Here is a 57,671-nt window from a genome sequence, read left to right as displayed (position 1 = left end):
GAAGATTTAATAGATTTTGATTTTTAAATGGAGGAATTGAATTGTTTCATCATATCAGCGTAATGCTAAAAGAAACCATTGATTATTTGAATATTAAAGAAGATGGTGTGTATGTCGACTGTACGCTTGGTGGAGCAGGTCATGCCCAATATTTACTGAATCAATTAAGTGATAATGGACATTTGATTGCAATAGATCAAGATACTACAGCCATTGAAAATGCGAAAAATGTATTGAAAGAACATTTACACAAAGTGACATTTGTTCATAGTAACTTCCGTGAATTATCTGAAATTTTAAATGAATTAAATATTGAAAAAGTTGATGGCATTTATTATGACTTGGGTGTATCTAGTCCACAATTAGATGTACCTGAAAGAGGTTTTAGTTATCATCATGATGCAAAACTTGATATGCGTATGGATCAGACACAGGAGTTATCAGCGTACGAAGTTGTTAATGAATGGAAGTTTGAAGAGTTAGTAAGAATTTTTCATCGTTATGGCGAAGAAAAATTTGCAAAACAAATCGCCCGACGCATAGAACAAAACAGAGAACTTAAACCTATTGAGACAACGTTAGAATTAGTCGAAAGTATCAAGGAAGGTATTCCAGCAAAAGCACGACGCAAAGGTGGACATCCAGCAAAACGAATTTTTCAAGCTATTAGGATCGCAGTTAATGATGAATTAGCAGCATTTGAAGATTCTTTAGAACAAGCTATTAATTATGTAGAAGTAAACGGTAGAATTTCAGTTATTACCTTCCATTCATTAGAAGATCGTTTGTGTAAACAAATGTTCCAAGAATATGAAAAAGGACCTGAAGTTCCAAGGGGATTACCAGTTATACCTGAAGCATACACGCCTAAATTAAAACGTGTTAACCGTAAGCCCATTACTGCTACTGATGAAGATACAGATAGTAATAATAGAGCGCGTAGTGCCAAGTTACGTGTTGCAGAAATTTTAAAATAAGGAGTGAACCTTGAGTGGCTGTAGAAAAAATTTACGAACCATATAATGAAGCAGAACAACATTCTCCTGAGAGACAACCCTCGACAAAACCACAAACCAAAACGGTAAAGAAGAAAGTTGTAGTACAATTAACGAAGTTTGAAAAAATGTTATACATAGGATTAATAACAATTATTGCTTTGATAAGTATATATATGCTATCTTTAAAAATGGATGCGTATGATACTCGAGGTAAAATTGCAGATTTAGATACAAAAATTGAAAAACAAGCAAGTGAGAACAGCGCAATTGAATCTGAAATTAAAAAGAACTCTTCTTATGAACGCATTTACGACAAGGCTAAAGATGAAGGAATGAGCCTGAAGAACGACAATGTAAAGGTAGTGCGTAATAATGGCGAAGCGAAAAATTAAATTAAAAAAACCCAGAATACCTAAGATACCAATAAAACAAAATAAAATAGGGGCAGTCCTACTCATCCTTGGATTCGGGCTGCTCTTTTTTATGTTAATCTTAAGGTATTCTTATATCATGCTAACCGGACACTCATCTGGTGAGGACTTAATTTTAAAAGCCAACGAAAAATATTTAGTAAACACGCAACAGCAACCCGAAAGAGGTAAAATATATGATCGTAATGGTAAAATTTTAGCTGAAGACGTGGAACGTTACAAATTAGTAGCGGTAGTTGATAAAAAGGCAAGTGAAGGTAGTGACAAGCCTAAACACGTTGTAGATAAAAAGAAAACAGCTAAAAAATTATCAGAAGTGATAGATATATCTGCAAAAGATATCGAAAAAAGACTACAGCAAAAAGGTAGTTTCCAAGTTGAATTTGGACAAAAAGGAACAGATTTAACATATCAAGAAAAAGAAAAAATTGAAAAGATGAATTTGCCAGGTATTACATTGTATCCGGAAACTGAACGCTTTTATCCTAATGGTAACTTCGCATCACATCTTCTTGGCATTGCTCAAAAAGATCCAGATTCAGGAGAGCTAAAAGGTGCGATGGGTGTAGAAAAAATCTTTGATAGTTATTTATCAGGACAAAAAGGTTCATTGTCATATATTCATGATATTTGGGGTTACTTAGCTCCTAATACTAAGAAAGAAAAAATGCCGAAGCGTGGCGATGATGTGCATTTAACCATTGATTCTAATATTCAAGTCTTTGTAGAAGAAGCACTTGATAAAATGGTTGACCATTATGAACCAAAAGATTTATTTGCGGTAGTTATGGATGCTGATACAGGTGAAATCTTAGCATTTAGTCAACGACCAACATTTAATCCTGAAACAGGTAAAAACTTTGGTGAGAAATGGGCAAATGATTTGTATCAAAACACTTATGAACCTGGTTCTACCTTTAAATCATTTGGTTTAGCAGCGGCTATCCAGGAAGGTAAATTCGATCCTAATAAAAAATATGAATCTGGACATAGAGATATAATGGGCTCAAGAATCTCTGACTGGAATAAAGTTGGTTGGGGCGAGATACCAATGTCTCTAGGATTTACTTATTCATCTAATACATTAATGATGCATTTACAAGATTTAGTTGGTGCAGATAAAATGAAATCGTGGTATGAAAAATTTGGATTTGGTGAAAGTACAAACGGTATGTTTGATGGTGAATCGACAGGTGGAATTGCGTGGGAAAATGAAGCGCAACAAAAAACGTCAGCCTTTGGACAATCTACAACTGTAACACCAGTACAAATGTTACAAGCGCAATCTGCTTTTACAAATAAAGGAGAAATGCTGAAACCATGGTTCGTTGATTCGGTAACAAATCCAGTTACAAAAGATACTTACTATAAAGGTAAAAAGCAAACAGCTGGTAAACCAATTACTGAAAAAACAGCAAAACAAGTTCGTAAAGAACTAGATAAAGTTGTTAATAGTGAAAAAAGTAATGCCAAAAATTATCGAATTGATGACTATGAGGTAGCAGGTAAGACAGGTACTGCTCAAGTAGCCGATTCAGATAATGGCGGTTATGTCGAAGGTGAAAATCCTTATTTTGTAAGCTTTATCGGAGATGCGCCGAAAGATGATCCTGAGGTAATTGTTTACGCAGGTATGAGCTTAGCGCAAAAAAATGATCAAGAAGCATATGAAATGGGAGTTAGCAAAGCATTTAACCCAATTATGGAAAACACATTGAAATATTTAAATGTTGATGACAAGAAGACAAAAGACATGTCAGACGTTAAATATAGTAAAGTACCTAATGTCTCAGGAAAAACAGTTCAAAAAGCAGAAGATAGTCTTAATGCTAAGTCATTGAAACCTATCGTTATCGGAGATGGAGAAAAGGTTGAAAAACAATCTGTATCTGCTGATAAAGAAGTCTTGCCTAATAGTAAAGTATTACTATTAACAAACGGCAACATTACGATGCCAGATATGAAAGGTTGGACTAAAGAAGATGTCATTGCTTTTGAACGTTTAGCAAATGTAAAAATAGAAACTAAAGGCAGTGGCTTTGTTAACGAACAATCTGTATCAGAAGGTCAGCAACTTAAGAAAAATGATAAAATTGAAGTGAAATTCGAAGCAGAAAACGTAGATAGTGAAGCAAAATAAATAAAGCGAATTAACACACAGCTTTAAATAAATGAGGTGTAAATAAGAGGTCAAGACAAAGTTTGGTAAGTTTAATATTAGGTGCTTTTTATCCTAATATGTACCTTTGTCTAGCCTCTTTCCTCATGTTATATTGTTTTAGGTGTTAATGAGATATATTACAATTCCATAATATATAAAAAGGAGAATAAGATGGTTTATTTACTCGCAATAATTGCATTTTTAATTACATTTATATTAGTACCAGTTTTAATACCTACCTTAAAAAGGATGAAGTTTGGTCAAAGTATTAGAGAAGAAGGCCCTCAAAGTCACATGAAAAAAACTGGAACACCAACAATGGGTGGCTTAACATTCCTAATTAGTATTATCGTAACTTCTATATTGGCGATTATATTCATGGATAATTCTAATCCGGTCATTTTATTATTATTTGTCACAATTGGTTTTGGATTGATTGGATTTATCGATGATTATATCATTGTTGTTAAAAAGAATAATCAAGGCTTATCGAGTAAACAGAAATTTTTAGCACAGATTGCTATTGCGATTATCTTTTTCATATTAAGCCAAGTATTCCAATTAACTAGTTTTTCTACAGGCATCCATATTCCATTTACAGGCATTGAAGTTCCATTATCACTTGCTTACGTAGTTTTTATTGTCTTTTGGCAAGTTGGTTTTTCAAATGCGGTTAACTTAACAGATGGATTAGATGGATTAGCAACAGGTTTATCAATTATTGGATTTGTAATGTTTGCAATTATGGCGTATTTCCAAGGTGCAAACTCAATTGGGCTATTTTGTATAATTATGATTTTTGCACTACTTGGTTTCTTGCCATTTAACATGAACCCTGCGAAAGTCTTTATGGGCGATACTGGTAGTTTAGCCCTTGGTGGTATTTTCGCTACGATTTCAATTGTATTAAATCAAGAATTATCATTACTATTGATTGGATTTGTATTTGTTGCTGAAACATTGTCAGTAATGATTCAAGTAACATCTTTCAAATTGACAGGCAAACGAATTTTCAAAATGTCACCATTACATCACCATTTTGAATTGGTGGGTTGGAATGAAAAGAAAGTTGTAACAGTATTTTGGACAGTTGGTTTAATCACAGGTTTAATCGGATTATGGATGGGAGTGCACTAAAATGCTAAAATATACAGGTTTAGAAGATAAAGATGTCTTAGTCATTGGTTTAGCAAAAAGTGGTTACGAAGCAGCAAAGTTGCTTAATAAATTGGGTGCACGTGTAGTAGTTAATGACGGCAAAGATTTGACACAAGACTCTCACGCCAAAGATTTAGAAAATATAGGGATTAAGGTAGTTGGTGGAGAACATCCATTAACATTGTTAGATAATGACCCTATCATCGTTAAAAACCCTGGCATACCTTATACTGCACCTATTTTAGAAGCAGCAGTTGCTAAAGGATTAACGATCTTAACAGAAGTTGAATTAAGTTACTTGGTTTCTGAGGCTCCTATTATTGGTGTTACAGGCACAAATGGTAAGACTACTGTGACATCGTTAATAGGTGATATGTTTCAAAAAAGTAGGTTAGTTGGTAGAATTTCTGGGAATATAGGATATGTTGCCTCAAAAGTGGCACAAGAGGTAACTGCACAGGATTATTTAGTTACAGAGCTTTCATCTTTCCAATTGCTAGGAACAGAGCAATATAAGCCTCATATCGCTATAATTACTAATATTTATTCGGCACATCTAGATTATCACGAAACATTAGAAAATTATCAAAATGCCAAAAAACAAATATATAAAAATCAAGATGAAAATGATTACTTAATTTGTAATTATCAACAACGCCATTTGATAGAATCAGAAAATGTTAAAGCACGTACATTCTACTTTTCAACGCAACAAGAAGTTGAAGGTATTTACATCAAAGATGGTTATATCGTGTTCAAAGGATTTAGAATTATCCATACGGATGACTTAGTGTTACCAGGAGAGCACAATTTAGAAAATATTTTAGCAGCTGTACTTGCTGCATTATTGGCTGGTGTACCTGTAAATGCGATTATTGATAGTTTAACAACATTCTCTGGCATTGAGCATAGATTACAATATATTGGCTCAAATAAAACCAACAAGTATTATAATGACTCAAAAGCAACAAATACATTAGCAACTCAATTTGCGCTCAATTCTTTTAAACAACCAATTATTTGGCTATGTGGAGGACTTGACAGAGGCAATGGTTTTGACGAACTTATCCCATATATGAATAATGTTCGCGTAATGGCTACATTTGGTGAAACGCAAGATAAATTTGTGAAACTCGGAGAAAGCCAAGGTAAATATGTAGTGAAAGCTATAGATGTTGAAGACGCAGTCAACAAAATTCAAGATATTATTGAACCTAATGATGTAGTCTTGTTATCACCAGCTTGTGCAAGTTGGGATCAGTATAATACGTTCGAAGAGCGTGGCAACAAATTCATCAATAGTTTCAAAGCACAATTACCGTCTTTTTAAAGGATGTGACGAATATTGGCTGATAAAGTAAAGAAGTTTGACTCAGAATACTTAAAAGAAAAGCGCGAACGACGTCGAAAACAACAAAAACAAATACAATATGTTATATTTGGGATACTGTTGTTTATAATAATAATCATTTTACTTTATATGTTTACACCACTGAGCAAGATTAATAATGTCAAAGTGGTGGGGAATGATAACGTATCGAAAAGTAAGATTGATAAAATGGTCAATGTCACTTCAAAGTCAAGGATGTACACTTTTAGTACGAAAGATGCAGAAAATAAATTAAAACAACATAAGTTAATTAAAGATGCTAAAGTAACAAAACATTTTCCTAACTCAATGACGATTAAGGTGACTGAATATCAAGTAGTGGGGTTGGTTAAAAAGAAAGATAAATATGTACCTATTTTAGAAGATGGTAAAGAACTAAAAAATTACAGTGGCACAAGTACGGATGACGGACCTATATTAGAAGGTTTTGAGAAAGATAAAAAAGAGAAAATTATCAAGGCTTTAGCAGAAATGCCATCTAAAGTTAGAGCGATGATTTCAGAAATCAAATATGATCCTAAATCTAATTTGAAGAATCAAATAAAGTTATTTACTACGGATGATATTCAAATTATAGGAAATATTAATACAATAGATAATAAAATGAAATATTACCCTCAGATGTCACAATCACTTGAACGTGATGACTCTGGTAATTTGAAAAAGTCTGGATATATTGATTTGTCTGTAGGTGCTTCATTTATACCATATTCACAATCTGATGATTCTGAGTCAGAAAGTGATAAGGATTTAGAAGAAGGTACCGCAAAAGAAGATAAAGCAAAAGACGAATTACAAAGTGCGTTAAATGACATAAATAAGAATTCAGACTAAACTAATTAAAAATTTTGACAAATACATGTGTTTATAGTTCACAAGCTACGCAACGTATTGTAAACTAAACATAGTGTAAAATAGAAAGTAACTGTCAGGAGGTGCCTATCTATGGAGGAACATTATTATGTAAGTATAGATATAGGTTCATCAAGCGTAAAAACAATTGTAGGCGAAAAATTTCACAATGGTATTAATGTGATAGGTACAGGACAAACCTACACAAGCGGTATTAAGAATGGCTTAATTGATGATTTTGACATCGCTAAGCAAGCGATTAAAGATACAATAAAAAAAGCCTCAATTGCTTCTGGTGTAGATATTAAAGAAGTATTTCTAAAATTACCGATTGTCGGTACTGAAGTTTATGATGAAGCTAATGAAATTGAATTTTATGAAGATACTGAATTAACAGGAGAGCACATTGAGTCTGTATTAGAAGGCATTAGAGAAAAAAATGATGTCCCTGAGACAGAAGTGATTACCGCTTTTCCAATTAAATTTGTTGTAGATGGTGATAATGAAGTTTCTGACCCTAAGGAATTAATTGCAAGACATTCACTTAAAGTCGAAGCTGGCGTAATCGCAATCCAACAATCAATTTTAATTAATATGATTAAATGCGTAGAGTCATGTGGAGTCGATGTATTAGATGTTTATTCTGATGCTTATAATTACGGCTCTGTATTATCAGCAACTGAAAAAGAGCTTGGCGCGTGTATAATTGATGTCGGTGAGGATATTACACAGATTGCCTTTTATGAGCGCGGCGAACTTGTTGATGCTGACTCTGTTCAAATGGCAGGAAGAGACATCACAGAAGATATTGCGGAAGCATTTAATACAACTCATGAAACAGCTGAAAAAATCAAACATCAATACGGACATGCTTTTTTTGACTCAGCTTCAGATCAAGATGTATTTAGTGTTGACCAAATCGATAGTGAAGAAGACGTCCAATATACACAAAAAGATTTAGCTGATGTTATCGAAGCACGTATGGAAGATATCTTCTTTAGTGTATTTGATGTTTTACAAGAATTAGGATTAACAAATGTAAATGGTGGTTTCATTGTCACTGGTGGTTCTGCAAACTTACTCGGCGTCAAAGAATTACTACAAGACATGGTAAGTGAAAAAGTTAGAATTCATACACCATCACAAATGGGAATCAGAAAACCTGAATTTTCTTCAGCAATTTCAACTATTTCTAGTAGCATTACTTTCGACGAATTATTAGATTATGTTACAATTAGTAATCATGATAGTGAAGATTTCGAAGAAGAAGTAATCGAGTCTGATAATAGAGAAAGTGCTTCCAAATCAAATGGTTTTGATTGGTTTAAGAAAAAATCAAACAAGCAAGATGATGAACCATCATATGTATCTGATGAACCAGGTACAACGACAACATCAGAATCGTCACATAGTACAACTGAAAATGACGATACATACGAATACGAAAACAAAAATCATGAGCCTGAACAAAAAGAAGAAGGTAAATTTAAAAAATTGATGAAATCTCTATTCGATTAATTGGCCATTAAAACTAGGAGGAAATATAAATGTTAGAATTTGAACAAGGATTTAATCATTTAGCGACAATAAAAGTCATCGGTGTAGGGGGCGGCGGTAATAACGCTGTAAACCGTATGATTGACCATGGAATGAATAACGTTGAATTTATTTCAATTAACACAGACGGACAAGCATTAAACTTATCAAAAGCAGAATCTAAGATTCAAATTGGTGAAAAGTTAACTCGTGGTTTAGGCGCTGGTGCTAACCCTGAAATTGGTAAAAAAGCTGCTGAAGAATCACGCGAACAAATTGAAGACGCGATTCAAGGTGCTGACATGGTATTCGTTACTGCTGGTATGGGTGGCGGTACAGGTACTGGTGCTGCTCCAGTTGTAGCTAAAATTGCTAAAGAAATGGGATCGTTAACAGTAGGTGTTGTAACTCGTCCATTCGGTTTCGAAGGACGTAAACGTCAAACACAAGCTGCAGCAGGCGTTGAATCTATGAAAGCTGCTGTCGATACATTAATCGTAATTCCAAACGACCGTTTATTAGACATCGTTGATAAATCAACACCAATGATGGAAGCCTTTAAAGAAGCAGATAACGTACTACGACAAGGTGTTCAAGGTATTTCTGATCTAATCGCTGTATCAGGTGAAGTAAACCTTGACTTTGCAGACGTTAAAACAATCATGTCTAACCAAGGTTCAGCATTAATGGGTATTGGTGTTTCTTCTGGCGAAAATCGCGCAGTTGAAGCAGCTAAAAAAGCTATTTCTTCACCATTACTTGAAACTTCAATTGTAGGCGCTCAAGGTGTGTTAATGAATATTACTGGTGGCGAATCACTATCATTATTCGAAGCACAAGAAGCAGCTGATATTGTACAAGATGCAGCGGATGAAGATGTGAATATGATTTTCGGTACAGTTATTAATCCTGAATTACAAGATGAAATTGTAGTTACTGTTATTGCTACTGGTTTCGAAGACAAACCATCAGTTCAAGCACGTAAAGCTTCTAATACTGGATTTGGTTCAAGTGCTACTAGCTCAGCAAAAGATGATTCATTTGCTTCTAACTCAGCTCAATCATCACAATCAACACAATCTTCTGAGTCATCAAGTGAAGGTAGAAGTCATACAACAAAAGAAGATGACATCCCAAGCTTCATCAGAAATAGAGAAGAAAGACGTTCTAGAAGAACAAGAAGATAATTAAAGTTATTACTGTGATTATCTGTTAATAATGGTAGGGAATTAGAATCAACTTAACCATTTTATAATGTCATCAGATCCAGAGATCTGGTGACATTTTTCATATAGTTAGACAACTGAATACTATGTATTTAATAAAACATAATGATTAATCATTTGGAGGACTGAAACATGACGGAAAAATTTGAAAAGTATAATCATGTTTTATTGTATAAATCGCAAAATATCGACAATATCACTCTTGGTATTACCACTAGAGAACAAGGAATCAGTCCATACCCTCAAAATGCCTTTAATATGGCCAGATATATTGATGATGATCAAAATAATGTGACGCAACATCAACGACAATTAGCAGAAATTATCAACTATCCACGTGAACAATGGGTCTTTCCAATTCAAACACATGAAAATCGTGTCGCACATATTACACAGTCACAGCGCGGTACTAATATTGATGAATTAACAGATGCATTACATGGTATTGATGCTATGTATTCATATGATTCGGATGTCTTACTGACGATGTGTTATGCTGATTGTGTACCTATTTACTTTTATAGTGCAAAAAACAACTTTATTGCGTTAGCGCATGCTGGTTGGAGAGGTACAGTGAGCGAAATCGTTATTGAAGTAATTAAAAAGATTGATTTTGATTTACAAGAATTATCGATAGTCATTGGGCCTGCTACCTCAAATTCATATGAAATTAATGAAGATATTAAATCAAAATTTGATACTTTAGCTATCCCAAGTGAAGATTATATCGAGTTTAGAGCTGAAGATCGATATGGTATCGATTTGAAACAAGCGAACAAATTATTATTAATGCATGCTGGCGTCCCAGAAGCTAATATTTATATTACTAATTATGCAACTTCTGAAGACTTATCATTGTTTTTCTCGTATAGAGTTGAACAAGGAAAAACTGGTCGGATGTTAGCATTTATTGGACAGTAAATTAAGAGGTGTAATACAGTGAATGTACAACAAAATTATGACAAAATAAAAACTGAATTAGATACATCAATAAAGAAAGCAGGAATTTCCACACAACCTAACGTGATTGCTGTTACAAAATATGTTACAATAGACCGTGCTAATGAAGCTTACGATGCAGGCTTAAGACACTTTGGAGAAAACCGTGTTGAAGGTTTTCTAGCGAAACAAAATGCTTTACCTGACGACGCAGTATTTCATTTTATTGGTACACTTCAAACACGAAAAGTAAAAGAAGTTATTAATCAAGTGGATTATTTTCATGCGTTAGATCGTTTGAAATTAGCTAAAGAAATTCAAAAACGAGCAGAGCATAAAGTAAAATGTTTTGTTCAAGTTAATGTCTCCGAGGAAGAATCTAAACAAGGCATAACTATCAATGAAATTAATGATTTTATCGAGGCTATTAAAGAATATGACAATATAGAAGTTGTTGGTTTAATGACAATGGCACCTCTAACAGGTGATGTTGACTACATTAGACAGTTATTTAACACATTAAAAGAGAAACAATCAGAAATTCAAGCGCTCAATTTATCATATGCGCCCTGTACAGAATTATCAATGGGAATGAGTAATGACTATCAACTTGCAGCAGAAGCAGGTGCGTCATTTGTGCGAATTGGGACTAAACTTGTAGGAAAAGAGGAGTGAGCCCGATGGCTTTAAAGGACTTATTTAACGGATTTTTCGTAGTTGAAGAAGAGGATGAAGAATTAGAGGCGCCACCAGTAGAAGAAAACGAGAATCAACGACAACAAAAGCAAGCACAGGCTCAGACTAACTTTAATGAACAAGCACAACAACCTAAATATGACAATACAGAAAGCGCACGTGCAATTCAATCAGTGCCTAAAAAACAATCTTCAAGACAGCAAAATGGGTCAAATGAACGTAAATATCAAGTGAACCACAATTCACCGAAAAACAATACAAGGAATGTTGTTAATATGAATCAAGACCAAGGTAATCACAATTATTTACAAGAAAGTTCAAAAATGTGTTTATTTGAGCCACGTGTTTTTTCAGACACTCAAGATATAGCTGATGAACTTAAAAATCGCCGAGCTACTCTTGTGAATTTACAACGTATTGATAAGGTGTCTGCAAAACGTATCATCGATTTCTTAAGTGGTACGGTATATGCAATTGGTGGAGACATTCAACGTGTCGGCTCAGACATCTTTTTATGTACACCAGATAATGTAGAAGTAGCTGGTAGTATTACGGACCATATTGAAAATATGGAACAAGGTGAATAGAGGTTAGAAAATTATGGATATTGGACTTTTAGCTACTATTTTTAATTTTATATTAATCGTAGTACAAATATATTATTACGGAATGATTGTCTATTTCTTTATGTCATGGATTCCTAATGCTAGAGAAAATAAATTTGGCCAATTTTTATCAAAAATATACGAACCATTTTTAGAGCCTTTTAGGAAAATCATCCCACCAATCGGTTTTATTGATATTTCATCAATTGTAGCTATTATAGCACTTGTACTATTTCAAAGAGGTTTAGCCAATATATTTAACTTAATCATTAGTAATTTGGCTTAACGTTCAAACGAAGTACATATTAGATATTTAGTAATGTTAAAGCACCTGTCGTTTAAGACGTTAGGTGCTTTATATCGTTGTTAGGGGTGAACTAAAATAGATATTTATCAACATTTTCGACAAGAGGAACGGGCAATTATCGATATGTTACTCGATAAATGCCAACAAGCAAACGAACAATATGCGCCTGTATTAACACATTTCTTAGATCCGAGAGGGCAGTATATTTTAAAAGTCATCGTGGGAAGCTTTGAAGATTTAGATGTTCATTTTTATGGTGGCAATCAAGCAGAAAGACAACGTGCCATTATTGCACCTACTTATTTTGAACCTAATGCAGACGATTTTGATATTGTGCTAATCGAGATTGACTACCCGCAAAAGTTTGTAACGTTACAACATCAACACATCTTAGGCACTATAATGTCATTGGGAATAGAACGTGAACAATTAGGTGATATCATTGTCAATGAGCGTATACAGTTTGTTTTGACAAAACAACTAGAATCTTATATTATATTAGAACTTACGCGTATCAAAGGTGCTACAGTAAAACTTAATACTATTCCACTGACAAATATGATACAATCTAATGAGCAATGGAAATATTTTGAAACAACGGTGAGTGGTTTACGATTGGATGTCGTACTTAAAGAAATGATTCGTAAATCTAGAACTATAGCCAAACAACTTATTGATAAGAAGAGAGTCAAAGTGAATCATACTATAATTGATGCTAGTGATTTTCAATTAGCACAAGAAGATTTACTATCAATTCAAGGATATGGCAGAGCGGTCGTTGTCGAAATCGGCGGCAAAACAAAAAAAGATAAAGTACGCATCAGTTACAAAACTCTTTTTAAATAATGTATAATAAAAGTGTCTTAAAAACACAATAAAATATTGAAAGAAATGGTAGACACATATTTTTGAATTAACTAAAATAGTGTAGTATAGAAGGAGGATATCCCATGCCTTTTACACCAAATGAAATTAAAAATAAAACATTTACACGTGTGAAAAATGGTTTAGAACCTACTGAAGTTGAAAGTTATTTAGAACAATTAAGTAATGAAATAGAACGATTAAAAGAAGATAAACAACAATTAGAAAAAGTCATCGATGATAAAGAAACTAATATTAATTCTTATAAAGAAGTACATCAATCTGTAAGTGACGCTTTAGTGCAAGCACAACATGCTGGTGAAGAAACAAAAGCAGCAGCTACGAAAGAAGCAGAAGCAACAATATCAAAAGCACAAGGACAAGCAAATCAAATTGTTAATGATGCTATTGAAAAGGCACGTCGTTTGTCATTCCAAACAGAAGATATGAAGAGACAATCTAAAATATTTAGATCTCGTTTCCGTATGCTAGTTGAAGCGCAATTGGATTTATTAAAAAATGAAGATTGGGACTATTTATTAAACTACGATTTGGATTCAGAACAAGTTACAGAAGAAAATATTAACCATTTGCATGATAATGATTTAACAGAAGCTGAAAAAGCTCAAAAAGCGGCACAAGATAATAATAATCAATCATCAGATAGTGAATCTAAATAATTACAAATACTATATAGACGCGTAAATAACCATACGTATATCACAGCGAATTAGGGATAGTGTGAGCCTAATATATACCGGTTGTTTATATCACTATATGGCACAGTTTCATAATTATAACGAGAGAACTCTAAGTTGAGTTAATCAGGGTGGTAACGCGGTTAAATCGTCCCTGTTAATTGAACTTAGAGTTCTTTTTTAGTTCTAAAATTTAAAGTGAATATGAGGAGTGAAGAAAATGGATTATAAAGAAACATTATTGATGCCTAAAACGGCTTTTCCAATGCGTGGCGGTTTGCCGAATAAAGAGCCGAAAATTCAAGAGCAATGGGATCAACAAAATATATACCAAAAAGCATTACAACAAAATGAAGGAAATCCTTCATATATTCTACATGATGGACCACCGTACGCTAATGGTAGCTTGCATATGGGCCATGCATTAAATAAAATTTTAAAGGATATCATTACTAGATATAAAACAATGCAAGGTTTCTATACACCATATGTGCCAGGATGGGATACTCATGGTTTACCTATTGAACAAGCACTTGCGAAAAAAGGTGTTAAACGTAAAGAAATGTCTATTTCTGACTTCAGAAAAAAATGTGAAGCATTCGCATTAGAACAAATTGAATTACAGAAAAAAGACTTTAAACGTCTTGGTGTTAAAGGTGACTTTAATAATCCATATATTACTTTAAAACCAGAATATGAAGCTGCTCAGTTACGTTTATTCGGTGAAATGGCAGATAAAGGACTAATTTATAAAGGTAAAAAACCTGTTTATTGGTCACCTTCAAGTGAGTCATCATTAGCAGAAGCCGAAATTGAATATCATGATAAACGTTCAGCTTCTATATATGTAGCGTTTGATGTGAAAGGTGGTAAAGGCATTGTAGATAATGATGCAAAATTTATTATTTGGACAACTACACCATGGACATTGCCTTCAAATGTTGCAATTACAGTGCATCCTGATTTAACTTATGCTCAATATAAAGTTAATGGTGAGAAGTACATTGTTGGGAAAGATTTAATCTCAGACGTTGTGAACCAACTTGAGTGGGATGAAAATGAGATTGAGTTAGAAAAAGAGTTTAGAGGTTCTGAATTAGAATATGTTGAAGCACAACATCCATTTATGGATCGCACTTCTGTAGTAATTAATGGTACGCATGTTACAACAGATGCTGGTACAGGATGTGTTCATACAGCACCTGGTCACGGTGAAGATGACTATATTGTCGGACAAAAATATAATCTACCTGTTATTAGCCCAGTTAATGATAAAGGTGTTTTCACTGAAGAAGCTGGACAATTTGAAGGCTTATTTTATGATAAAGCTAACAAAGAAATTACAGATCTATTGAAAGAGAAGCATGCATTATTAAAATTAGAATTTATCACTCATAGTTATCCACATGACTGGCGTACGAAGAAACCAGTTATTTTCCGTGCTACGCCTCAGTGGTTTGCATCTATTGATAAAGTGCGCTCAGACATTTTGGCAGCTGTTGAAGATACACACTTCAAAGTTGATTGGGGTAAAACAAGAATTTACAATATGATTCGTGATCGTGGTGAATGGGTAATCTCACGTCAACGTGTTTGGGGTGTACCATTACCTGTATTTTATGCAGAAAATGGCGAACCTGTAATCACAACACAGACAGTTAATCATGTGGCTGATTTAGTAGAACAATATGGTTCAAATGTATGGTTTGAGCGTGAAGCTAAAGATTTACTTCCAGAAGGTTTTACACATGAAGGTAGCCCTAATGGCACATTTACTAAAGAAACGGATATTATGGATGTGTGGTTTGATTCTGGTTCTTCACATCGTGGCGTATTAGAAGCTAGACCAGAACTATCATTCCCGGCAGATTTATATCTTGAAGGTAGTGACCAATATCGTGGTTGGTTTAATTCATCAATCACTACAGCAGTTGCTACAAGAGCACAATCACCATACAAAATGTTGCTATCCCATGGATTCGTTATGGATGGTGAAGGTAAAAAAATGAGTAAATCATTAGGAAATACGATAGTGCCAGATCAAATTGTAAAACAAAAAGGCGCGGATATTGCTCGTTTATGGGTAAGTAGTGTTGATTACTTGGCAGACGTTCGTATTTCTGATGAAATTTTAAAACAAACTTCTGACGTTTATCGTAAAATTAGAAATACGCTAAGATTTATGTTAGGTAATGTGAATGATTTTAATCCTGAAACGGATGCATTACCAGAAACAGAATTATTAGAAATTGATCAGTATTTACTCAACCGTTTACGTGAATTTACAGCTAGTACAATTGAGCATTATGACAACTTTGATTATCTAGATATCTATCAAGAAGTACAAAACTTTATCAACGTTGAACTAAGTAACTTCTATTTAGATTATGGTAAAGATATTTTATATATTGAAGCTCAAGATGCACATAAACGTCGTAGTATGCAAACAGTGCTATATCAAATTATTGTCGACATGACGAAATTGTTAGCACCAATTTTAGCGCATACAGCTGAAGAAGTATGGTCACATATTCCTCACGTTAAAGAAGAAAGCGTACATTTAACGCGTATGCCTGAAGTAGTAGAAGTAAACCAGGAAATATTAGAAAAATGGAATACTTTTATGAAATTACGCGATGATGTGAACCGTGCGTTAGAAGTGGCACGAAATGACAAAGTTATTGGTAAATCGTTAGAGGCTAAAGTTATTATTGGTAATAATGCCCAATTTGATGTGACTTCATTCCTAAATCAATTTACGGATCTTGAACAATTGTTTATTACTTCTCAAGCAGAAGTAGTAGACCAAGTTGACAACGGTACATCATACCCTTACGGTGATATTCGCATCGAACATGCTGAAGGTGAAAAATGTGAACGTTGTTGGAATTATAGTACAGAATTAGGTAACGTAGGAGAATTAGAAAATCTCTGTCCACGTTGTCAAGAAGTTGTGAAAACTTTAATTTAAAACTGTACAAACTAAAAATGAATGACTGATAAATAGCTTATGTAACATATATAACGACGAAAGTGATTGTTTAGGTGCACAATAGGTTGATATTTTGCACTGTGAACAATGCAATCAATGTTAATGGGGACGCGTATATGAAATCAAATGATTGTTATTTGGTTTCTATAGCGTCCCCAGTTTTTTTATTTTGTCATTATAAATGAATAAAGTATAATTAATGAAATAGATTTGTAGAAAGGTGTTTCATATGTCTGAAAACGTAAAAGACCATTTTATTAATGGCATTACTTTAAATGTTCGAGATAAGGCTTTGATGAAATGGTTTTATGGAGAAGTTCTGGGCTTAAATATAGTAAATGAATCATATACTGAAGTACGTTATGAGATAGGCCAACACAATCATTTTATTATATTTAAACAACTTGCAGCAGGTAGAGAACCTTTGCAATCAGAAGCAGGTTTATTTCATTTAGCCATTGAACTGTCCTCATATAGTGAACTTGCGGATTTACTAGTACAGCTAAATCAATATCATATTCCAATGAATGGTGGAGAGCATAGATTTGCAACTTCCTTATATATAGAAGACCCTGAACATAACGGGTTAGAGTTTTATGTTGCAAATCAAAATATTAAGCCAATTAGTACCAATGAAAAAGAACATAACCATGGCATCCAGCCAATTGATGTTTCACAACTTATGACACATGTTTCACAGGAACAGTGGCAACATATACCAGATTTAGCTAAAATTGGCTATGTTAATATCAAAACTATAGGTATAAATGCTGTTAAGCAATATTATCAAGATTATTTTGGTATGAGCGCAATGATTAGAGAAACAGAAGACGCTTTATATTTTGAAAATAGTAATCAGCAACAACATTTAGTATTAAATAATTGGAATTCTCATATTAAACGTATGAACAATGAGCAAACATATGGTTTAGCGTGTATTGATATGCATAATCCTCAAACAACTCATAAGCAATTACAAGGTCCTGATGGGATATTGTACAGGTTTAATCAGCTAAAGGTAAAATGACAACATGAAAATGAGCTGTTGATACTGTGTTTCACTTTAGTGTTATTTAAGAATATCAGAATGAAAATATGGTCATGTAGTATAGATAGCAACTGTTAATTAGTTGGTTCACACTAGCTATGTAAAATGTGTTTTAGCAATACTTATCATTTTACAACATCTACATAAGTAGATTTTTGAAAAATAATTAATTGTGTTGTGACAACTCGAACTTTTTTTATACTAACGAGTAAGCTATAATGAAAGATGTTGTACAGCAAGGTGAAATAGGAGGAACGATCATGAAACGTCAGTATTATGTTGGATTATCGTTAACAGTTACTTTTTTAATAATTATTATTGATCAGTTAACGAAGTATATTATTGCCACTTCAATGAAGATAGGTGATTCAGTAGAAGTATTGCCAGGATTTTTAAATATTACTTCACATCGTAATGACGGAGCAGCTTGGGGCATTTTAAGTGGGAAAATGGGCTTTTTCTATGTTGTTACAGTTATTATTTTAGTTGTGTTGATAGTGTTCTATATACGAGAAGCCAAACATAATTTGTTTATGCAACTTGCACTAAGTTTATTATTTGCTGGCGCTTTAGGGAATTTTATTGATCGTGTGCTACATGGAGAAGTGGTAGATTTTATAGATACTTATATTTTAGGGTATGATTTTCCAATTTTTAACGTGGCCGATTCTAGTTTAACAATAGGAGTTATTTTGATTATTATAGCTCTATTAACAGATATAAATAAGGAATGATAGGAGTATTATTAATATGGATAGACATGAATTTGTTATAGATAGTCCAGCATCAGCCGGGCAACGTATAGATAAAGTATTACCTGAATTTAATGCTGATTGGTCACGCACACAAATGCAAGATTGGATTAAGGATGGGCTTATTAGTGTTAATGGTAAAGAGGTTAAATCAAATTATAAAGTGAAGATGAATGATACGATTGAAGTAACTGAAAAAGAAGTCGTAGAGGCAGACATACAACCAGAAAATTTAGACTTAGATATTTATTATGAAGATGATGATGTTGCGATAGTCTATAAACCTAAAGGTATGGTAGTGCATCCTTCAGCTGGTCATTATACAGGAACTCTAGTAAATGGGTTGATGTATCAGATGAAAAATTTATCAGGTATCAATGGCGAGGTTCGTCCTGGAATTGTTCACCGAATAGATAAAGATACATCGGGTTTATTAATGGTCGCTAAAAATGATATTGCTCATCGAGGCTTAGTAGACCAACTCGTAGATAAATCAGTCACACGTAAATATACAGCTTTAGTACATGGCAATATTCCACATGATTACGGTACTGTAGATGCACCAATTGGTCGTAATAAAAATGATCGTCAAGCAATGGATGTTGTAGACGACGGAAAAGAAGCGGTCACACATTTCAATGTCAAAAAGCATTTTAAAAATTATACTTTAGTAGAATGTCAATTGGAAACAGGACGTACACATCAAATACGTGTGCATATGAAATATATTGGTTTCCCACTTGTTGGCGACACTAAATACGGTCCTAGAAAAACGATGGATATTGGTGGACAAGCATTACACGCTGGAGTTATTGGTTTTGAGCATCCGATAACAAAAGAATACATTGAGCAAGAAGCACCATTGCCACAATATTTTAATGAAATTTTAACTGAATTAGAAGAAGTAGAATCTTAATTAACAGTAGTATCTACAGCGTGAAAATTAACTTGAATAAATAGAATTCTAATATAGTCGCTTGACTTAAAATAACTAGTGGGTTAAACTAATGACAGTTTAAAAAGAAAACATTCATCTTTAATTGAAAGTCCAGAGAGGCTTCGAAGATATGAAAATATAGTTGGAATAGAGCATAATATTCTATATATTACAGGAGTTATCATACTTTTGTAGTGGACTACGTGAAGAAAGAGCTACCGGCGGGTAAGCCGTCCAGCGTTCGCGTGTCAGACTGTATATCTAAACCTCATGTCTTCAATGAAGATGTGAGGTTTTTTTGTATCATTGAAGCGCTAGTTATTTTTGAAAACACGAGGAGGCGAGTATATAACATGGCAGAACGAGTTATTATGGATGAGGCTGCGATACAAAGAACAGTAACACGAATTGCACATGAAATATTAGAATACAATAAAGGCACAGATAATCTAATATTACTTGGAATTAAAACACGTGGTGCTTTTTTAGCAAACCGCATACAACAAAAAATTAACTCAATTGAAAATATACAAGTTCCCACTGGTACAATTGATATTACGCAATTTCGAGATGACTTAGAACAAGTTTCAACGACTATGACTGAAAAGTCATATGAAATTGACGTGGATATTACGAATAAAGTAGTAATTATCATTGATGATGTATTATACACAGGCCGAACTGTGAGAGCATCATTAGACGCAGTACTTAAACATGCTCGACCTAAAAAAATTGGTCTAGCAACCTTAGTTGATCGAGGACATCGTGAACTGCCAATAAGAGCAGATTTTGTTGGCAAGAATATACCTACTGCACGTCATGAAGATGTAGAAGTATTTGTAGATGAAATCGATGAGCAAAATGCAGTAATAATTAAATAGACCTTTTAATTCAGTACGAGAGACTGGAAAAGGAAGTGAGTCGCGATTAAGTAGCGGCTCACTTGATACAAACAAAATTTAGTATAGGTATAACTGTTGGCAGTTAAACGCTATTTAAATTACTTTGTATATCTTTGACGTCTCTTTACATGAATTCATGTAAAGAGTTTTTTTGAAGGGAAGCGAATTAAAAATGGAAAATGACATGATGTTTGAACGTACAGCTAAACCAGTGTTAGATGTACGAGATAGGCCAAAATTAGGAAAGTGGGCGTTTTTAAGTACACAGCACCTCTTTGCAATGTTTGGAGCAACAGTACTTGTCCCGTTCTTAACCGGATTGCCAATATCAGCAGCGTTAATTGCTTCAGGAGTTGGCACATTATTATATATCTTAATAACACAAGCAAAGATACCGGCTTATTTAGGATCTAGTTTTGCTTTTATTACTCCAATCATTTCGGGTTTAAAAGCACACAATTTAGGAGACATGTTAGTTGCTTTGTTCATGAGTGGGGTAATGTACGTCATTATAGGCCTATTTATCAAAATCAGTGGTACCAACTGGTTAATGAATTTGCTCCCACCTGTAGTAGTTGGTCCTGTAATTATGGTCATTGGATTAAGTTTAGCTCCTACAGCAGTAAATATGGCGATGTTTGAAAATTCGAATGCTATGGAGGGGTATAACTTAAATTATTTAATAGTAGCAATGATTACGCTTGTAGTTACCGTTGTGGTTCAAGGTTATTTCAAAGGCTTTTTATCACTCATTCCTGTCTTAATAGGAATTGTGACTGGTTATGTAGTAGCGGCATTTATGGGAATTGTTAATTTTGCGCCCATTGCGCAAGCAAAGTGGTTTGCGATTCCTGATATTTATTTACCATTCAAAGATTATACACCTACATTTCACTTAGGCTTAATCCTTATTATGATACCGATTGTCTTTGTCACTGTGAGTGAACATATTGGCCATCAAATGGTAATTAATAAAATTGTAGGTAAAAACTTCTTTAAAGATCCTGGCTTAGATAAATCAATTATCGGCGACGGTGTATCGACAATGTTTGCTAGTATTATTGGCGGGCCACCAAGTACAACATATGGTGAGAACATTGGAGTACTGGCAATAACAAAAATTTATAGCATTTATGTTATTGGTGGTGCAGCAGTTATTGCAATAGTACTAGGTTTTGTAGGTAAATTTACAGCAATTATTTCATCAATACCGACACCAGTTATGGGTGGTGTTTCCATACTCTTGTTTGGAATCATCGCATCAAGTGGCTTGAGAATGTTAGTAGAAAGTGAAATCGACTTTGCACAAAATCGTAATTTAGTTATCGCATCTGTGATACTAGTAATTGGCATTGGTAATTTAATGCTGGATTTAAAAAGTACAGGTATTAACTTGCAAATAGAAGGCATGGCATTAGCGGCATTAGCAGGCATTATACTCAACGTAATTTTACCTAAATCAACGAAGGCAGTTAAAGACTAGGAGGCTAATCATGAATCATCTATTATCTATGGAACATTTAACTACAGCTGAAATAAATACATTAATACAAAAGGCAATTGAATATAAAGAACAAGGAATTCAAACCACACAATTTGATAATAAATATGTTGCTAATTTATTTTTTGAAAACTCAACTAGAACAAAAAGTAGTTTTCTTGTGGCTGAGCAACAACTCGGTTTAAAATTAATAGATTTTGAAACATCAACTTCTTCGATTCAAAAGGGCGAGTCGTTATATGACACATGTAAAACACTTGAAAGCATTGGTGTGAACTTATTAATTATTCGACATTTCCAAAATGAATATTATGAAGAATTGAAAAATATTAACGTGCCAATTATCAATGCAGGCGATGGTAGTGGTCAGCATCCAACACAAAGTTTGCTAGATTTGATGACAATTTATGAAGAATATAGTTCTTTTGAAGGTATGAATGTTTTAATTTGTGGCGATATCAAAAATTCACGTGTCGCCAAAAGTAATTATTTTAGTTTGAAAGCTTTAGGAGCCAACGTAATGTTCTCCAGTCCTGAAGCATGGCGTGATGAAACATTAGATGCACCATATGTAGATATAGATGAAGTTATAGACCAAATCGACATTGTTATGCTGTTAAGAGTTCAGCATGAACGTCATGATAATGGTGATGTTAATACTTTTGAAACAAACAGTTATCATGAAGAATATGGTTTAACACAAGCAAGATATGATCAATTGCAAGCACATGCTATAGTAATGCACCCAGCACCGGTCAATAGAGGTGTAGAAATTGATAGTAACCTAGTAGAAGCATCAAAATCCAGAATATTTAGACAAATGGAAAATGGTATGTATTTAAGAATGGCTGTCATAGATTATATTTTACAAACGAAAGGGGAACAAACAAATGCAATTAATTAAAAACGCACAAATATTACGGGATGGTGAATTATCAGTAGCATCAATTTTGATAGAGGGAAAATATATTAAAGAAATTGGCACGGATATTAGTGTAGATTCAACAGTAGAAGTTATTGACGCACAAGGTCAGTTCATAGCACCGGGTTTAATTGATGTGCATGTTCATTTAAGAGAGCCAGGTGGTGAGCATAAGGAAACTATAGAAACAGGAACAAAAGCAGCTGCACGAGGTGGCTTTACAACAGTTTGCCCTATGCCGAATACACGACCAGTACCAGACTCTGTCGACAATATAGAGCGTTTAAATCAATTAATTGCAAATAACGCACAAGTGCGGGTGCTACCTTACGCAGCTATTACTGAACGTCAAGCTGGTAAAAAGCATGTTGATTTTGCTGCGTTAGCAGAGCACAATGCATTTGCTTTTACAGATGATGGTGTTGGAGTACAAGAAGCAAGTATGATGTATGAAGCTATGCAACAAGCTGCAAAAGTCAATAAACCAGTTGTAGCACATTGTGAGGATAACAGTCTAATTTATGGAGGGGCTATGCATGAAGGTAAACGTAGTGAAGCATTAGGAATACCAGGCATTCCCAATATTTGTGAAGCAGTTCAAATTGCTAGAGATGTATTACTAGCGGAAGCAGCTAATGCACATTATCATGTTTGTCACGTATCTACTAAAGAGAGTGTTCGTGCAATTAGAGATGCTAAACAAGCTGGTATTCATGTGACAGCAGAAGTAACACCGCATCATTTGTTGTTAACTGAAGACGACGTACCTGGTGACGACGCAATTTTCAAAATGAATCCTCCATTAAGAAGTCAAGAAGATCGAGCGGCATTACTCGAAGGCTTAGTAGATGGAACGATTGACTGTATTGCTACTGATCACGCACCACATGCTGCAGACGAAAAAGCACAACCTATGACTAAGGCACCATTCGGTATTGTAGGTAGTGAAACAGCATTCCCACTGTTATATACGCATTTTGTAAAAAATGGCAGTTGGACATTACAACAACTTGTAGATTATTTAACGATAAAACCGGCACAAACGTTTGATTTACCTTATGGTAAGTTGGAAGTAGGTAGCTTGGCAGATTTGACGATTATCAATTTAGATACTGAACGTGAAATTAAAGCTGAAGATTTCCATTCTAAGGCGTTTAATACACCATTCTTAGGTTACAAAGTATATGGTAATCCAGTACTAACAATGGTCGAAGGTGAAGTGAAATTTAAGGAGGAAATGTAATGTTAAAAACGCGTTATCTCGTATTAGAAGATGGATCATATTATGAAGGGTATCAATTAGGTTCAGATCAACTTACAATTGGAGAAATTGTATTTAATACAGCAATGACAGGCTATCAAGAAACTATTTCAGACCCGTCATATACTGGACAAATCATTACATTTACGTACCCGTTAATTGGTAATTATGGTATTAACAGAGATGATTTTGAATCATTAATTCCCACGCTTAATGGTGTAGTGGTGAAGGAAGCAAGTGCCAAACCAAGTAATTTTAGAATGAAAAAAACGTTGCATGAAGTGCTCGATGAATATGATATACCAGGTATTTCAGGTGTAGATACGCGCAGTATTACACGTAAAATTAGACAACATGGTGTTTTGAAAGCAGCTTTTACTGACAATAAAGAAGAAATTACTCAAATCGTAGATAAGTTAAAAACATATGTGTTACCACACAATGAAGTAGAAACTGTCTCTACAAAAACATCATATATTTCAACTGGATATAAATATAGTGTAGTATTAGTAGACTTTGGAAAAAAAGAAAATATCGTGCGTGAACTGAATGCCCGAGGTTGTAATGTGACGGTCGTACCACATAATACTACAGCTGATGAAATTATAAGAATGGAGCCAGATGGCGTAATGTTATCCAATGGTCCAGGTGACCCAGAAGCGGTCAAAGAAGCAGTAACAATGATTAAAGGTATCTTAGGACAAATTCCATTTTTCGGTATATGTTTAGGCCATCAACTATTTGCCCTTTCTCAAGGTGCACAATCATTTAAAATGAAATTTGGTCACCGTGGTGCAAACCACCCAGTTAAAGACTTGAAAACTAATAAAATAGCTTTAACTAGTCAAAACCATGGTTATGCGATAGATAAAGATTCGCTACAAAACACTGATTTAGAAGTAACGCATATAGCTATTAATGACGGAACAGTTGAAGGATTGAGACATAAATTTTTACCGGCTTTTTCTGTTCAATACCATCCAGAAGCATGCCCTGGTCCTTCTGATTCTAATTACTTATTTGATGAATTTATTGAGATGATGAACAACTTTAATACAAAGGAGTCAATTGCCAATGCCTAAACGTAATGATATAAAAACAATATTAGTAATCGGATCTGGACCTATAATAATTGGTCAAGCTGCAGAATTTGATTATGCTGGAACACAGGCTTGTTTAGCTTTAAAAGAAGAAGGCTACAAAGTCATTTTAGTAAACTCAAACCCTGCAACAATCATGACTGATAAAGAAATTGCTGACAAAGTCTATATTGAACCACTAACGCACGATTTTATTGCACGAATAATACGAAAAGAACAACCAGATGCATTATTACCAACACTTGGTGGTCAAACAGGCTTAAATATGGCAATACAATTACATAATAGTGGTGTACTCGCTACAAATAATGTGCAATTACTTGGTACAGAATTGGACTCTATTCAACAAGCAGAAGATAGAGAGTTATTCAGAACATTAATGAACGATTTGGATGTACCAGTACCAGAAAGTGACATTGTCAATACAGTTGAACAAGCATTCGAATTTAAAGAGCGTGTTGGATATCCATTAATAGTAAGACCTGCGTTCACTATGGGCGGTACTGGTGGCGGTATTTGTTACAACGATGAAGACTTACAAGAAATAGTCTCTAACGGCCTACATTACAGTCCAGCTACACAATGTTTGATTGAAAAATCTATCGCAGGATTTAAAGAAATCGAGTATGAAGTTATGCGTGACAAAAATGATAATGCAATTGTTGTGTGTAATATGGAAAACATTGACCCTGTAGGTATTCATACTGGAGATTCAGTTGTGGTAGCGCCGAGTCAAACATTATCAGATATCGAGTATCAAATGTTACGCGATGTATCCTTAAAAGTAATACGTGCATTAGGAATTGAAGGTGGATGTAATGTGCAGTTAGCTTTAGATCCACATTCTATGTCCTATTACATTATCGAGGTTAATCCTCGAGTGTCACGTTCGTCTGCACTTGCGTCTAAGGCAACTGGTTATCCAATAGCAAAATTAGCAGCTAAAATTGCTATTGGTTTAACACTTGATGAAATGTTAAACCCTATAACTGGAACTTCATATGCTGCATTCGAACCAGCGTTGGATTATGTTATTTCAAAAATCCCACGTTTCCCGTTCGATAAATTTGAAAAAGGTGAGCGTATATTAGGTACACAAATGAAGGCCACTGGTGAAGTTATGGCAATAGGTCGGACGTATGAAGAGTCATTACTAAAAGCTATACGTTCATTAGAATATGGTGTCCATCATTTAGGATTACCTAATGGCGAAACTTACGATTTAGAATATATTAAAAATCGTATTCAAGACCAAGATGATGAACGATTATTCTTTATTGGTGAAGCTATACGTCGAGGAACAACATTAGAAGAAATTCATGACATGACACAAATCGATTATTTCTTTTTAAATAAATTTCAACATATTATCGATATCGAGCACGATTTAAAAGCACATAAAGGTGATATCAATTATTTAAAATTTGCAAAAAATTACGGTTTCAGCGACCGTGTTATAGCACATCGTTTTGAAATGACTGAGCAAGAAGTATATGAATTGAGAAAAGCACATGGTATAACACCGGTGTACAAGATGGTTGATACTTGTGCAGCTGAGTTTGAGTCAGCAACGCCTTATTATTACGGAACTTATGAACAAGAAAATGAATCAGCAGTAACAGAAAAAGACAAAATCCTAGTACTTGGTTCAGGACCAATTCGTATCGGTCAAGGCGTTGAATTCGATTACGCAACGGTGCATGCAGTGTGGGCAATACAAGATGCAGGTTATGAAGCAATCATAGTTAATAATAACCCTGAGACAGTTTCTACAGACTTTTCAATTTCTGATAAGTTGTATTTCGAACCACTAACTGAAGAAGATGTTATGAGCATTATTGATTTAGAGCAACCTAAAGGCGTTGTTGTTCAATTTGGCGGACAAACAGCAATTAATCTTGCAGACAAATTAAGTAAACATGGTGTGCAAATATTAGGAACAACGTTAGGTGATTTAAATCGTGCTGAAGATAGAAAAGAGTTTGAGGCATTATTGCATACAATTGATGTACCGCAACCACAAGGGAAAACAGCAACATCACCAAAAGAGGCACTTGCAAATGCTCAAACAATTGGTTATCCCGTAGTAGTACGACCATCATATGTACTTGGTGGTAGAGCTATGGAAATTGTTTACAGTGATGAAGAACTAGAAAATTATATGAATCAAGCAGTTAAAGCTAGTCCTGATCATCCCGTGTTAGTAGACCGTTATTTAACAGGTAAAGAAATTGAAGTGGACGCCATTAGCGATGGCGAAACGGTAATTATTCCTGGAATTATGGAACACATTGAACGAGCGGGAGTACATTCTGGTGATTCTATTGCAGTTTATCCACCACAAACATTAACGCAAGCAGAGATTTATACATTGGAAGATTATACTATTAGATTAGCAAAAGGATTAAATATTGTAGGTCTCATCAACATCCAATTTGTAATTGCACATGACGGTGTTTATGTACTTGAAGTAAACCCACGTTCTAGTCGTACTGTACCGTTTTTAAGCAAAATTACAAATATCCAAATGGCACAACTCGCAATGAAAGCAATAATGGGTGAAAAATTAAAATCATTAGGCTACCAAGAAGGCATTCAAGCATATACCGAAGGCGTCTTTGTTAAAGCACCCGTATTCAGTTTCAATAAATTAAAAAATGTCGATGTTACATTAGGGCCTGAAATGAAATCTACTGGCGAAGTAATGGGTAAAGATCAAACTTTAGAAAAAGCATTATTTAAAGGTTTAACAGCAAGTGGAGTGGAAGTTAAAGATCATGGTACTGTACTAATGACTGTCAGTGATAAGGATAAAGAAGAAATTGTGTTGTTAGCACAACGTTTAAATGAAGTGGGTTATAAGATATTAGCTACAGAAGGTACAGCACAGAAATTAATGGAACATCATATTCCCGTTGAAATTGTAGGTAAAATTGGTGCTGAAGGTGATTTGTTAACGCGCATCCAAAATGGAGAAGTTCAAATTGTCATTAATACCATGACTAAAGGGAAAGAAGTGGAAAGAGATGGTTTCCAAATTAGAAGAACTACAGTTGAAAATGGTGTACCATGTCTCACATCTTTAGATACAGCAAGTGCACTTACAAATGTAATAGAAAGTATGACATTTACTATGAGCAACATGTAATTATCATGAATAAGAGGTGTAAAGACGTTGATGAAGAATCTACCAATTATAGCATTAGATTTCGATTCTGCTAGTGCAGTGCATGACTTTTTAGATCAATTTGATGAACCTTTATTTGTTAAAATAGGGATGGAACTATTTTATCAAACTGGGCCTCAATTAATAGACGAAATTAAAGCTAAAGGTCATAACATATTTTTAGATTTAAAACTACATGATATTCCTAATACTGTAGGTAAAGCCATGGAAGGATTAAGTAAGTTAAATGTTGATTTAGTAAATGTGCATGCTGCAGGTGGCATCATGATGATGAAGCAAGCAGTCCAAGGACTGCGTAAATACAACCAAGACATTAAAATTATAGCTGTAACCCAGTTAACATCAACTTCAGAAGCAATGCTACATGACGAACAAAAAATAAACACCACTATGGATGAAGCGGTACTAAATTATGCATCATTAGCACATACTGCGGGTTTAGATGGTGTAGTGTGTTCACCGCTTGAAACGACAATGTTAACCGAACAGTTTGGTCCAACATTTTTGAAAGTTACACCTGGTATAAGATTAAACAGTGCAACAACTGATGATCAACAGCGTATTACAACACCACAACAAGCAAAAGAATTGGGATCTACGCATATTGTAGTCGGTAGACCAATTACTCAAAGTGATTCGCCAGTTGAACAATACAATATTATTAAAGAAAGTTGGTTACAATAAATGACAAAAGCGATTGCACAATCATTATTAGATATAAAAGCGGTGAGTTTATCTCCTAATAATTTATTTACGTGGAGTTCTGGAATTAAATCACCTATTTACTGTGATAATCGAGTTACATTAGGATATCCGACTGTGAGAAAAGCAATTAGAGACGGTTTGACTGATTTAATAAAGCTTCATTTTCCAGAAGTACAAGTAGTATCAGGTACTGCTACTGCTGGTATTCCTCATGCTGCTTATATTTCAGAGCAATTAGACTTACCTATGAATTACGTTCGTTCTAAAAGTAAAAGTCACGGAAAACAAAATCAAATTGAAGGTGCAAATTGCCAACAGCAAAAAGTAGTTGTAGTTGAAGATCTTATTTCTACTGGAGGCTCCTCTATTACTGCAGTTAATGCATTGAAAGAAGCAGGTGCAGAAGTGTTAGGTGTTGTAGCTATATTTACTTACGGTTTAAAAAAAGCTGATGATCAATTCGCTGCAGAAAAGTTGCCATTTTATACACTGAGTGACTATAACGAATTGATTGAAGTTGCACAAGAAAATGGAGAAATTTCTGCTAATGATATACAGACTTTAGTTGATTGGAGAGACAACTTGTCATAAAATGATAGGTGGAGGGGATACTCTATGTCCAATAACCCAGATGAGATTTATCGAAAATTTTCGCATGTAAATAAATTTTTACAAAAAGATGAAGATTTTAGACACAATGTAAAACAAGAGAATAGTCATGAATGGCTGTCGAATTCAACAGACAAAGATATTTTTAAAAAAGCAAAGTCCGATATCAAGCAAAAAGGACATATTTAAAACCACATAAATAAGAGGTCGAGACAAAATAGTGTGCACATATCATTGTGAGTGGATACATTATTTTGAATCTCGACCCCTTTTTATATTTATCTAATATAAAGTTTAATTAATAAGTAACCGATTAATAAGACAAGAACAGCAATAGCTACAGGAATAATATAAAACATCATAAATTAAAACCTCCATAGGTATTTGTTATTAATTTTAACGGTTTCTATATAAATGTAAAGTTTTGGCTTTCTATAAACCCGACTATTAAATATATCATGAGTAAAATTCCAAAGCAATTTTGCAAGCTATTTATTGTAATGAAGCTTTAAAGCTAACGTGATGAGAGTTATGTCTTTTTGAGTGAAATATGCTACACTAATTTTATTTCTATGCAATTAAATAAAAGTGTTGAGGTAGTAACATCAATATAAGAAACTACTGGGGGTTAAAAGATCATATGAAAAAATTTATACAAGAACATTATAAAAACGTCTTATTTTGTTTAATTGGCTCATTTATCAATGCACTTGGTGTTAATTTGTTTATTATTGGTGCCAATATGGGGGACGGTGGTACGATAGGTATCGCGTTGGCATTAAAATATACATTAGGATTTTCTCCTGCAATAAGTTCATTAATTATTAATACCCTCGTTATTATAATTGGTTGGAAATTTTTAAGTAAATGGACTGCAGTATATACGTTTATTACAAACACTTCACTCTCGTTATTTTTAGATTTAACGAGTAGTTGGCACCTTGGACTGCATGATTTTATTATTAGTGCAGTATTTGGCGGTGTCTTTATTGGTATTGGTTCAGGTTTTATCATAGCTGCCAACAGTACTTCTGGTGGTACCTCAGTTGTAGCAAAAATGCTTAATAAATATTTTGACGTGAAAACATCACAGGGCATTTTTATTTTAGATGGTATTGTGGTATTATCATTTTTACTCGTATTACCAGTCAAAAATGTCTTGTTCACTGTAATAATGCTCTTTATTACAGAAAGAGCTACAGCATTTATTGTCGAAGGCTTTAATCCGAAAAAAGCAGTTACTGTTATTTCGTCAGAGAATGAGGAAATTAGTGATGCCATTAATTCCTTTACTGGAAGAGGGTCCACACTGCTTAATGGTAAAGGTGGTTACGGAAAAACTGAAACGAGTATGCTGTATGTCGTAGTACCTCAATCACAAGTTACTCGTGTAAAAAGGATGATAAGTGAGATTGATGATAATGCATTTTTAGTTATTCATGATGTTCGTGATGTCTTAGGTAATGGATTTATGAATGTGAAGTGATGGATCGTACAGCGCTTTATTCGATTTCTCAAAGTATATGTTTTATCATTAAGTTACTGAAGTAATGAAAGGGGAATTAGAATGAGCATACCCAAAGTCACAACATTTTTAATGTTTAACGGTAATGCTGAAGAAGCAATAAATCTCTACATGGATGCTTTTGAAGATGCTGAAATATTATCGATGGTCAAATATGACGAAGAGAGTGGGGAAATGGCTGGTGCAGTACAGCACGCTATTTTTAGAATTAAAGACCAAGTGTTAATGGCCATTGATAATATAAATGGAGTCGATATAGAAATAACACCAGCAATGTCTCTATATGTAACAGTTGATAATGCAATGGAGATGGAACGTTTATTTAGTAAATTAAAAAGTGGTGGTGCTATTTTAATGCCGAAAACGGAAATGCCACCAACTTTCAAAGAATTTACATGGATTGTTGACCGTTTTGGAGTCAATTTCCAACTTGCCTTACCAGAAGAAAATTAATAATAAAAATCCGAAGTTCTATGCAATGACAGAACTTCGGATTTTTGTTTATTCGTTTTTCATAGATTGAATGTGATTATAATCTGGTGTTACAAATAAAGTTTTTTGATTATCATAAGTGACAAAACCTGGTTTGGCACCTGAAGGCTTATGCACATGTCGAATTTCAGTGTAATCTACAGGTATTTGACTAGATAATCCAGCTTTAGAAAAATAACCTGCTAACATAGCCGCTTCTTTAATGGTATTTTCCGTAGGATTGTCAGCCAATATAACTACATGTGACCCAGGAATATCTTTAGTATGGAACCATAAGTGATGTTTTGCTGCTTTTTTATTCGTTAAATGGTCATTTTGCTTATTGTTTTTACCGACTAATATGGGCATACCATCTGTTGATGTGTAACTTTGTAAATGTATAGTGTGTTTCTTTTTTTGTTTTTTTTGTTTTCGTTGCTTCATAAATCCTTGTTCAGCAAGCTCATCTCTTATATCATCAATTTCATCAACTGAAATGTGCGTTAACTGTTGCTCTATACTTTCAAAGTAAGCAATGTTTTCTTGTGTTAATTCCATTTGATGTTGTAATTCATGTTCACGTGTTTTCAATTTATTGTATTGTTTATAATAATGTTGAGCATTAACTGATGGTGATTTTGTTGGATTTAATGGAATTGTCAATTCTTCGTTCGTATAATAATTCAATACTGTAACACTATCATCACCTTGTGCAATACGATAAATATTAGCAGTAATCAATTCACCAAACAGCTGTTGTTGTTCTTTGTCCTTAGTTCCTTCCAGTTCAGCTGCCAATTTGGATAATTTATTTTGATTTTTTTGCAATTGTTGATGAACAAATTTTACTAAATCATTCGCACGTTGTTTAACACGTTCGCGTTCGCCACGTGCATCATAGTAGCGATCTAATAGTTCATTTAATGAAGCATAAGTTGTTATATCATCATCGAATTGGTGCAGGCGCATAAAATAAAAATCCTCTTTGCCTGTTTCGTGATTTTTGTGGAATATAGGTACAGGTGTTTCATTTACTTCAGCCATAACTTCATCAAATGCCACTGGTAAAGTTTGTGTTGTCATAAATTGTTGCCTATTAACAATTTCATTTGCAATTAACGGACTAAAGCCTTCAAACGTATTGAGTAACTGCTTAGCAATTTTACCGCTATTAAAATCAATGTATTGTAAAGCATCCGTACCAGTCACGTTGAATGGATTAATTTTATTTTGTGTTGGCGGTGCATCATAAGTAAAACCAGGCATTACAGTACGATATTGATTTGTGTTAGGAGTAAGATGTTTAAAGCCATCGATGATTTTACGCTTATCATCAACTAAGATTAAGTTACTATGTTTACCCATAATTTCTAAAATAATTGTGCGGTATATAGTGTCACCAATTTCATCCTTGCTTTCGACATCAATTTCAATACGACGATCATTGTCGATTTGACGAATTGCTTGAATAAACCCACCCTCTAAATGCTTACGAAAGACACGTGCAAACATAGGTGGGTTAAATGGATTGTCATATTTTTTATCCGTAATTTGTAGACGAGAAAAATTTGGATGTATAGATAGTAATAGTTGGTGATTTTTGCGATTTTGACGAACTACCATAATAATTGTATCGTTTTCGGGTTGATTAATTTTATGAATTCTACCACGTGTTAAAAATTGTAGAGATTCAATCATTTTTCTAGTGAACAGGCCATCATATGCCATTTTTTTCAGCCACCTTACATTAAGTCATTCATTTAATTGTAACATGTAGAGAATCATGAGTCATAGTTAAAGTTTATATGAGTATGCTATACAACTGAAGTGTGGTTATGGTATTATATGTTAATAATATAGTATAGCTTAGAGAGGTTATAAGTCATGGATAATGAGAAAGGTTTGTTAATCGTTCTTTCTGGGCCATCCGGTGTTGGAAAAGGTACGGTAAGAAAAAAAATATTTGATGATCCAACTACTTCCTACAAATATTCTATTTCGATGACGACACGTGAAATGCGTGAAGGAGAAGTAGATGGTGTAGATTATTTCTTCAAAACTAAGGCTGAATTTGAAGAATTGATTAAACAAGATCAATTTATCGAATATGCAGAATATGTTGGAAATTATTATGGTACGCCAGTTCAATATGTTAAAGATACAATGGACCAAGGTCATGATGTTTTTCTAGAGATTGAAGTCGAAGGTGCGAAGCAAGTACGTAAAAAATTTCCAGATGCGTTATTTATTTTTCTGGCACCGCCGAGTTTAGACCATTTACGTGAACGTTTGGTTGGTCGAGGTACAGAATCGGATGAAAAAATCCAAAGCCGTGTGCTAGAAGCACGCAATGAAGTTGAAATGATGAATTTATACGATTATGTGGTAGTTAATGACGAAGTTGATTTAGCTAAACAACGTATACAATCTATTGTTGCTGCAGAGCATTTAAAAAGAGAACGTATTGAAGCAAAGTATAGAAAAATGATATTGGAGGCCAAAAAATAATGTTATATCCACCATTAAACCAATTAACTGACAAAATTACTTCTAAATATTTAGTAGCTACTACGGCTGCTAAACGTGCAAGAGAATTAGAAGATCACGAAGACACTGAATTATTAGAGAGATACCGTTCTAAAAAAGCTGTAGGCAGAGCTTTAGAAGAAATTGCTGGCGGTAAAGTATATCCTGATAAAGTTGAAAAATAACTTTTCTAAGCTATTGGAATATTGATAGATTGGCACACCCTGAAATTCAAGGTGTGTCTTTTTTATAACAATGTTTTTTTGTGTATAATGATTTTAATAGCACTTATAATAGTGACGATATTTCTGTTACTTAAGTAGCAATAGATAATTAAACAGAGACCGATGTTAAACATGGAGGTAAATGGAAAATGAAACGAATTTTATTAGCCGTTTCGGGTGGCATTGCAGCATATAAAGCCATTGATTTAACGAGTAAATTAACTCAAGCAGGATATGAAGTTAGGGTTATGCTCACTGAAAATGCACAAGAATTTGTAACACCATTAGCGTTTCAAGCAATTAGTAGAAATCCAGTCTATACCAATACTTTTAAAGAAGAAAATCCTGCTGAAATTCAACATGTCGCATTAGGTGATTGGGCAGATGCAATTGTCGTGGCACCAGCAACAGCAAATCTAATTGCTAAATTAAGTAATGGCATTGCAGATGATATGATAACGTCTACCTTATTAGCTACAGAAACACCTACATTTATTGCACCGGCTATGAATGTACACATGTATGAAAATAACAGAACGCAACATAATATGGCTGTTTTGAAATCAGATGGCTATCAATTTTTAGAACCTGGTGAAGGGTATTTAGCATGCGGTTATGTAGCAAAAGGGCGTATGGAAGAACCGCTTCAAATTTTAACGCGTTTAGAAACATTCTTTAACGAAGAGCCAGTAACAAATCACACACATAGTTCCTTTGCTGGCAAGCGTGCTTTAGTAACTGCAGGACCAACTATAGAAGAATTGGATCCAGTGCGTTATTTGTCAAACCATTCTTCAGGTAAAATTGGATATGCTTTATCAGAAGCATTGGCTGATAGAGGTGCCAAAGTAACATTAGTGTCGGGACCCACCCATTTAGCTCAGCCTGAACACGCAAATATTGAAGTGATACAAGTACAAAGCGCCGAAGAAATGTTCGAAGCGGTGAAGTCTAAATACAAACAGATAGACATTGTTTTTAAAGCAGCTGCAGTATCTGACTATACACCAGCAGAAGCGTTAACGCATAAATTAAAAAAGCAAGATGGCGAATTAGCTGTCACATTTAAACGTACACCGGATATTTTAAAATATTTAGGGGAACATAAAACACATCAATATTTAGTGGGCTTTGCTGCTGAAACTCAACATATTACAGAATATGCTCAACAGAAACTACAAAAGAAGAATGCCAATGTAATTATCGCTAACAACGTAGGTGATAAGTCAATTGGATTTAGCTCGGATGACAATGATTATACAATGCATTTTGCTAATCAAGAGGTTATAGCATTAGGTAAAGATACTAAAATTAGTTTAGCAGCGAAAATTTTAGACGCATTAGAAACTAGGTGGCAATAAAATGATAGCAAAAGTAATCGTCGACATACCATCGAAAAGTGTAGATTTCACCTTTGATTACATTATTCCTCAACGATTACAATTTATGATAGCAGTTGGAATGAGAGTTATAGTGCCATTTGGCCCACGTACGGTACAAGGTTATGTAATGCAAATATCTGAAGAACCAGATTCATCCATTGAGCTTTCAAAGTTAAAAGAAATCAAAGAAATACAAGATATTAAACCTGAACTGACTACTGAATTAATAGACTTAAGTGCATGGTTTAGTAAATATTTTGTGACCAAACGCATTTCTATTTTAGAAATCATGCTACCAAGTGCGCTCAAAGCTAAATATACGAAAGTTTTTACTATACAAGATACTGAGCAAGTTCCGAGTCACTTACTAGCAAAATTTGATTCACAGGGACAATATGCATACAAAGAAGCACAAAAAAATAACGACTTAGAGTCGCTATCTCAATTGTTATCAATAGGTGTCGTTGCGGAACAAACGATATTATCGCAAAATACTAAAAAGAAAAAACAACGTGCAGTCAAAGTTGTGCCAGAAGTGGACCATGAAGCGGTATTAAATGATCTAGCAAGTACTAAAAAATTACAAAAACAACATGACTTATATGCCTACTTACTCGAAGAACAACATCATACAGTATTATTAACAGAGCTAGAATCAATGGCATTTTCTAAATCAAGTATTGATGGTCTTGTGAATAAAGGTTGGATAGAAAAGTATGATACTGTAATTTCTCGTGATCCATTTGAAGCTAGAGTCTTTGAAAAAGAAGACAATCAACAACTAACTGCAGATCAGCAACAAGCATATAATAGTATATTAGAAACGATAAAAGCCGAAAAACAACAAACATATTTATTACATGGGGTTACAGGTTCAGGTAAAACGGAAATTTATTTACAAACTATCGAAGAAGTATTAAATAAAGGGCAACAAGCCATGATGTTAGTACCAGAAATTGCATTAACTCCACAAATGGTATTGCGATTTAAACGGCGTTTTGGTGATGATGTTGCGGTACTTCACTCAGGCTTATCTAAAGGCGAACGCTATGACGAATGGCAAAAAATTCGTGATGGTCAAGCGAGTGTTAGCGTAGGTGCACGTTCCAGTGTATTCGCCCCTTTTAAAAATTTAGGGATGATTATTATTGATGAGGAACATGAATCTTCATATAAACAAGAAGACTATCCTCGTTATCATGCTAAAGACATTGCAGAATGGCGTAGCCAATACCATCAGTGTCCATTAGTTTTAGGAAGTGCTACACCAAGTTTAGAATCATATGCACGTGCTGAAAAGGGTGTTTATCAATTATTATCTTTACCGAATAGGGTAAATAATCAAGCGTTACCAGAAATAGATATTGTTGATATGCGTAAAGAATTAAGTGAGGGCAATCGTTCGATGTTTTCAGAGAATTTACGTAGCGCTATTCAACAACGGTTAGATAATAAAGAACAAATCGTCCTTTTTCTAAATCGTCGTGGTTATGCTTCATTTATGTTATGTCGTGACTGTGGTCATGTACCACAATGCCCAAATTGTGATATTTCGTTGACGTACCATAAATCATCAGACTTACTAAAGTGTCACTATTGTGGCCATCAAGAACAACCGACAAATCAATGTCCAAATTGCGAAAGCGAGCATATACGTCAAGTTGGTACCGGAACACAGCGTGTAGAAGAATTGCTACAACAAGTATTTTCAGAAGCACAAATTATAAGGATGGATGTAGATACTACGTCGAGAAAAGGTGCTCATGAAAAATTGTTAAATGATTTTGGTGCAGGCAAAGGTGATATTTTACTAGGCACACAGATGATAGCTAAAGGGTTAGATTTTCCTAATATTACTTTAGTAGGTGTCTTAAATGCGGATACGATGCTCAACTTACCAGACTTTAGATCAAGTGAACGCACTTATCAATTGTTAACTCAAGTCTCAGGTAGAGCTGGAAGACATGAAAAAGAAGGCCAAGTAATTATACAAACATATAATCCTGAACATTATGCTATAAAAGATGTGCAAGCGAATGATTTCACTGCATTTTATTATAAAGAGATGAATTATCGAAAATTAGGTAAATATCCACCATATTTCTTTTTGATTAATTTTACGATAGCACATCAAAATATGAAAAAAGTTATGGAAGCATCTAAACATATTCATCAAATATTATTACAACACATTTCTGATAAAGCTTTTGTTTTAGGTCCGTCACCAGCTGCTTTGTCACGTATAAACAACGAATATCGCTTTCAAATACTGGTAAAATATAAAAATGAACCAGCATTACATGAAGCTTTACAATATTTAGATGATTATTATCATGAACAATATATAAAAGACAAATTATCGTTAAAAATAGATATCAATCCACAAATGATGATGTAAAATAGGTTGATAAATGGCTTTATTCCAATATTTTCAAGAGTTTGATTACCTTATTAAATAATAAAAAGGGCAGATAGTTTAACTTGAACTATTCACTAAGCTAGAGAAAAGATACCTGAAAGATTTAAACAGTTCATATACAGAACAGAGATAAACCCTTCGCATTAATTTGCGAAGGGTTTATTTATTTCAATTTATATGTTGTAGTGATTTATGCCTATTTTTGCGAGAAAAGCACGAGCCGAAGACTACGCAGGCTGAGGCAGTGCCCACGGAAAGCATGCACAAAAACTGCCAACAAAGTCTAAGTCCAATTTCACATTGACTTAATGTAATAAATAATTATTAGGAAATAATTCAGAGATAAACATCATTTTAGTTGATCTCAATTGTCATTTGATGTATTCAACATAATAGACAACTTTACTACTTAATATAAATACCAATATTTTCCTATCATAAATGGCAGCTTTTTGAGCTGACTCCTGCGGGAAAAGCACGAGCCGAAGACTAAATAGGCTGAGGCAGTGCCCGCGGAAAGCATGCACAAAAACTGCCAACAAAGACGGTAACTTTGTCGACAGTCTGGTATAGAATGATGTCTCTATAGATGGAAGAATATTTAATCATTGATGTTAAATTATTGTTTTTACTAACAATAATTAATATTTTACCTTTCAATTATACTGTCTATACAAACATATAAATGAATTATAGAATTTACTATGTGGAGTGACTTCCGCTTCACATTAATATTAACTTAAATCTATGATGACCGAGATATATTTACAACTACTAAGCAAAGAGGCTAGGACAATGTTGATTCGTCCTAGTCTCTTTTCATATTGACAATACTGGTTGCATTGAAAATGCGCTTCAAATCAAGTTTTTTTCAACGTTAAGTTAAAAAATAATTATACAATATAATGACCGACATATTTACTTTTTACAAGTTAGAATGCTATATTATTTATAATTCACAAACGTATACAGTAATAAATGGTAAGCGTTGGAAACAAAATAATAGGTAAGCCCACTTTTCAAACTCAGAACACTTTCATAAATAAAAATACCTTCATCTATAACATTAAGTAAGGAGAAATTAACATGCCATATAATAAATATAATCAACAAATTGGTTTCGCATTGCCAGACTTTGAAATGCCTAAAAAACCTACTGCACAAGTATTAGAAGGTAATTATAGCCGCTTAGAAAAAATTGATAATACACATATTGATGATTTATTTAAAAATTTAGGAAATGAAAAAGACAATAATAATTGGACATACTTACCAAGAGAGCCAATCACTGATTATAATCAGTTTAAACAATTTATTCAAAATCAAATTGACTCAACAGATCCTTACTTTTTCGCAATAGTTGATAAAGAAACAAATGAGGCATTAGGTGAATTAGCGTTATTAAGAATTAATGTACAGGATGGATCGATAGAAGTAGGTCATATACAATATTCAACAAAGTTACAGCGCACACGTATCGCCACGGAAGTTCATTTTTTATTAGCTCAATATATTTTTGAAACTTTAGGATTTCGACGTTACGAATGGAAATGTGATGCTTTAAATAAAGCTTCATTTCGTAGTGCCCAACGTTTAGGTTTTACCTTCGAAGGTATTTTTAGGCAACATAAGATTTATAAAAATAGAAATCGTGATACAGCTTGGTTTTCAATGTTAGATGCGGAATGGCCTGAAATCAAAAGTGAATTTCAGCGTTGGCTCATACCAAATAACTTTACTTCAACTGGTGAACAACGGACGAAACTTACAATGAAGGAATAAAAATAGATTGTGAAAGTTGTAGTAACTTGTGATAAATCGAGAGTTACTACTATTATGGCATGTATAAGTAGATAAAATTTAAATTATTTAAGAGACGTGAGGACGAACTATTACTTATGACGAAGTAAAGTGACCTTACGTCTTTTTGTTATTATATTAATTGCTCACTCTAGAAGTGTAATTAACTACAAAGCATTATGTCACTGAGCAGCTCAAATTATTATAATTAAGGTGGAAATATTTTGAAGACGTAGTTAGACCTGTAGTATATTTAATTCCAAACGTATCTGGATATTAAGGTCGCAATTTTACTTTAGATAAGTTATAATTGTATGATGAATTTTTGAGAGGTGGCAATGCCATGACGATTCGGCAACTGGTAGCAAAACAACATCCAATATTAACGAAGAAAATAAACAAAGTGGAACGTTTTGATAGCGAGTTAGCGCAGTTACTATTAGATTTAGAAGACACTATGTATGACGTCGAAGCATCTGCGTTATGTGCTCCACAAATTAATATAAATTCTCAAGTTGCAATAATAGATATGGAAATTGACGGTTTATTACAACTTATCAACCCAGTCGTTATTAAGCAATCAGAAGAATGTACAACCGATTTAGAAGGTTCCATAAGTTTACCTGATGTATACGGAGAAGTAACTAGAAGTAATATGATTGTAGTACAAAGTAATGATAAAGAAGGCAATGATGTAGAACTTACTGCATATGATGATGTAGCACGCATGATTTTACATATGGTAGATCATTTTAATGGTGTGTTGTTTACAGAGCGCGCTGAAAAAATTTTAACTGAGGATGAGATGGAGGCGTATTTTGACGATGAGTAAAATAATTTTTATGGGTACACCAGATTTTTCTACAAAAGTATTAGAAATGTTAATTGCAGAACATAATGTTATAGCAGTAGTGACTCAACCAGATAGACCTGTAGGGAGAAAGAAAACTTTAACAGCACCGCCTGTTAAAGAAGTAGCAGTAGCACAAGGTATTCCAGTGTATCAACCTGAAAAGTTAGCGACATCTGAGGAATTAGATACGTTAATTAATTTAGAGGCTGATTTGATAGTGACTGCTGCATTTGGTCAACTTTTACCTACAAGCTTACTTGAAGCACCAAGATTAGGGGCAATCAATGTTCATGCTTCTTTATTACCAAAATATAGAGGTGGTGCACCTATCCATCAAGCAATTATTGATGGCGAATCCCAAACAGGAATTTCTATAATGTATATGGTAGCTAAGCTTGATGCCGGTGATATTATTGCACAACAAGCTATCGATATTGAACAAACAGATGACGTCGGTACGATGCATGATAAATTAAGCTTTTTAGGTGCAACTTTATTAAAAGAAACATTACCATCAATCATTAATGAAACGAATGAGCGCACACCACAAGATGATGCACACGCTACATTTGCTTCTAACATTAGTAGAGAAGATGAACACATTAATTGGAACCAGTCAGCAGATGAAATATATAACCACATTCGTGGCTTATCACCTTGGCCAGTTGCTTATACTACATTAGACGATGCAAACATGAAGATCTATGCTGCTAAAATCGAACGTAATAAACAAGGTGAAGCAGGAAAGATTATCGAAACGACTAAAAAAGCTATTATAGTAGGAACAGGATCAGCTGATGCAATAGCGTTAACTGATATTAAAGTTGCGGGGAAAAAACGAATGCTTGCTGCAAATTATTTAAGCGGTGTCCAAACGTCACTTGTTGGAAAGGAACTTAAATGATGACAACTACGGCTAGAATGTTAGCTTTTGATTCGTTACAAGCGATTATTAACGACAAAGCGTATAGTAATCTTGAAATAAATAATATATTATCTGAATATCCATTATCACGTGCAGATAAAAATTTATATACAGAAATAGTCTATGGTACATTAAAACGTAAATATACGTTAGATTATATGTTGCAACCTTTTGTGCAAACTAAAATTAAAGGATGGGTCAGACTCTTATTATGGATGAGCATTTATCAACATGTGTATTTAAATCGTATACCACAACATGCCATTATTAATGAAGCGGTGGAAATAGCTAAGTATAAAGGCGGACCGCATAATGGTAATGTAGTAAATGGAATTTTACGTAATTTCATGCGCACAGAATTACCTGATTTCAGTAATATTAACAATGATCAAACACGTATTGCAATAGCATACAGTCTTCCTAAATGGCTTGTAAAACATTGGGTTACTCATTTTGGTATTGAGAAAACTGAAGCGATGGCGCAATCATTTTTGACAAAAGTAAATCAAACCGTCCGTGTTAATACGACTCAAACTACAATAGAAGCAGTCATTGCAAAATTACAAGATGAAGGATTTGAAGTGGAACAAGATCACGATATTGCTGAATGTTTACACATTAAAGGTAACACTATAATTGAGTCTAGAATTTTTAAAGATGGTTTAGTATCTATTCAAGATAAAAGTTCAATGTTTGTAGCGAATGTTTTAGCACCCGAGCCTGGCGACAGCGTTTTAGATGCGTGTAGTGCACCTGGAGGAAAAGCATGTCATATCGCTGAGCTGATGGCAAACCAAGGGCAAGTAGATGCAACAGATATACATGAACATAAAATAGAATTAATCAATTTTAATAAAAGAAAGTTACGATTATCTAACATTTTGAGTTATCAACACGATGCTACGCAAAAATATGATAAAGTTTATGATAAGATTTTAGTTGATGCGCCATGTAGTGGCTTAGGTGTCTTGCGCCATAAACCTGAAATTAAATATGAACAAAGTCAAACGTCTATTCAAGCATTGGTAGAATTGCAATTAGAGATTCTAAACAATATCAAACACAATGTGAAACCAGGTGGTACGATCGTGTATTCAACTTGTACAGTTGAACAATTAGAAAATGAAAATGTAATTTATACATTTTTAAAAGAAAATAAGGATTTTGAATTTGAGTTGATTGAACATCCAATTACTAAAGAACAAGTGAAAACGATGCAGATTTTACCACAAGATTTTAACTCTGACGGCTTCTTTATTACTAAAATTAAAAGGAAGGAACAATAATATTATGATTACAACGGAAAAAAAGAAGAAAAATAAATTTCTTCCAGATTTTGAAAAGCAATCGATTTATTCTTTGCGTTACGATGAAATGCAAAATTGGTTGGTAGAACATGGCCAACAAAAATTCAGAGCAAAACAAATCTTTGAATGGTTATATGAAAAACGTGTTGATAGTATAGATGAAATGACAAACTTGTCAAAAGAATTAAGAAATCTACTAAGCGAACATTTTGCAATTACTACATTAACAACGGTAGTTAAACAAGAAAGTAAAGACGGTACAATTAAGTTTTTATTTGAATTACAGGATGGCTATACAATAGAAACAGTATTAATGAGACATGAATATGGTAATTCGGTGTGTGTTACGACACAAGTAGGTTGTCGAATTGGTTGTACATTTTGCGCGTCCACACTCGGAGGTTTGAAACGTAACTTAGAAGCAGGAGAGATTGTTTCACAAGTACTTACTGTACAAAAGGCCTTAGACGAATCAGAAGAACGCGTTTCTCAAATTGTTATTATGGGAATTGGAGAACCGTTTGAAAACTATGATGAAATGATGGATTTCCTAAAAATAGTAAATAACGATAATGGTTTAAACATTGGTGCGAGACATATTACAGTTTCAACATCTGGTATTATACCGCGTATTTATGATTTTGCTGATGAAGATATTCAAATTAATTTTGCAGTGAGTTTACATGGAGCAAAAGACGAAATACGTTCAAGATTAATGCCTATAAATAGAGCTTATAATGTTGAAAAATTGATGGAAGCTATTCATTATTATCAAGAGAAAACAAACCGTCGTATCACATTTGAGTATGGTTTATTTGGTGGTGTCAATGACCAACTAGAACATGCACGTGAATTAGCACATCTTATTCAAAAATTGAATTGTCATGTGAACTTAATTCCAGTAAACCATGTACCTGAACGTAATTATGTAAAAACGCCAAAAGAAGATATTTTCAAATTTGAAAAAGAACTTAAACGATTAGGTATTAATGCAACAATTAGACGTGAACAAGGTTCTGACATTGATGCAGCTTGTGGTCAATTAAGAGCAAAGGAACGTCAAGTAGAAACGAGGTAGAGCCAAATGCTAAAGGCACAAATTTATTCTGACAAAGGTCAATACCGTGAAAATAATGAAGATACAGGTGGCATATTTTACAATAAAACACAGCAGCAATTGCTTGTTTTATGTGATGGCATGGGAGGTCATCTAGCAGGTGAAATTGCTAGCCAATACGTAACAAACGAACTGCAAAAATGTTTTGAAGAAGAAAATCTGATAGAACCTGATCAGGCAGAAAGTTGGTTACGTACAACATTAAAACGTATTAATAGAGAACTTTATCAGTTATCGACAGACCGCCCTGAATATAGTGGAATGGGAACCACTTGTGTCTGTGCATTAGTCTTTGATGAGTATGTAGTAGTAGCAAATATTGGTGATTCACGTGCTTATCTAGTGAATAGTCGAGAAGTTGAACAAATTACAAATGATCATTCTTTTGTTAATCATTTAGTAATGATTGGTCAAATCACAGAAGAAGAAGCATTTAATCATCCACAACGTAATATTATTACGAAGGTAATGGGGACAGATAAATTAGTATCACCGGATATATTTGTGAAAAAAACTAATTTCTATGATTTTTTGATGTTAAATACAGATGGATTAACCGATTATGTTAAAAACAAACCGATTCAAGATATTTTGAATGATGAAGATGCAACAATGGATAGTTTAGGACATTCGCTTATTGATATCGCATTGACGAATGATTCCAATGATAATATTAGTATAATACTAGCTAAGATTGAAGGTGATAAAGTATGATAGGTACAACGTTGAATGATCGTTACAAAGTGTTAGAAAAACTTGGTGGCGGTGGAATGAGCAACGTCTATCTTGCTGAAGATACGATATTAAATCGTAAAGTTGCTATTAAAGCAATTACGATTTCTCATGGTGAAAAAGAAGAAACGATTAAACGGTTTGAACGAGAAGTACATAATCTAACACAATTGTCCCACGAAAATATTGTTAAAGTATTCGATGTAACTGAGAATGAATCGAGCTTTTTTATAGTAATGGAATATATTGAAGGACCAACATTGTCTGAGTTTATTCAGGCACATAGTCCGTTAGAAATTGATACAGTTATGAATTTTACTAATCAAATTCTTGATGGTATTAAACATGCACATGATACGGGTATTGTACACAGAGATATTAAGCCTCAAAATATATTAATTGAAAAAGACAAAACACTTAAGATACTTGATTTTGGCATTGCTAAAGCTTTAAGCGAAACGACAATGACGCAAACAAATCACGTCTTAGGAACTGTGCAATATTTGTCACCAGAACAAGCAAGAGGTGAAGCAACTGATAGTGGTACAGATATTTATTCAATTGGCGTAGTATTATATGAAATGCTTGTAGGTAAACCACCTTTTAATGGTGAAAATGCAATTAGTATTGCTATTAAACATATTCAAGAAGCAATACCTAATGTTTCAGATCATCGTACAGAAATTCCTCAAGCATTAAGTAATGTAGTATTGAAAGCTACTGAAAAAGATAAGGCAGATCGCTATCAATCTATAGATGCAATGACAACAGATTTAAACAGTGCATTGTCATCTGAACGTGCCGCTGAGGATAAATATGTATCCGAAGATATGACAACTCAAACGATTGCTATTGATAAAGATGAAATAGCAAATAAAGCCAAACAAGAACAAAATAAAGACATCGACCAAACGATGCAAATACCAATTGTAGAACAACAAAAATTCCAGTCATCAGAAGAGCGAATCTATGCGGTGCCAACTAAAAAAAGATCCAAATATAAGAAGTTCTTTTATGCCTTCATATTCGTTTTATTATTATTTGGCTTGTTCGGTTTTATAGCTATGGGGATGTTTGGCAATAAATATTTAGAAACTCCTGATTTAAGTGGTAAAACAGAAAAAGAAGCTGAACAAACATTAAAAGATAATAATTTAAAATTAGGTGAAATATCTAGAGCATATAGTGACAAATATGATGAAAATAAAATCATTAAAACATCACCTAAAAAAGGTCAAAGATTAGAAGAAAAAAGCACAGTTGATATAGTATTATCAAAAGGACCTAATAAAAAAGAAATGCCGAATCTTTATGGTTTATCTAAAGAACAAGCATTAGATAAATTAGAAAATCTTGGTTTTGATAATGTAAAAGTCACTGAATCATATACGAAAAATAATACACCAAAAGGTTTAATTGAAGATCAAAATAAAACTGCAGGCGATAGAGTTAAATTGTCTAGCCAAATTAAACTAACGCAATCTTTAGGTGTTAAACAAGTACATGTCGACAATTACGAGAAAAAACCATTTAAAGAAGCGAAAGAAGCGCTAGAAGCCAAAGGTTTTGATGTTGCTGTAACCGAAGAGCGCAATCATGATAGCATTAAGAAAGACTCGGTTATTAGTCAATCTCCAAAAGATGAAGAAGTTGATGAAGGTTCAACAGTTAGTTTTGTAGTTTCTAAAGGTAAAGAAGAAAAAGATGACAAAGAAGACAAGGCTGACAAAGAAAAAGACAAAGAAGAAGACAAAGATGATGAGTCAGACGTAAAAACATATACTGAAACTTTCAATATAAATTATGGTGGCGAAGACGATGAGAGCCAAGAAGTTAAAGTTTATGTTCGTGACAAAGATCATTCTGGTTCTTCTGCAACTCAAACTTTCAAAATTAAAGATGACAAAACAATTAAAATACCTATGAAAATAGAAAAAGGTGAAACTGCAGGTTATACTGTCCGTTTAGATGGCAAAATAATCGCAGATAAAGACATACCATATGATTTTTAATAATTGATGGAAGGCTAGATAAAGTAGTGAATTGAGTGACTGAGAAGTGCTCGATTTGGCATAAAGTGAAGTTAAGTGCATGTATAAGCTTTACTTTATGTCATTACTACTTTTTATCTAACCTTTTTTAATTAATATTATTTATTATTTAATTTTATAAGCCTTTGCTATAATAATAGAAGTAAACATACTGAAGAGAGGTGCTAGATTGAAAACAGGCCGTATTATTAAATCTTTGAGTGGCGTTTATCGTGTAGATGTCGATGGTGAAATGTTTGATACTAAGCCTAGAGGATTATTTAGAAAAAATAAGTTTTCACCTATAGTGGGTGATGTAGTGGATTTTGAAGTTGAGAATATTACTGAAGGATATATACAAAATGTGCATACTAGAAAAAATGAACTTAAACGTCCACCTGTGAGTAATGTAGACCATTTAATTATAGTGATGAGTGCGATAGAACCATCATTTTCTACACAACTATTAGATCGATTTTTGGTTATTGCTCACTCATATCATATGCGGCCGCGCATTTTAGTTACGAAAAAAGATCTTTTGACGACGGAAGAAGTTCACAAAATTACAGAGCTTCTAACAATTTATGAAGCTATGGGTTACCAAACACAATTCGTTGGATTAGAAGATGATATTTCTGCAATTTTTGACGCTTGGGGAAATGGTTTAGCAGTATTAAGTGGTCAGTCAGGTGTTGGTAAGTCCACTTTATTAAATCACTTTTTCCCAGAGTTAAATATTGAAACGCAATATATCTCTAAATCATTAAATCGAGGTCGTCATACTACACGACATGTAGAATTGTATGAACGGCATAATGGTTTTATTGCAGATACTCCAGGTTTTAGTGCATTAGATTTTGATCATATTCAAAAAGAAGAACTAAAATCGTATTTTGTCGACATTGCTGAATATGGGGAGTTGTGTAAATTTAGAGATTGCAACCATATAAAAGAACCAAAATGTAATGTCAAAATTGAGTTAGAAAATAACAACATTGCCCAATTTCGTTATGATCATTATGTTCAATTATACAACGAAATTAGTAACAGAAAGGAACGATACTAATGGCAAAAATTTATCCTTCATTATTATCAGCAGATTTTTTAAAATTACAAGAAGAGTTAACACAAATAGAAGCATCAGGTGCAGATGGTGTCCATTTTGATGTGATGGATGGACAATTTGTTCCAAATATATCAATAGGATTACCTATTTTAGAAGCAGTACGTAAAGGAACAACATTACCCATTGATGTCCATTTAATGATTGAACAACCTGAACAATATGTTGAATTATTTGCGCAACACGGTGCAGATATGATTTCAGTACATGTAGAAGCAACACCTCATATACATAGGGTAGTGCAACAGATTAAAAATCAAAATGTGAAAGCTGGAGTGGTTTTGAATCCGGGTACACCTATAGATGCCATTAAACCAATTATAAACATGGTAGATTATGTTCTAATTATGACAGTGAATCCAGGTTTTGGTGGCCAGGCATTTATCGAAAATAGTCTAGCTAAGATAGAAAGTTTAGCTGAGTTGAAATCACAACTAAATTTAACTTTTGATATTGAAGTTGACGGTGGCATTAATGATATGACAGCTCAACAAGTCATTAACAAAGGCGCAACAATGTTAGTCGCTGGTTCCTATTTCTTTGGACATAATGATTATGCAACTGCGACAAAACAACTGAAAGGTTGATAATATGAAAGCTAAAATTCTATGTGGTAACCGTAATTTGCCGGCTCAATTACTCGAAACCGCAAATGATGACCACTGGATTGGTGTAGATAGAGGCGCGCTCATTTTAATACAACATGACATTACACCTAAGCTGGCTGTCGGAGATTTTGATTCAGTCACAGATAAAGAAAGAATGTTACTTGTTGAAACGCTGAACATAAACCCCGTTGAGGCTGAAAAAGATGATACAGATCTAGCACTAGCAATAGCAGAAGCAATTGATGCAGGATATGATGATATAGAAATATATGGTGCTACTGGGGCGCGATTGGATCATTTTATGGGTGCTTTGCAAATTTTAGAAAAGCCTGAATATCATCAAGGTAATGTCAATTTGCGTATCATTGATGCTCAAAATGAAATACAATATTTACCACAGGGTCAGCACATAGTTAGTAGAGATGAATCTTATCAGTATGTATCTTTTATACCAGTCATTTATCCAGTTACGATTACATTGCAACATTTTAAATACGAATTATTCAATCAGACATTAGCACTCGGTTCTACATTAACAGTGTCTAATGAGTTGAATGAGGAACGGGGCAAAGTGATAATCGATAATGGTAGTTTGTTAATGATTAAAAGTAAAGATGCTTAAACATAAAAAAAGACCAATCCTCCACATAAGGACTGGTCTTTTTAATGTGCATTATATTTATTAAACTCTAGTAACTTTACCAGATTTTAAAGCACGTGCAGAAACCCAAACTTTTTTAGGTTTTCCGTCTACAAGAATTCTAACTTTTTGAAGGTTAGCATTCCATCTACGTTTAGTAGAATTTAAAGCGTGTGAACGATTGTTACCAGTTGAAGCTTTACGACCTGTTACGTAACATTGTTTGCCCATGAAAGTACCTCCTTTAATAAATATAAATACACGTGTCTACTACATACTTGGATAATATATCATAAATTGAAAGTCATGGCAATAAAATTATAAATATTTAACATTGTACTTTTACAGTGAATAAATTATGCTATAATTATACGATGTGAAATATTGTAGATTTTTCTACGATGCGTTAATTGTAATTCTAAACAATCAAACATCTGTTGAGGGAAAATTTTGAGGGGGCCTATAAAATGACATTGGAAATTAAAAATGATTATGGTAATATCAATATTTCAAATGAAGTGATAGCTAACGTTGTTGGTAGTAAAGCAGTGGAATGTTATGGCATTGTAGGAATGGCTTCAAGACAACAAGTTAGAGATGGCATTGCAGAAATACTTGGGCATGAAAATTATGCTAAAGGTATTGTGGTTAAAGAAAATTTAGGTGAAATAGTTGTGGATATGTATATTATCACAAGTTATGGTGTCAAAATATCTGAGGTCGCAAGTAATGTTCAATCTACAGTTAAATATACATTGGAACAAACATTAAAAATAAAAGTAAAAGCAATTAATATATACGTACAAGGTGTGCGCATAAATAACGGCATGAAAAACTAGGAGGATATTATAGAAATGGTTAGCACAATTAATGGTAAGCTTTTTGCCGATATGATAATACAAGGGGCGCAAAACTTATCAAAACATGCAGACTTAGTGGATTCACTCAACGTGTATCCTGTTCCTGATGGTGATACGGGGACAAATATGAATTTAACAATGACTTCAGGAAGAGAAGCAGTCGAGCACAATTCATCCAATCATATAGGAGCATTAGGAAAAACATTTTCAAAAGGGCTCTTAATGGGTGCGCGAGGTAATTCAGGTGTGATTTTATCCCAAATTTTCAGAGGTTTTTGTAAGGCACTTGAAGAAAACGAAGAAATCAATGCACAACAACTCGCTGAAAGTATACAGGCTGGTGTTGACACAGCTTATAAAGCAATCATGAAGCCAGTTGAGGGGACAATATTAACTGTAGCTAAAGATGCTGGCAGTGCAGCAATTGATAAAGCACAATCGACAGAAGATTGTTTGGAACTTATGTCTTTCGTTGTAGAAAGTGCCAAAGAATCTTTAGATAATACACCTAATTTACTACCAGTATTAAAAGAAGTAGGTGTAGTTGATAGTGGCGGTAAAGGCTTAGTATTGGTCTATGAAGGATTTTTAGCGGCTTTAAAAGGTGAAACTATAGAAGATAATAGCCAAAAAATAGACGCTGAATCATTAGTGACTGAAGCACATGATTTTCATGGTGTGATAAATACTGAGGATATCGTTTACGGTTACTGTACTGAGATGATGGTTAAATTTGATGAACAAGCTAAAACATTTGATGAAAATGAGTTTAGAGAAGATATGAGTCAATTTGGCGATTCATTATTAGTAATTAATGATGATGAAATTGTAAAAGTTCATGTACATACTGAAAAACCTGGTGATGTATTTAATTATGGTCAGCAATACGGCGAATTAATTAAATTGAAATCCGAAAATATGCGTGAACAACATCGAGAGGTAATTAAAAAAGAACAAAACAACCAAACAGCTCAAACTGAAACTACCACTTCTAACGTAGAAACTGCAGTTATTACGATTTCTATGGGTGAAGGTATCTCTGAGTTATTCAAATCGATGGGTGCTACACATGTAATTCATGGTGGTCAAACGATGAATCCATCTACGCAGGATATCATTGATGTGATTAAACAATCAAATTGTAAACGTGCGTTGATTTTACCTAATAACAAAAATATTCAAATGGCTAGTGAACAAGCAGCAGATATTGTAGATGTAGAAGCACTTGTAGTGCCTACACGTTCAATTCCACAAGGCATTGCAGCGCTGTTTAATTATGATAAAGAAGATACGTTAACTGACAATAAAAAACGTATGCTTGAATCATTATCTGTAGTTAAATCCGGTGCAATTACTTACGCGGTAAGAGATACTACAATTGATGGTGTGGAAATTAAAAAAGATGCATTTATGGGCTTAGCAGAAGACAAAATTGTGACAAGTAATGTTGAGCAAAATATAGCGGTTCAACAATTACTACAAAACATGATTGAAGAGGACAGCGAAATCATTACTATTATTGCAGGAGCAGAGGCTGATGATGATACGACTGCAGCCATTGAACAATGGTTAGAAGCGGAATACCCAGAAATAGAAATGGATTTACATCATGGTCAGCAACCAGTATATCCTTATTTATTTTCAGTGGAATAAATTAAAAGGTAGCTGGTACAGTATCTTTTAATAATATGGTTTTGTTTAAATTAGTTTTTTTAGGCGTTTAAATCATAACAAGATACTGGTTAGGGCGGGAATAGGAAATCAATTTTTGTTGGATTTGATTTCACTTCCGCTCTTTTTTGTGCTGTTTATTTAAAGTTTCATCGTTGAGCAATGGTTGAAGTAGCATTATGAATAAGCATTATAACCAGTTTCGGTTTATAAAAGCTTACTCTCTTGTTATAATAATGTAGCATTAGGAAATGTAAGCGCAACACTTTAGAAACATTAAAATTAAGAGTGGGGTATAATTATGAAATATAAAAGTGTATTTGATATTATAGGTCCGACTATGGTTGGACCATCATCGTCACATACTGCAGGTGCTGTAAGAATTGGTTTAGTAGCCAAAGACTTATTTGGTCAAGTTCCAAAACAAGTAGATATATATTTATATGGTTCTTTCATGGAAACGTATCAAGGGCATGGTACGGACGTTGCACTTGTAGGTGGCTTATTAGGTTATGATACAGATGATGATCGTATTAAAAGTAGTTTACAAACAGCAGAAGAGGTCGGAATGAAAGTAAACTTCATAGAAATGGCAGAAGAACGCTCACATCCCAACACTGCTATTCTAAATATGCGTGATGGTGAAAAAGAAATTTCTGTAGAAGGTGTGTCTATTGGTGGAGGAAAAATAGAAGTAGTGGCGATCAATGGCTTTAATATCGCTATCAGTGGTAATTATCCAGCACTACTAGTCTTCCATAAAGATACATTTGGTACGATAGGGCGTGTTGCGAATATTCTTGGGGATTCGAGCATTAACGTTGGTAGCATGCAAGTCTCAAGAAAAGAAAAAGGCGATCAGGCATTAATGACTTGCGAATTAGACGATGCTATAAACGAAGATATTATAGAAAAAATTAAAAACGTCGATGGTGTAGTGACTGTTTCACTCATGGGCGACGCCTAATGGAGGTATAGCATGTTTAAAAGTGTAAAGGAATTAGTGGAAATTTGTGAAACAGAAAATAAAAAAATTCATGAAGTAATGTTAGAACAAGAAATGAGTATCACTGGACTAACAGCTGATGAAGTATATGCAAATATGGATAAAAACTTACAAACTATGGAAAATGCATTGGATGAAGGACTTGAGGGCGTGACATCAACTACTGGTTTAACTGGTGGTGATGCAGTACTTATTAAAAATTATATTGCTAGTGGTCAATCATTAGCAGGTAATACACTCTTAGATGCAGTAAGCAAAGCAGTTGCTACAAATGAAGTTAATGCTGCTATGGGCAAAATTTGTGCTACACCAACTGCAGGTTCTGCTGGTGTCGTTCCAGGTGTATTATTTGGTTTGAAACCGAGATTAAATCCTTCAAGAAAAGATATGCTAAATTTCTTGTTAACATCGGGTGCTTTTGGTTTTGTTGTAGCTAATAATGCATCAATTTCTGGTGCAGCAGGTGGTTGTCAAGCAGAAGTAGGGTCTGCAGCAGCAATGGCAGCCGGTGCTACAGTAGAATTAGCTGGAGGTACGCCACAACAATCGGCCGAAGCTTTTGCAATTTGTTTGAAAAATATGCTAGGTTTAGTATGTGACCCTGTCGCTGGGTTGGTAGAAGTACCTTGTGTAAAACGTAATGCAGCGGGTGCATCAAATGCGATAGTTTCAGCAGATATGGCACTTGCTGGAGTTACATCAAGAATACCGACCGATGAGGTTATTGAAGCAATGTATAAAATTGGACAAACAATGCCTTCAGCTTTACGTGAAACTGGACGTGGTGGTTTAGCTGGAACACCTACAGGGCAACGTTTAAAACAAGAAATATTTGGTGATTAATTATGACAAAAGTCAATTTAATAGAGAGCCCGTATCCCTTAACTAAAATAAAAGGTTTGGGGCCGAAGCGTTTGGCAGTATTAAATGAATTGAATATCCATACAGTTGAAGATTTAATTTTATATTTACCAATGCGCTATGAAGATAATACTGTAATTGACTTAAATCAAGCAGATGATCAATCTATGGTGACAGTTGTGGGTGAAGTTTATTCAACACCAACTGTCGCTTTTTTTGGTCGCAATAAGTCAAAGTTAACTGTACATATAATGGTCAATCAAATTGCTGTTAAATGTGTATTTTTTAATCAACCCTATTTAAAGAAAAAAATTGAGTTACATCAAATGGTCACTATTAAAGGGAAGTGGCAACGTAATAAACAGGAAATTAATGGCACTCGTATGTTCTTTCAACAAAGTAATACAGAAGAAGAACAATTTGAACCTGTTTATCGGATAAAAGAAGGTATCAAGCAAAAACCATTACGTGAGATGATTCGTCAAGTATTACAAGATGTTACTATTCACGAATGGCTGTCAGATGAACTAAGAAAGAAATACAAGTTGGAGTCGTTGTCTGACACGTTAAAAGCTTTACATTTTGCAAAAGATAAACCGTCATTGATGAAAGCACGTCGAACGTATGCATTTACTGAATTATTCATGTTTGAATTACGTATGCAATGGTTAAACCGCTTAGAAAAATCTTCGGATGAAGCAGTTGAAGTAGAATATAATATTACGTTAGTCAAACAATTTATTGAACGCTTACCTTTTGAATTAACAGATGCGCAAAAAAATAGTGTGAATGAAATTTTTCGTGATTTAAAGGCACCTATTCGAATGCACAGACTACTGCAAGGTGATGTGGGATCAGGCAAAACTGTGGTTGCTGCAATTTGTATGTACGCCTTAAAAACGGCCGGCTATCAATCTGCGTTAATGGTACCGACTGAAATATTAGCTGAACAACATGCAGAAAGTTTAGTTCAGTTATTTGGTGATACTATGAATGTAGCTTTATTGACAGGTTCAGTAAAAGGGAAAAAACGAAAATTATTGTTAGAGCAATTAAAAGCAGGAGAGATAGATTGTTTAATTGGGACACATGCTTTGATTCAAGATGATGTTGTTTTCCAACAAGTTGGTTTAGTGATTACCGATGAACAGCATCGTTTTGGAGTGAATCAACGCCAATTATTACGCGAAAAAGGCGCTATGACTAATGTATTATTCATGACTGCGACGCCTATTCCTCGTACATTAGCTATTTCTGTATTCGGTGAAATGGATGTCTCATCAATTAAACAGTTACCAAAAGGACGAAAACCTATCATCACTTCATGGTCAAAACATGAAGCATATGAACAAGTTCTAAATCAAATGACAGCAGAATTACAGAAAGGTCGACAAGCATATGTAATATGTCCACTCATTGAGAGTTCTGAGCATTTAGAGGATGTTCAAAATGTTGTTGCCTTGTTTGAATCATTGCAACAATATTATGGTGAACAACGTGTAGGCTTATTACATGGAAAGTTGACTGCAGACGAAAAAGATACTGTAATGCAGCGGTTTAGTAATCATGAAATTGATATTTTAGTATCGACGACAGTAGTAGAAGTAGGTGTGAATGTACCTAATGCTACATTCATGATGATATACGACGCCGACCGCTTTGGACTGTCGACGCTTCATCAGTTGCGTGGTCGTGTAGGACGAAGTGAACATCAAAGTTACTGTGTATTAATTGCCTCTCCAAAAACTGAAACAGGGATAGAGCGAATGACAATTATGACACAAACAACAGATGGTTTTGAATTAAGTGAGAGAGATTTAGAAATGCGTGGACCAGGTGACTTTTTTGGAGTAAAACAAAGTGGCTTGCCTGACTTTTTAGTTGCTAATGTTGTAGAGGACTATAAAATGTTAGAAGTTGCGAGAGATGAAGCTGGTGAGCTGATACAATCAGGAGCGTTTTTTACTGATGCGTACACCCATTTAAGAGTATTTATCGAAGAAAACTTATTACATACAAGTTTTGATTAAATAATAATAACTAGAGGCTAGGACAAATTTTTGTCCTAGCCTCTAGTATTAATTAATATTATGACTCTGTGACACCTACATCATTCCATGCTTTGTCTACAGCGTCTACTTCTGAGCTATCTTCTCCATAAAGTTCTGTTGCGGCTTTAGTTAATGCGATTTTCGCATCTACAAAGTTAGAATTAGAACTTAAGTATTGTGTTAAAGCTAGATAATAAATTTCTTGAGCTTTGTCTTTACCAATTGCTTTAATAGTTAAATAACCAGCTTTATTTGGAATACCACTATTTGTATGGACGCCGCCATTATCATCAGTACCTGTATAATATTGATCCATATGTGCAGGTTGATTATAATCTTCCGGATTGGATAAACTTCTTAAAGCATCACCGTATTTACCTGGAGTATATATATCTTCACCCAACAACCAATTTTCCGGATCTACAAAGTACCCAAAGACATCAGAAAATGATTCGTTTAATGCACCTGATTGATCTTGATAAGTTAATTGAGCTGTTTTTTCAGTAACGGCGTGTGTTAATTCGTGTGCTACAACATCTTTAGATCCAGAAAATGGTGCGAATTGCTCACCATCTCCATCACCATAAATCATAAATTGTCCAGTCCAAGCCGCATTATTATAATCCTTACCATAATTTACAATGGATTGTATTTTTGCGCCGTTATTATCATAACTATCTCTATCAAAATTATTTAAGTAATAATCATAAACCTTATTAGCATAAAAATGTGCATCGACACCTGCACGTTGTTTTTGGTCAGTGAATTCTGCAGTATCATTTAATATTTCATTATAGTTGATTTCACTTTGATTTGCGGTAAAAGTTTCAATTGCACCATTATGTGTTGTATCTAAAAGAGAATATTTATTATTTGCTTTATCAATATGTAAAGGTTTCTTAGTATCTCCATTCACACCCGTACCACTGCCTTCAGTAGCAACATTTTCAATGACGTTTTGTTTTTTGATAACTTCGCCTGTTTGTGCATCAATTTGTATTTTCCAATGTGCAGGTTTAGGATCGATATAATTTAAGTCAATGTTATAAACTAAACGCTGTTTGTCACTGTTAATTGTGAGTTCATTATTACTCACGATGTCATAGCCTTTTGCGTTTTTAACTTTATCTTGGGATTGATTAATTGCGTCAAAGGCTTTTGTAACCGCACTGTCTTTTGACAGTTTAGCTGTATTGTCGGCTGTGATATGTGGCTTATCAATGCTACCATTAATTAAAGATACATTATTATTTTTGTCGATATGAACTTTAATCGTACTATCTTCAACTGTGACTCCATCTACTTTTGGCTTTAAACTGTAGTGCGTTGTACCATTTTTATCTTGTTGTTGATTAATAACTTTATATTGAGCGAATGGATTTTTGACCTGAGCTTCTTTGTGCTTTTTCGATGAATGTTCAATGATTTGCTGTGCGTTATTTTGCAATAATTGCTCTACATCACTACTATTTGATATTGCTTTTTGTCCAACTTCTTTTTGGAGTTGTTGACCTTTCAAACTGTTACTTTTAGTTAATGATTCAGCATGAATACTATTATTTGAAAGTAAAGCAACAGCCGAAAATGAAACTAATGATAAAGTTATAAATTTTTTCATTACTAGCCTCCGTAACTTCAGTGGTCTGAATTTTTGTATAAACATTTTCACATTTAAAGTAAAATTAAAAAGTGAAATTAAATAAATTGTACGTTTATATTATTTGAAATTCAATAGAAAGACAAAAAGAAATCAAAAAAATTAG

The 57,671-nt window shown here is 33.9% G+C and carries 52 protein-coding genes (1 of these 52 cut by a window edge); 49 read left to right on the top strand and 3 right to left on the bottom strand.

The window, feature by feature from the left end:
• The 30 genes from mraZ to CD036_RS03265 form a co-directional block, all read left to right on the top strand.
• Window positions 1-27 carry the 3' portion of a division/cell wall cluster transcriptional repressor MraZ gene (mraZ, locus tag CD036_RS03410; protein ID WP_002510905.1) on the top strand. It extends 405 nt beyond the left edge of the window, so the window shows 27 of its 432 coding nt (coding positions 406-432); the start codon falls outside the window, past its left edge; its stop codon occupies window positions 25-27.
• A gap of 14 nt (window positions 28-41) precedes the next feature.
• The gene (gene rsmH / locus CD036_RS03405) at window positions 42-977 is read left to right on the top strand and encodes a 16S rRNA (cytosine(1402)-N(4))-methyltransferase RsmH (protein ID WP_021458932.1); all 936 of its coding nucleotides are present in this window, start codon (window positions 42-44) and stop codon (window positions 975-977) included.
• Window positions 978-991: 14 nt separating this feature from the next.
• Window positions 992-1,390, top strand: a complete 399-nt coding sequence (gene ftsL, locus CD036_RS03400; protein WP_021458931.1) for a cell division protein FtsL — start codon at window positions 992-994, stop codon at window positions 1,388-1,390.
• Window positions 1,371-3,569: a penicillin-binding protein gene (locus CD036_RS03395; RefSeq protein ID WP_052032782.1), complete on the top strand. Its 2,199-nt coding sequence runs from the start codon at window positions 1,371-1,373 to the stop codon at window positions 3,567-3,569. The genes ftsL and CD036_RS03395 overlap by 20 nt, the downstream gene beginning before the upstream one ends.
• A gap of 192 nt (window positions 3,570-3,761) precedes the next feature.
• The gene (gene mraY, locus CD036_RS03390) at window positions 3,762-4,727 is read left to right on the top strand and encodes a phospho-N-acetylmuramoyl-pentapeptide-transferase (protein WP_002510909.1); all 966 of its coding nucleotides are present in this window, start codon (window positions 3,762-3,764) and stop codon (window positions 4,725-4,727) included.
• 1 nt (window position 4,728) lies between these two features.
• Window positions 4,729-6,078 (top strand): UDP-N-acetylmuramoyl-L-alanine--D-glutamate ligase, encoded by a 1,350-nt coding sequence (gene murD, locus CD036_RS03385; RefSeq protein WP_021458929.1) that lies wholly within the window; start codon window positions 4,729-4,731, stop codon window positions 6,076-6,078.
• A gap of 15 nt (window positions 6,079-6,093) precedes the next feature.
• Entirely contained in the window at window positions 6,094-6,972 is an 879-nt protein-coding gene (locus tag CD036_RS03380; RefSeq protein ID WP_103387968.1) for a cell division protein FtsQ/DivIB, read from the top strand.
• Between the two features lie 111 nt (window positions 6,973-7,083).
• On the top strand, window positions 7,084-8,508 hold the full coding sequence (gene ftsA / locus CD036_RS03375; protein ID WP_103387967.1) for a cell division protein FtsA: 1,425 nt from the start codon (window positions 7,084-7,086) through the stop codon (window positions 8,506-8,508).
• 29 nt (window positions 8,509-8,537) lie between these two features.
• Entirely contained in the window at window positions 8,538-9,713 is a 1,176-nt protein-coding gene (ftsZ, locus tag CD036_RS03370; protein WP_002510912.1) for a cell division protein FtsZ, read from the top strand.
• Window positions 9,714-9,884: 171 nt separating this feature from the next.
• Window positions 9,885-10,673, top strand: coding sequence for a peptidoglycan editing factor PgeF (gene pgeF / locus CD036_RS03365; RefSeq protein WP_002510913.1), 789 nt, complete (start codon window positions 9,885-9,887; stop codon window positions 10,671-10,673).
• A gap of 18 nt (window positions 10,674-10,691) precedes the next feature.
• On the top strand, window positions 10,692-11,366 hold the full coding sequence (locus CD036_RS03360) for a YggS family pyridoxal phosphate-dependent enzyme (protein WP_103387966.1): 675 nt from the start codon (window positions 10,692-10,694) through the stop codon (window positions 11,364-11,366).
• A gap of 5 nt (window positions 11,367-11,371) precedes the next feature.
• Window positions 11,372-11,974, top strand: coding sequence for a cell division protein SepF (locus CD036_RS03355; protein ID WP_021458925.1), 603 nt, complete (start codon window positions 11,372-11,374; stop codon window positions 11,972-11,974).
• A 13-nt stretch (window positions 11,975-11,987) separates the two neighbouring features.
• Complete coding sequence (locus CD036_RS03350) at window positions 11,988-12,278, top strand: YggT family protein (protein ID WP_002510916.1); 291 nt, start codon at window positions 11,988-11,990, stop codon at window positions 12,276-12,278.
• Between the two features lie 96 nt (window positions 12,279-12,374).
• Window positions 12,375-13,145, top strand: coding sequence for a YlmH family RNA-binding protein (locus CD036_RS03345; protein WP_031266517.1), 771 nt, complete (start codon window positions 12,375-12,377; stop codon window positions 13,143-13,145).
• Between the two features lie 104 nt (window positions 13,146-13,249).
• A complete protein-coding gene (locus CD036_RS03340) occupies window positions 13,250-13,843 on the top strand; it encodes a DivIVA domain-containing protein (protein WP_002510918.1) in 594 nt (197 codons plus the stop codon).
• A gap of 238 nt (window positions 13,844-14,081) precedes the next feature.
• Complete coding sequence (gene ileS / locus CD036_RS03335) at window positions 14,082-16,832, top strand: isoleucine--tRNA ligase (protein WP_103387965.1); 2,751 nt, start codon at window positions 14,082-14,084, stop codon at window positions 16,830-16,832.
• A gap of 250 nt (window positions 16,833-17,082) precedes the next feature.
• Window positions 17,083-17,880 (top strand): VOC family protein, encoded by a 798-nt coding sequence (locus CD036_RS03330; protein ID WP_021458922.1) that lies wholly within the window; start codon window positions 17,083-17,085, stop codon window positions 17,878-17,880.
• A gap of 281 nt (window positions 17,881-18,161) precedes the next feature.
• On the top strand, window positions 18,162-18,635 hold the full coding sequence (gene lspA / locus CD036_RS03325) for a signal peptidase II (RefSeq protein WP_002510922.1): 474 nt from the start codon (window positions 18,162-18,164) through the stop codon (window positions 18,633-18,635).
• A gap of 16 nt (window positions 18,636-18,651) precedes the next feature.
• Complete coding sequence (locus tag CD036_RS03320; RefSeq protein ID WP_021458920.1) at window positions 18,652-19,569, top strand: RluA family pseudouridine synthase; 918 nt, start codon at window positions 18,652-18,654, stop codon at window positions 19,567-19,569.
• 374 nt (window positions 19,570-19,943) lie between these two features.
• Window positions 19,944-20,471 (top strand): bifunctional pyr operon transcriptional regulator/uracil phosphoribosyltransferase PyrR, encoded by a 528-nt coding sequence (pyrR, locus tag CD036_RS03315; protein WP_002510924.1) that lies wholly within the window; start codon window positions 19,944-19,946, stop codon window positions 20,469-20,471.
• A gap of 193 nt (window positions 20,472-20,664) precedes the next feature.
• Window positions 20,665-21,975: a uracil-xanthine permease family protein gene (locus tag CD036_RS03310; protein ID WP_002510925.1), complete on the top strand. Its 1,311-nt coding sequence runs from the start codon at window positions 20,665-20,667 to the stop codon at window positions 21,973-21,975.
• Between the two features lie 10 nt (window positions 21,976-21,985).
• Window positions 21,986-22,897: an aspartate carbamoyltransferase catalytic subunit gene (locus tag CD036_RS03305; RefSeq protein WP_002510926.1), complete on the top strand. Its 912-nt coding sequence runs from the start codon at window positions 21,986-21,988 to the stop codon at window positions 22,895-22,897.
• Window positions 22,884-24,158, top strand: coding sequence for a dihydroorotase (gene pyrC, locus CD036_RS03300; RefSeq protein WP_002510927.1), 1,275 nt, complete (start codon window positions 22,884-22,886; stop codon window positions 24,156-24,158). Before CD036_RS03305 ends, pyrC begins: the two co-directional genes overlap by 14 nt.
• Window positions 24,158-25,258, top strand: coding sequence for a carbamoyl phosphate synthase small subunit (locus CD036_RS03295; protein ID WP_002510928.1), 1,101 nt, complete (start codon window positions 24,158-24,160; stop codon window positions 25,256-25,258). The genes pyrC and CD036_RS03295 overlap by 1 nt, the downstream gene beginning before the upstream one ends.
• Window positions 25,251-28,424: a carbamoyl-phosphate synthase large subunit gene (gene carB / locus CD036_RS03290; protein ID WP_002510929.1), complete on the top strand. Its 3,174-nt coding sequence runs from the start codon at window positions 25,251-25,253 to the stop codon at window positions 28,422-28,424. Before CD036_RS03295 ends, carB begins: the two co-directional genes overlap by 8 nt.
• A gap of 30 nt (window positions 28,425-28,454) precedes the next feature.
• Window positions 28,455-29,147, top strand: a complete 693-nt coding sequence (gene pyrF, locus CD036_RS03285) for an orotidine-5'-phosphate decarboxylase (RefSeq protein WP_021458918.1) — start codon at window positions 28,455-28,457, stop codon at window positions 29,145-29,147.
• Complete coding sequence (pyrE, locus tag CD036_RS03280; protein WP_103387964.1) at window positions 29,148-29,759, top strand: orotate phosphoribosyltransferase; 612 nt, start codon at window positions 29,148-29,150, stop codon at window positions 29,757-29,759.
• A 24-nt stretch (window positions 29,760-29,783) separates the two neighbouring features.
• Entirely contained in the window at window positions 29,784-29,966 is a 183-nt protein-coding gene (locus CD036_RS03275) for a hypothetical protein (RefSeq protein WP_002510932.1), read from the top strand.
• 451 nt (window positions 29,967-30,417) lie between these two features.
• Window positions 30,418-31,263 carry a YitT family protein gene (locus tag CD036_RS03270; protein ID WP_103387963.1) on the top strand — a complete coding sequence of 282 codons (846 nt, stop codon included), beginning with the start codon at window positions 30,418-30,420 and terminating at the stop codon, window positions 31,261-31,263.
• Between the two features lie 81 nt (window positions 31,264-31,344).
• Window positions 31,345-31,755, top strand: coding sequence for a VOC family protein (locus CD036_RS03265; RefSeq protein ID WP_002510934.1), 411 nt, complete (start codon window positions 31,345-31,347; stop codon window positions 31,753-31,755).
• 48 nt (window positions 31,756-31,803) lie between these two features.
• Here CD036_RS03265 and CD036_RS03260 read toward each other — a convergent pair whose 3' ends face one another.
• Window positions 31,804-33,501: an Rqc2 family fibronectin-binding protein gene (locus tag CD036_RS03260; protein ID WP_021458916.1), complete on the bottom strand. Its 1,698-nt coding sequence runs from the start codon at window positions 33,499-33,501 to the stop codon at window positions 31,804-31,806.
• A 156-nt stretch (window positions 33,502-33,657) separates the two neighbouring features.
• Between CD036_RS03260 and gmk the strand changes: the two genes are divergently transcribed.
• The 14 genes from gmk (at window position 33,658) to CD036_RS03190 (ending at window position 49,441) form a co-directional block, all read left to right on the top strand.
• Window positions 33,658-34,281, top strand: coding sequence for a guanylate kinase (gene gmk, locus CD036_RS03255; protein WP_002510936.1), 624 nt, complete (start codon window positions 33,658-33,660; stop codon window positions 34,279-34,281).
• Entirely contained in the window at window positions 34,281-34,484 is a 204-nt protein-coding gene (rpoZ, locus tag CD036_RS03250) for a DNA-directed RNA polymerase subunit omega (protein WP_021458915.1), read from the top strand. The genes gmk and rpoZ overlap by 1 nt, the downstream gene beginning before the upstream one ends.
• Window positions 34,485-34,672: 188 nt before the next feature.
• Window positions 34,673-35,884 carry a bifunctional phosphopantothenoylcysteine decarboxylase/phosphopantothenate--cysteine ligase CoaBC gene (gene coaBC / locus CD036_RS03245; protein ID WP_021458914.1) on the top strand — a complete coding sequence of 404 codons (1,212 nt, stop codon included), beginning with the start codon at window positions 34,673-34,675 and terminating at the stop codon, window positions 35,882-35,884.
• A 1-nt stretch (window position 35,885) separates the two neighbouring features.
• Window positions 35,886-38,303 carry a primosomal protein N' gene (gene priA / locus CD036_RS03240; protein ID WP_021458913.1) on the top strand — a complete coding sequence of 806 codons (2,418 nt, stop codon included), beginning with the start codon at window positions 35,886-35,888 and terminating at the stop codon, window positions 38,301-38,303.
• Window positions 38,304-39,410: 1,107 nt separating this feature from the next.
• A complete protein-coding gene (locus CD036_RS03235) occupies window positions 39,411-40,106 on the top strand; it encodes a GNAT family N-acetyltransferase (protein WP_021458912.1) in 696 nt (231 codons plus the stop codon).
• Window positions 40,107-40,467: 361 nt separating this feature from the next.
• Window positions 40,468-40,956, top strand: coding sequence for a peptide deformylase (locus CD036_RS03230; RefSeq protein ID WP_021458911.1), 489 nt, complete (start codon window positions 40,468-40,470; stop codon window positions 40,954-40,956).
• Entirely contained in the window at window positions 40,949-41,881 is a 933-nt protein-coding gene (gene fmt / locus CD036_RS03225; protein ID WP_002510941.1) for a methionyl-tRNA formyltransferase, read from the top strand. Before CD036_RS03230 ends, fmt begins: the two co-directional genes overlap by 8 nt.
• Window positions 41,881-43,188 carry a 16S rRNA (cytosine(967)-C(5))-methyltransferase RsmB gene (rsmB, locus tag CD036_RS03220; protein ID WP_103387962.1) on the top strand — a complete coding sequence of 436 codons (1,308 nt, stop codon included), beginning with the start codon at window positions 41,881-41,883 and terminating at the stop codon, window positions 43,186-43,188. Before fmt ends, rsmB begins: the two co-directional genes overlap by 1 nt.
• Before the next feature lie 4 nt (window positions 43,189-43,192).
• Complete coding sequence (rlmN, locus tag CD036_RS03215) at window positions 43,193-44,287, top strand: dual-specificity RNA methyltransferase RlmN (protein ID WP_002510943.1); 1,095 nt, start codon at window positions 43,193-43,195, stop codon at window positions 44,285-44,287.
• 6 nt (window positions 44,288-44,293) lie between these two features.
• On the top strand, window positions 44,294-45,040 hold the full coding sequence (locus tag CD036_RS03210) for a Stp1/IreP family PP2C-type Ser/Thr phosphatase (RefSeq protein ID WP_002510944.1): 747 nt from the start codon (window positions 44,294-44,296) through the stop codon (window positions 45,038-45,040).
• Window positions 45,037-47,070: a Stk1 family PASTA domain-containing Ser/Thr kinase gene (gene pknB / locus CD036_RS03205; protein WP_103387961.1), complete on the top strand. Its 2,034-nt coding sequence runs from the start codon at window positions 45,037-45,039 to the stop codon at window positions 47,068-47,070. The genes CD036_RS03210 and pknB overlap by 4 nt, the downstream gene beginning before the upstream one ends.
• Window positions 47,071-47,278: 208 nt before the next feature.
• Window positions 47,279-48,154 (top strand): ribosome small subunit-dependent GTPase A, encoded by an 876-nt coding sequence (gene rsgA / locus CD036_RS03200; protein ID WP_021458909.1) that lies wholly within the window; start codon window positions 47,279-47,281, stop codon window positions 48,152-48,154.
• Entirely contained in the window at window positions 48,154-48,798 is a 645-nt protein-coding gene (gene rpe, locus CD036_RS03195; RefSeq protein ID WP_002510946.1) for a ribulose-phosphate 3-epimerase, read from the top strand. Before rsgA ends, rpe begins: the two co-directional genes overlap by 1 nt.
• A 4-nt stretch (window positions 48,799-48,802) precedes the next feature.
• On the top strand, window positions 48,803-49,441 hold the full coding sequence (locus CD036_RS03190) for a thiamine diphosphokinase (protein WP_002510947.1): 639 nt from the start codon (window positions 48,803-48,805) through the stop codon (window positions 49,439-49,441).
• Window positions 49,442-49,501: 60 nt separating this feature from the next.
• Here CD036_RS03190 and rpmB read toward each other — a convergent pair whose 3' ends face one another.
• Entirely contained in the window at window positions 49,502-49,690 is a 189-nt protein-coding gene (gene rpmB / locus CD036_RS03185) for a 50S ribosomal protein L28 (RefSeq protein ID WP_002510948.1), read from the bottom strand.
• 236 nt (window positions 49,691-49,926) lie between these two features.
• On the opposite strand from rpmB, the gene CD036_RS03180 reads away from it, so the two are divergent.
• The 5 genes from CD036_RS03180 to recG all read left to right on the top strand — a co-directional run bounded on the left by CD036_RS03180 (window position 49,927) and on the right by recG (window position 55,887).
• A complete protein-coding gene (locus tag CD036_RS03180; RefSeq protein WP_002510949.1) occupies window positions 49,927-50,298 on the top strand; it encodes an Asp23/Gls24 family envelope stress response protein in 372 nt (123 codons plus the stop codon).
• A 15-nt stretch (window positions 50,299-50,313) separates the two neighbouring features.
• A complete protein-coding gene (gene fakA / locus CD036_RS03175; protein WP_103387960.1) occupies window positions 50,314-51,972 on the top strand; it encodes a fatty acid kinase catalytic subunit FakA in 1,659 nt (552 codons plus the stop codon).
• A gap of 319 nt (window positions 51,973-52,291) precedes the next feature.
• Complete coding sequence (gene sdaAB, locus CD036_RS03170; RefSeq protein WP_002510951.1) at window positions 52,292-52,957, top strand: L-serine ammonia-lyase, iron-sulfur-dependent subunit beta; 666 nt, start codon at window positions 52,292-52,294, stop codon at window positions 52,955-52,957.
• A 12-nt stretch (window positions 52,958-52,969) separates the two neighbouring features.
• Window positions 52,970-53,839, top strand: coding sequence for an L-serine ammonia-lyase, iron-sulfur-dependent, subunit alpha (gene sdaAA, locus CD036_RS03165; RefSeq protein ID WP_002510952.1), 870 nt, complete (start codon window positions 52,970-52,972; stop codon window positions 53,837-53,839).
• A 2-nt stretch (window positions 53,840-53,841) separates the two neighbouring features.
• Window positions 53,842-55,887 carry an ATP-dependent DNA helicase RecG gene (gene recG, locus CD036_RS03160; RefSeq protein ID WP_103387959.1) on the top strand — a complete coding sequence of 682 codons (2,046 nt, stop codon included), beginning with the start codon at window positions 53,842-53,844 and terminating at the stop codon, window positions 55,885-55,887.
• 58 nt (window positions 55,888-55,945) lie between these two features.
• Here recG and CD036_RS03155 read toward each other — a convergent pair whose 3' ends face one another.
• On the bottom strand, window positions 55,946-57,526 hold the full coding sequence (locus CD036_RS03155) for a M4 family metallopeptidase (protein ID WP_103387958.1): 1,581 nt from the start codon (window positions 57,524-57,526) through the stop codon (window positions 55,946-55,948).
• Window positions 57,527-57,671 lie beyond the last annotated feature (145 nt).

The sequence above is a fragment of the Staphylococcus arlettae genome, assembly GCF_002902345.1.
Lineage (GTDB): Bacteria > Bacillota > Bacilli > Staphylococcales > Staphylococcaceae > Staphylococcus > Staphylococcus arlettae.
This window is presented reverse-complemented; position numbering and strand designations above follow the sequence as displayed.

Bases quoted from the DNA above. Each gene is read 5' to 3' on its own strand.
- CD036_RS03340 (WP_002510918.1), top strand. From the start codon at position 13,250: ATGCCTTTTACACCAAATGAAATTAAAAATAAAACATTTACACGTGTG.
- mraY (WP_002510909.1), top strand. From the start codon at position 3,762: ATGGTTTATTTACTCGCAATAATTGCATTTTTAATTACATTTATATTA.
- ftsZ (WP_002510912.1), top strand. From the start codon at position 8,538: ATGTTAGAATTTGAACAAGGATTTAATCATTTAGCGACAATAAAAGTC.
- CD036_RS03180 (WP_002510949.1), top strand. From the start codon at position 49,927: ATGACATTGGAAATTAAAAATGATTATGGTAATATCAATATTTCAAAT.
- carB (WP_002510929.1), top strand. From the start codon at position 25,251: ATGCCTAAACGTAATGATATAAAAACAATATTAGTAATCGGATCTGGA.
- CD036_RS03350 (WP_002510916.1), top strand. From the start codon at position 11,988: ATGGATATTGGACTTTTAGCTACTATTTTTAATTTTATATTAATCGTA.
- pyrE (WP_103387964.1), top strand. From the start codon at position 29,148: ATGACAAAAGCGATTGCACAATCATTATTAGATATAAAAGCGGTGAGT.
- CD036_RS03235 (WP_021458912.1), top strand. From the start codon at position 39,411: ATGCCATATAATAAATATAATCAACAAATTGGTTTCGCATTGCCAGAC.
- fakA (WP_103387960.1), top strand. From the start codon at position 50,314: ATGGTTAGCACAATTAATGGTAAGCTTTTTGCCGATATGATAATACAA.
- ileS (WP_103387965.1), top strand. From the start codon at position 14,082: ATGGATTATAAAGAAACATTATTGATGCCTAAAACGGCTTTTCCAATG.
- fmt (WP_002510941.1), top strand. From the start codon at position 40,949: ATGAGTAAAATAATTTTTATGGGTACACCAGATTTTTCTACAAAAGTA.
- CD036_RS03270 (WP_103387963.1), top strand. From the start codon at position 30,418: ATGAAAAAATTTATACAAGAACATTATAAAAACGTCTTATTTTGTTTA.
- CD036_RS03230 (WP_021458911.1), top strand. From the start codon at position 40,468: ATGACGATTCGGCAACTGGTAGCAAAACAACATCCAATATTAACGAAG.
- pyrF (WP_021458918.1), top strand. From the start codon at position 28,455: ATGAAGAATCTACCAATTATAGCATTAGATTTCGATTCTGCTAGTGCA.
- CD036_RS03395 (WP_052032782.1), top strand. From the start codon at position 1,371: ATGGCGAAGCGAAAAATTAAATTAAAAAAACCCAGAATACCTAAGATA.
- pyrR (WP_002510924.1), top strand. From the start codon at position 19,944: ATGGCAGAACGAGTTATTATGGATGAGGCTGCGATACAAAGAACAGTA.
- CD036_RS03260 (WP_021458916.1), bottom strand. From the start codon at position 33,501: ATGGCATATGATGGCCTGTTCACTAGAAAAATGATTGAATCTCTACAA.
- sdaAA (WP_002510952.1), top strand. From the start codon at position 52,970: ATGTTTAAAAGTGTAAAGGAATTAGTGGAAATTTGTGAAACAGAAAAT.
- recG (WP_103387959.1), top strand. From the start codon at position 53,842: ATGACAAAAGTCAATTTAATAGAGAGCCCGTATCCCTTAACTAAAATA.
- CD036_RS03330 (WP_021458922.1), top strand. From the start codon at position 17,083: ATGTCTGAAAACGTAAAAGACCATTTTATTAATGGCATTACTTTAAAT.
- rpoZ (WP_021458915.1), top strand. From the start codon at position 34,281: ATGTTATATCCACCATTAAACCAATTAACTGACAAAATTACTTCTAAA.
- pyrC (WP_002510927.1), top strand. From the start codon at position 22,884: ATGCAATTAATTAAAAACGCACAAATATTACGGGATGGTGAATTATCA.
- CD036_RS03275 (WP_002510932.1), top strand. From the start codon at position 29,784: ATGTCCAATAACCCAGATGAGATTTATCGAAAATTTTCGCATGTAAAT.
- rsmB (WP_103387962.1), top strand. From the start codon at position 41,881: ATGACAACTACGGCTAGAATGTTAGCTTTTGATTCGTTACAAGCGATT.
- CD036_RS03355 (WP_021458925.1), top strand. From the start codon at position 11,372: ATGGCTTTAAAGGACTTATTTAACGGATTTTTCGTAGTTGAAGAAGAG.
- CD036_RS03320 (WP_021458920.1), top strand. From the start codon at position 18,652: ATGGATAGACATGAATTTGTTATAGATAGTCCAGCATCAGCCGGGCAA.
- CD036_RS03190 (WP_002510947.1), top strand. From the start codon at position 48,803: ATGAAAGCTAAAATTCTATGTGGTAACCGTAATTTGCCGGCTCAATTA.
- rlmN (WP_002510943.1), top strand. From the start codon at position 43,193: ATGATTACAACGGAAAAAAAGAAGAAAAATAAATTTCTTCCAGATTTT.
- pknB (WP_103387961.1), top strand. From the start codon at position 45,037: ATGATAGGTACAACGTTGAATGATCGTTACAAAGTGTTAGAAAAACTT.
- coaBC (WP_021458914.1), top strand. From the start codon at position 34,673: ATGAAACGAATTTTATTAGCCGTTTCGGGTGGCATTGCAGCATATAAA.
- murD (WP_021458929.1), top strand. From the start codon at position 4,729: ATGCTAAAATATACAGGTTTAGAAGATAAAGATGTCTTAGTCATTGGT.
- sdaAB (WP_002510951.1), top strand. From the start codon at position 52,292: ATGAAATATAAAAGTGTATTTGATATTATAGGTCCGACTATGGTTGGA.
- pgeF (WP_002510913.1), top strand. From the start codon at position 9,885: ATGACGGAAAAATTTGAAAAGTATAATCATGTTTTATTGTATAAATCG.
- ftsA (WP_103387967.1), top strand. From the start codon at position 7,084: ATGGAGGAACATTATTATGTAAGTATAGATATAGGTTCATCAAGCGTA.
- CD036_RS03210 (WP_002510944.1), top strand. From the start codon at position 44,294: ATGCTAAAGGCACAAATTTATTCTGACAAAGGTCAATACCGTGAAAAT.
- lspA (WP_002510922.1), top strand. From the start codon at position 18,162: ATGAAACGTCAGTATTATGTTGGATTATCGTTAACAGTTACTTTTTTA.
- priA (WP_021458913.1), top strand. From the start codon at position 35,886: ATGATAGCAAAAGTAATCGTCGACATACCATCGAAAAGTGTAGATTTC.
- CD036_RS03155 (WP_103387958.1), bottom strand. From the start codon at position 57,526: ATGAAAAAATTTATAACTTTATCATTAGTTTCATTTTCGGCTGTTGCT.
- gmk (WP_002510936.1), top strand. From the start codon at position 33,658: ATGGATAATGAGAAAGGTTTGTTAATCGTTCTTTCTGGGCCATCCGGT.
- CD036_RS03265 (WP_002510934.1), top strand. From the start codon at position 31,345: ATGAGCATACCCAAAGTCACAACATTTTTAATGTTTAACGGTAATGCT.
- rpe (WP_002510946.1), top strand. From the start codon at position 48,154: ATGGCAAAAATTTATCCTTCATTATTATCAGCAGATTTTTTAAAATTA.
- CD036_RS03310 (WP_002510925.1), top strand. From the start codon at position 20,665: ATGGAAAATGACATGATGTTTGAACGTACAGCTAAACCAGTGTTAGAT.
- CD036_RS03295 (WP_002510928.1), top strand. From the start codon at position 24,158: ATGTTAAAAACGCGTTATCTCGTATTAGAAGATGGATCATATTATGAA.
- rpmB (WP_002510948.1), bottom strand. From the start codon at position 49,690: ATGGGCAAACAATGTTACGTAACAGGTCGTAAAGCTTCAACTGGTAAC.
- CD036_RS03305 (WP_002510926.1), top strand. From the start codon at position 21,986: ATGAATCATCTATTATCTATGGAACATTTAACTACAGCTGAAATAAAT.